At 71.5% G+C, this 57,511-nt stretch carries 47 protein-coding genes (1 of these 47 cut by a window edge); 22 read left to right on the plus strand and 25 right to left on the minus strand.

What is annotated here, in order from left to right; translation table 11 throughout:
* The first annotated feature begins 279 nt into the window (after positions 1–279).
* The 5 genes from FL583_RS34500 to FL583_RS34520 all read left to right on the plus strand — a co-directional run bounded on the left by FL583_RS34500 (position 280) and on the right by FL583_RS34520 (position 6,459).
* Complete coding sequence (locus FL583_RS34500) at positions 280–1,530, plus strand: sensor histidine kinase (protein ID WP_205752725.1); 1,251 nt, start codon at positions 280–282, stop codon at positions 1,528–1,530.
* Complete coding sequence (locus tag FL583_RS34505; protein ID WP_142709090.1) at positions 1,527–2,210, plus strand: response regulator; 684 nt, start codon at positions 1,527–1,529, stop codon at positions 2,208–2,210. The genes FL583_RS34500 and FL583_RS34505 overlap by 4 nt, the downstream gene beginning before the upstream one ends.
* A gap of 39 nt (positions 2,211–2,249) precedes the next feature.
* Positions 2,250–2,954 carry a Clp protease N-terminal domain-containing protein gene (locus tag FL583_RS34510; protein WP_142709091.1) on the plus strand — a complete coding sequence of 235 codons (705 nt, stop codon included), beginning with the start codon at positions 2,250–2,252 and terminating at the stop codon, positions 2,952–2,954.
* 188 nt (positions 2,955–3,142) lie between these two features.
* Positions 3,143–3,916 (plus strand): ABC transporter ATP-binding protein, encoded by a 774-nt coding sequence (locus FL583_RS34515; RefSeq protein WP_142709133.1) that lies wholly within the window; start codon positions 3,143–3,145, stop codon positions 3,914–3,916.
* Positions 3,916–6,459: an ABC transporter permease gene (locus tag FL583_RS34520; RefSeq protein ID WP_142709092.1), complete on the plus strand. Its 2,544-nt coding sequence runs from the start codon at positions 3,916–3,918 to the stop codon at positions 6,457–6,459. Before FL583_RS34515 ends, FL583_RS34520 begins: the two co-directional genes overlap by 1 nt.
* 154 nt (positions 6,460–6,613) lie before the next feature.
* On the opposite strand, the gene erm is transcribed toward FL583_RS34520, so the two are convergent.
* The 5 genes from erm to metH form a co-directional block, all read right to left on the minus strand.
* Positions 6,614–7,330: a 23S ribosomal RNA methyltransferase Erm gene (gene erm / locus FL583_RS34525; protein WP_142709093.1), complete on the minus strand. Its 717-nt coding sequence runs from the start codon at positions 7,328–7,330 to the stop codon at positions 6,614–6,616.
* Positions 7,331–7,538: 208 nt separating this feature from the next.
* Positions 7,539–9,176, minus strand: a complete 1,638-nt coding sequence (locus tag FL583_RS34530) for a peroxidase family protein (RefSeq protein ID WP_142709094.1) — start codon at positions 9,174–9,176, stop codon at positions 7,539–7,541.
* 286 nt (positions 9,177–9,462) lie between these two features.
* A complete protein-coding gene (locus FL583_RS34535; protein ID WP_205752726.1) occupies positions 9,463–10,248 on the minus strand; it encodes a hypothetical protein in 786 nt (261 codons plus the stop codon).
* Positions 10,249–11,470: 1,222 nt separating this feature from the next.
* Positions 11,471–12,136 (minus strand): HAD family hydrolase, encoded by a 666-nt coding sequence (locus FL583_RS34540; RefSeq protein WP_142709096.1) that lies wholly within the window; start codon positions 12,134–12,136, stop codon positions 11,471–11,473.
* The gene (gene metH, locus FL583_RS34545; RefSeq protein ID WP_142709097.1) at positions 12,133–15,690 is read right to left on the minus strand and encodes a methionine synthase; all 3,558 of its coding nucleotides are present in this window, start codon (positions 15,688–15,690) and stop codon (positions 12,133–12,135) included. Before metH ends, FL583_RS34540 begins: the two co-directional genes overlap by 4 nt.
* A gap of 147 nt (positions 15,691–15,837) precedes the next feature.
* On the opposite strand from metH, the gene FL583_RS34550 reads away from it, so the two are divergent.
* Positions 15,838–16,710: a PAC2 family protein gene (locus FL583_RS34550; protein WP_142709098.1), complete on the plus strand. Its 873-nt coding sequence runs from the start codon at positions 15,838–15,840 to the stop codon at positions 16,708–16,710.
* 95 nt (positions 16,711–16,805) lie between these two features.
* Positions 16,806–16,994: a DUF397 domain-containing protein gene (locus FL583_RS34555; protein ID WP_240746912.1), complete on the plus strand. Its 189-nt coding sequence runs from the start codon at positions 16,806–16,808 to the stop codon at positions 16,992–16,994.
* Positions 16,995–16,996: 2 nt separating this feature from the next.
* Here the strand turns inward: FL583_RS34555 and FL583_RS34560 are convergent, their stop codons facing one another.
* Positions 16,997–17,992 (minus strand): helix-turn-helix domain-containing protein, encoded by a 996-nt coding sequence (locus tag FL583_RS34560; RefSeq protein ID WP_338081141.1) that lies wholly within the window; start codon positions 17,990–17,992, stop codon positions 16,997–16,999.
* 271 nt (positions 17,993–18,263) lie between these two features.
* Here FL583_RS34560 and FL583_RS34565 point away from each other — a divergent pair, with 271 nt between their 5' ends.
* From FL583_RS34565 to FL583_RS34585, 5 genes are all read left to right on the plus strand, one after another.
* Positions 18,264–18,503 carry a hypothetical protein gene (locus FL583_RS34565; RefSeq protein ID WP_142709100.1) on the plus strand — a complete coding sequence of 80 codons (240 nt, stop codon included), beginning with the start codon at positions 18,264–18,266 and terminating at the stop codon, positions 18,501–18,503.
* A 26-nt stretch (positions 18,504–18,529) separates the two neighbouring features.
* On the plus strand, positions 18,530–19,801 hold the full coding sequence (locus FL583_RS34570; RefSeq protein WP_142709101.1) for a sensor histidine kinase: 1,272 nt from the start codon (positions 18,530–18,532) through the stop codon (positions 19,799–19,801).
* Positions 19,798–20,448, plus strand: coding sequence for a response regulator transcription factor (locus FL583_RS34575; RefSeq protein ID WP_240746913.1), 651 nt, complete (start codon positions 19,798–19,800; stop codon positions 20,446–20,448). The genes FL583_RS34570 and FL583_RS34575 overlap by 4 nt, the downstream gene beginning before the upstream one ends.
* Positions 20,449–20,528: 80 nt before the next feature.
* Complete coding sequence (locus FL583_RS34580; protein ID WP_142709102.1) at positions 20,529–21,263, plus strand: ABC transporter ATP-binding protein; 735 nt, start codon at positions 20,529–20,531, stop codon at positions 21,261–21,263.
* Positions 21,263–23,746 (plus strand): FtsX-like permease family protein, encoded by a 2,484-nt coding sequence (locus FL583_RS34585; protein WP_142709103.1) that lies wholly within the window; start codon positions 21,263–21,265, stop codon positions 23,744–23,746. Before FL583_RS34580 ends, FL583_RS34585 begins: the two co-directional genes overlap by 1 nt.
* A 40-nt stretch (positions 23,747–23,786) precedes the next feature.
* Here FL583_RS34585 and mshC read toward each other — a convergent pair whose 3' ends face one another.
* A complete protein-coding gene (gene mshC / locus FL583_RS34590) occupies positions 23,787–25,010 on the minus strand; it encodes a cysteine--1-D-myo-inosityl 2-amino-2-deoxy-alpha-D-glucopyranoside ligase (protein ID WP_142709104.1) in 1,224 nt (407 codons plus the stop codon).
* A 176-nt stretch (positions 25,011–25,186) separates the two neighbouring features.
* On the opposite strand from mshC, the gene FL583_RS34595 reads away from it, so the two are divergent.
* Entirely contained in the window at positions 25,187–26,626 is a 1,440-nt protein-coding gene (locus FL583_RS34595) for an amidohydrolase family protein (protein ID WP_142709105.1), read from the plus strand.
* Here FL583_RS34595 and FL583_RS34600 read toward each other — a convergent pair.
* Complete coding sequence (locus FL583_RS34600) at positions 26,623–27,513, minus strand: LysR family transcriptional regulator (protein ID WP_205752728.1); 891 nt, start codon at positions 27,511–27,513, stop codon at positions 26,623–26,625. The genes FL583_RS34595 and FL583_RS34600 overlap by 4 nt on opposite strands.
* Before the next feature lie 71 nt (positions 27,514–27,584).
* Here FL583_RS34600 and FL583_RS34605 point away from each other — a divergent pair, with 71 nt between their 5' ends.
* A complete protein-coding gene (locus FL583_RS34605) occupies positions 27,585–28,397 on the plus strand; it encodes an SDR family NAD(P)-dependent oxidoreductase (protein ID WP_142709106.1) in 813 nt (270 codons plus the stop codon).
* Here FL583_RS34605 and FL583_RS34610 read toward each other — a convergent pair.
* Genes FL583_RS34610 through FL583_RS34635 form a run of 6 tightly spaced genes read right to left on the minus strand, consistent with a single transcriptional unit; the run spans position 28,344 to position 33,084 of the window.
* The gene (locus FL583_RS34610) at positions 28,344–29,015 is read right to left on the minus strand and encodes a hypothetical protein (protein WP_142709107.1); all 672 of its coding nucleotides are present in this window, start codon (positions 29,013–29,015) and stop codon (positions 28,344–28,346) included. The two genes, FL583_RS34605 and FL583_RS34610, sit on opposite strands and share 54 nt — an antisense overlap.
* 37 nt (positions 29,016–29,052) lie before the next feature.
* Positions 29,053–29,901, minus strand: a complete 849-nt coding sequence (locus tag FL583_RS34615; RefSeq protein WP_240746914.1) for an SCO1664 family protein — start codon at positions 29,899–29,901, stop codon at positions 29,053–29,055.
* Positions 29,871–30,398 carry a DUF3090 family protein gene (locus FL583_RS34620; RefSeq protein ID WP_142709108.1) on the minus strand — a complete coding sequence of 176 codons (528 nt, stop codon included), beginning with the start codon at positions 30,396–30,398 and terminating at the stop codon, positions 29,871–29,873. Before FL583_RS34620 ends, FL583_RS34615 begins: the two co-directional genes overlap by 31 nt.
* 51 nt (positions 30,399–30,449) lie before the next feature.
* Positions 30,450–31,163, minus strand: coding sequence for a histidine phosphatase family protein (locus FL583_RS34625; RefSeq protein ID WP_142709109.1), 714 nt, complete (start codon positions 31,161–31,163; stop codon positions 30,450–30,452).
* Positions 31,164–31,204: 41 nt separating this feature from the next.
* Positions 31,205–32,041 carry an undecaprenyl-diphosphate phosphatase gene (locus FL583_RS34630; protein ID WP_142709110.1) on the minus strand — a complete coding sequence of 279 codons (837 nt, stop codon included), beginning with the start codon at positions 32,039–32,041 and terminating at the stop codon, positions 31,205–31,207.
* Positions 32,038–33,084 (minus strand): LLM class F420-dependent oxidoreductase, encoded by a 1,047-nt coding sequence (locus FL583_RS34635; RefSeq protein WP_142709111.1) that lies wholly within the window; start codon positions 33,082–33,084, stop codon positions 32,038–32,040. The genes FL583_RS34630 and FL583_RS34635 overlap by 4 nt, the downstream gene beginning before the upstream one ends.
* A gap of 90 nt (positions 33,085–33,174) precedes the next feature.
* Between FL583_RS34635 and FL583_RS34640 the strand changes: the two genes are divergently transcribed.
* Both FL583_RS34640 and FL583_RS34645 read left to right on the plus strand, forming a co-directional pair.
* A complete protein-coding gene (locus FL583_RS34640; protein WP_142709112.1) occupies positions 33,175–34,143 on the plus strand; it encodes an aldo/keto reductase in 969 nt (322 codons plus the stop codon).
* Between the two features lie 22 nt (positions 34,144–34,165).
* A complete protein-coding gene (locus FL583_RS34645; protein WP_142709113.1) occupies positions 34,166–34,363 on the plus strand; it encodes a DUF5703 family protein in 198 nt (65 codons plus the stop codon).
* On the opposite strand, the gene FL583_RS34650 is transcribed toward FL583_RS34645, so the two are convergent.
* Both FL583_RS34650 and FL583_RS34655 read right to left on the minus strand, forming a co-directional pair.
* The gene (locus tag FL583_RS34650; protein WP_142709114.1) at positions 34,364–35,059 is read right to left on the minus strand and encodes a hypothetical protein; all 696 of its coding nucleotides are present in this window, start codon (positions 35,057–35,059) and stop codon (positions 34,364–34,366) included.
* Positions 35,060–35,072: 13 nt separating this feature from the next.
* Positions 35,073–36,380 carry a M20/M25/M40 family metallo-hydrolase gene (locus FL583_RS34655; protein WP_142709115.1) on the minus strand — a complete coding sequence of 436 codons (1,308 nt, stop codon included), beginning with the start codon at positions 36,378–36,380 and terminating at the stop codon, positions 35,073–35,075.
* Between the two features lie 134 nt (positions 36,381–36,514).
* On the opposite strand from FL583_RS34655, the gene FL583_RS34660 reads away from it, so the two are divergent.
* Positions 36,515–37,423, plus strand: coding sequence for a hypothetical protein (locus FL583_RS34660; RefSeq protein WP_142709116.1), 909 nt, complete (start codon positions 36,515–36,517; stop codon positions 37,421–37,423).
* Here the strand turns inward: FL583_RS34660 and FL583_RS34665 are convergent.
* Entirely contained in the window at positions 37,416–38,891 is a 1,476-nt protein-coding gene (locus FL583_RS34665; RefSeq protein WP_142709117.1) for a flavin-containing monooxygenase, read from the minus strand. The genes FL583_RS34660 and FL583_RS34665 overlap by 8 nt on opposite strands.
* Positions 38,892–38,938: 47 nt before the next feature.
* On the opposite strand from FL583_RS34665, the gene FL583_RS34670 reads away from it, so the two are divergent.
* The 3 genes from FL583_RS34670 (at position 38,939) to FL583_RS34680 (ending at position 46,119) form a co-directional block, all read left to right on the plus strand.
* Positions 38,939–39,571: a TetR/AcrR family transcriptional regulator gene (locus tag FL583_RS34670; protein WP_142709118.1), complete on the plus strand. Its 633-nt coding sequence runs from the start codon at positions 38,939–38,941 to the stop codon at positions 39,569–39,571.
* A gap of 12 nt (positions 39,572–39,583) precedes the next feature.
* Positions 39,584–41,626, plus strand: a complete 2,043-nt coding sequence (locus FL583_RS34675) for an NAD(+) synthase (RefSeq protein WP_142709119.1) — start codon at positions 39,584–39,586, stop codon at positions 41,624–41,626.
* Positions 41,627–43,269: 1,643 nt separating this feature from the next.
* A complete protein-coding gene (locus tag FL583_RS34680; protein ID WP_205752729.1) occupies positions 43,270–46,119 on the plus strand; it encodes a helix-turn-helix transcriptional regulator in 2,850 nt (949 codons plus the stop codon).
* A gap of 90 nt (positions 46,120–46,209) precedes the next feature.
* Here FL583_RS34680 and FL583_RS41275 read toward each other — a convergent pair whose 3' ends face one another.
* The 4 genes from FL583_RS41275 to FL583_RS34700 form a co-directional block, all read right to left on the minus strand.
* On the minus strand, positions 46,210–48,048 hold the full coding sequence (locus tag FL583_RS41275; RefSeq protein WP_205752730.1) for a DUF6328 family protein: 1,839 nt from the start codon (positions 48,046–48,048) through the stop codon (positions 46,210–46,212).
* Between the two features lie 273 nt (positions 48,049–48,321).
* Entirely contained in the window at positions 48,322–49,314 is a 993-nt protein-coding gene (locus FL583_RS34690) for a nitric oxide synthase oxygenase (protein ID WP_170324028.1), read from the minus strand.
* 13 nt (positions 49,315–49,327) lie between these two features.
* Positions 49,328–50,872: an aminotransferase class I/II-fold pyridoxal phosphate-dependent enzyme gene (locus FL583_RS34695; RefSeq protein WP_142709122.1), complete on the minus strand. Its 1,545-nt coding sequence runs from the start codon at positions 50,870–50,872 to the stop codon at positions 49,328–49,330.
* Positions 50,869–51,423 carry a hypothetical protein gene (locus FL583_RS34700; protein ID WP_142709123.1) on the minus strand — a complete coding sequence of 185 codons (555 nt, stop codon included), beginning with the start codon at positions 51,421–51,423 and terminating at the stop codon, positions 50,869–50,871. Before FL583_RS34700 ends, FL583_RS34695 begins: the two co-directional genes overlap by 4 nt.
* 271 nt (positions 51,424–51,694) lie before the next feature.
* On the opposite strand from FL583_RS34700, the gene FL583_RS34705 reads away from it, so the two are divergent.
* The gene (locus FL583_RS34705) at positions 51,695–52,039 is read left to right on the plus strand and encodes a hypothetical protein (RefSeq protein ID WP_142709124.1); all 345 of its coding nucleotides are present in this window, start codon (positions 51,695–51,697) and stop codon (positions 52,037–52,039) included.
* 93 nt (positions 52,040–52,132) lie between these two features.
* Here the strand turns inward: FL583_RS34705 and FL583_RS42620 are convergent, their stop codons facing one another.
* Both FL583_RS42620 and FL583_RS34715 read right to left on the minus strand, forming a co-directional pair.
* Positions 52,133–53,677, minus strand: coding sequence for a methyl-accepting chemotaxis protein (locus FL583_RS42620; protein ID WP_142709125.1), 1,545 nt, complete (start codon positions 53,675–53,677; stop codon positions 52,133–52,135).
* Positions 53,678–53,752: 75 nt separating this feature from the next.
* A complete protein-coding gene (locus FL583_RS34715) occupies positions 53,753–55,126 on the minus strand; it encodes an FAD-dependent monooxygenase (RefSeq protein WP_142709126.1) in 1,374 nt (457 codons plus the stop codon).
* Between the two features lie 173 nt (positions 55,127–55,299).
* Between FL583_RS34715 and FL583_RS34720 the strand changes: the two genes are divergently transcribed.
* A complete protein-coding gene (locus tag FL583_RS34720; RefSeq protein WP_142709127.1) occupies positions 55,300–56,754 on the plus strand; it encodes a glycosyltransferase family 2 protein in 1,455 nt (484 codons plus the stop codon).
* A 153-nt stretch (positions 56,755–56,907) separates the two neighbouring features.
* On the opposite strand, the gene FL583_RS34725 is transcribed toward FL583_RS34720, so the two are convergent.
* Positions 56,908–57,408: an RICIN domain-containing protein gene (locus tag FL583_RS34725; protein WP_142709128.1), complete on the minus strand. Its 501-nt coding sequence runs from the start codon at positions 57,406–57,408 to the stop codon at positions 56,908–56,910.
* Positions 57,409–57,451: 43 nt separating this feature from the next.
* A protein-coding gene (locus tag FL583_RS34730) for an NAD(+)/NADH kinase (protein WP_142709129.1) crosses the window boundary here: on the minus strand, positions 57,452–57,511 show its 3' portion. The gene runs 825 nt beyond the window's last position; 60 of the gene's 885 nt are visible here — the last part of the coding sequence; its start codon lies beyond the right edge, outside the window; it ends in the stop codon at positions 57,452–57,454.

Below are 57,511 nucleotides of genomic sequence, written 5' to 3' on the forward strand. Positions count from 1 at the left end.
CGCGCCATCCGGCGCGCCCCGCTGGGCTGTGCCATCACCTGATCGCTGTGGCGTCCCGTCCCAGCCATGTACCAACTGGGCCCCGCTCACCCCTCACCACCGCGCCGCGCCATGGCCGAACGGGCTCGCACTGCCCCCGAGGCCCGAAGCGATACGCATTCCGGCGACCTCCGACCCACCGACACGCACAACGCCGCCACCGCACCACACCGCCGCCTCGCTCCGGGGAAGACCGCGCCTCGCCCGAACGCCTCCCCACACCCCGCGATAATGCGACCCATGCCCCTCCCCCGGCGAGCACCCGCGACCCACCCGGGTCCCTCACCGGACCCCACCGGCCTCTGGCGCCGCCTCGGCGTCGACTCCGCACTCGCCTCGGGCGTCCTCGCGCTCTTCGCGATCGTCGCCGGTCCCATCGAGCCCTCGATGCTGGCCGCCGACGGCGGTCCGGCCTGGGTCCTCCTGCTGGCCTTCGCGGGCGCCGTCCCGATCGCGCTCCGGCGGGTCGCTGCGGTCACCTCCGTGGGCCTCGTCTGCGTCGTCTTATTGCTCAGCGAGTGGCGGGAGGCCGGCGTGGGCGTCGCGGCCGTCGCGGCGCTGATCGTGGCCTATACGCGGGGCGCGCTGGCGCCGCTGCGGCAGGCCGTCCTCTCGACCCTGGCGCTCGGCGCGTGCGGCGCCGCCGTCGGGCTGGTCGGGCCGGGTCCGAGCGGGCCGCGCGTCGCGAGCGTCACCGCCGGGCTCCTGGCGCTGCTCGCCTGCCTGTTCCTGGGCCGGACCGTCTACACCCGGCGCGCGTACACGGCCGCTCTCGAGGAGCGCGCCCGCGCGGCCGAGCTCAACCGCGAGACCGCCGCCCGGCAGGCCGTCCTCGACGAGCGACGCCGGATCGCCCGGGAACTGCACGACATGGTCGCCCACCACGTCAGCGTCATGGGCGTGCTGGCCACCGGCGCCCGCCGCACCCTGCGCCGCGACCCCGACGCCGCCGACGAGGCACTCCGCACGATCGAGAACACCGGCCGCACCAGCCTGCGGGAGATGCGCCGCCTGCTCGACGTCCTGCGCTCGGACGACGAGCACGCGCCGGACGAGCCACCGCCGGAACCGGGCGTGGCCGGGCTCGAGCGGCTGGCCGAGCAGGTCCGCGAGGCCGGTCTGCCCGTCGACCTGATCGTGCTGGGCACCGCCCCCGACCTCGACCCGGGCCTCGACCTGACGATCTACCGGGTCGTCCAGGAGGCGCTCACCAACGCGCTCAAGCACGCCGACGCGGCCAGCGCCCGGGTCACGCTGGAGTTCGCGGTCGACGGCGTCCGGGTCTCGGTGATCGACGACGGCCACGGTCCGACGCCCCCGCTGCCCGGCACGAAACACCTCGGGCACGGCCTGGTGGGAATGCGCGAACGGGTCGCCCTCTACGGTGGCACGTTGCGGACCGGTGCCCGCCCCGGCGGCGGCTTCCGCGTCCAGGCCCATCTACCCCCCGACGGCTCCGCCGTCCAGGACGACCCAGGAGGACATGCGTGACCGACGCGGGGGAACCGAAACGGATCCAGGTCCTCCTGGCCGACGACCAGCCGCTGCTGCGCACCGGCTTCCGCATGGTCCTGGGCGCCGAGCACGATCTGGACGTCATCGGCGAAGCCGGCGACGGCGTCGAAGCGATCGAGATGACCCGGCGGCTGCTGCCCCAGGTCGTCCTCATGGACATCCGCATGCCCCGGCTCGACGGGGTCGCCGCCACCCGCGCGATCGTCGCCGCCGGGCTGCCGGCCCGGGTCCTCGTCCTCACGACGTTCGATCTCGACGAGTACGTGGTCGGCGCGCTGCGCGCCGGGGCCAGCGGTTTCCTCTCCAAGGACGTGCCGGCCGAGGAGCTGATCGCCGCGATCCGCACGGTGGCCGCCGGGGACGCGGTCGTGTCCCCGCGCATCCTGCGACGACTGCTCTCCCAGTTCGCCGACCGGCTGCCCGACCCGTCCGTCGACCGTCGTCGTCCGCTGGCCGTCCTGACCGACCGGGAGCAGGAGGTGCTGACGCTGATGGCCCGGGGCCGGTCCAACGGCGAGATCGCCCGCGAGCTCTTCGTCAGCGAGACGACGGTGAAGACGCACGTGGGACACGTGCTCACCAAGCTCGGCCTCCGCGACCGGGTGCAGGCCGTGATCCTGGCCTACGAGACCGGGCTCGTCCGGCCGTCAACCTGAGGTTGACGACTACGGTGGCGTCAACCTAGGGTTGACGCCATGACGACACAGCTGCCGCCGGAGATCGGCCTCGACTCGCTCATCGCCGGCATCAAGAAGGTCCACGACAACCCGCTCGACCAGCTCCAGACCGCGGTGCTGACCGCCGACGCGCTCGGCGAGACCGCGGACCATCTGATCGGCCACTTCGTCGACCAGGCCCGCCGGGCCGGCGCCTCCTGGACCGACATCGGCCGGAGCATGGGCGTCACCAAGCAGGCGGCCCAGAAACGGTTCGTGCCCAAGGACCCCGGCCTGGACCCCGGCGCGGGCTTCACCCGCTTCACCCCGCGGGCGCGCAACACCGTCGTCGCGTCCCAGGAGGAAGCGCGCCGGGCCGGCAACGTCGAGATCACCCCGGCGCACATCCTCCTCGGCCTGCTCGCGGAGCCGGAGGCGATCGCGGCCAAGGTCCTCGCGGAGCGAGGCGCGACCGCCGAGGCGGTCCGCGCGGCAGTGACCCCGACGCTGTCCGCGCCCGCGGAAAACGTTCCGGACCTCATCCCCTACGACGGCGACGCCAGGAAGGTCCTCGAGCTGACGTTCCGCGAGGCGCTGAGGCTCGGTCACAACTACGTCGGAACCGAGCACGTCCTGCTCGCGTTGATCGAGAACGAGGACGGTCGGGGTGTTCTGACCGGCCTCGGTGTCACGAAGCCGACAGTCGAACCGCTGATCCTGGCCGCGCTCGCGAAAGTGTCGTAATCCCGGAGTAGTACAGCTCAGGGGAACCCTGAGAGCGGATCAGGGGTGCGCGTCCCCCCTAGGTCGTACGCCAGAACCCACCTGGGTGACGACGAATACGCCTTGAGCCTGCCCCTACGTTGGGGTGGAGGCTGGCTACCACCAGCACACGGGGTTATGACGGGACGGAGAGGGCTGTGACGACGCCGATGACCGACTCATCGACCAACGACGCGGTCGGGACCAATGCCGCCGCGCGGGCGGTCGATGTCTGGAAGGTCTACGGAACCACCGAGGACACTCGCGTGAACGCGCTCGCCGGCGTCAGCGCCGAGTTCGAGCGGGGCAAGTTCACCGCGATCATGGGGCCCTCCGGCTCCGGCAAGTCGACGCTGATGCACTGCCTGGCCGGGCTCGACTCGATCTCGCGCGGCGAGGTCTGGATCGGCGACACCCGCGTCGACACGCTCGGCGACAAGGGACTCACCCTGCTCCGCCGGGAGAAGGTCGGCTTCATCTTCCAGCAGTTCAACCTGCTGCCGACGCTGAGCGCCGAGGAGAACATCACGCTGCCGCTGAACATCGGCAAGCGGAAGCCGGATCCGGAGTGGATGGCCACGGTGATCAAGACCGTCGGCCTCGGCGACCGGCTCAAGCACCGGCCCACCCAGCTCTCCGGCGGTCAGCAGCAGCGCGTGGCCTGTGCCCGGGCCCTGGTGTCCAAGCCGGACGTCGTCTTCGCCGACGAGCCGACCGGCAACCTCGACTCCCGGTCGGGCGCCGAGGTTCTGCAGTTCCTGCAGAACTCGGTCCGCGACTTCGGGCAGACGATCGTGATGGTGACGCACGACCCGGGCGCGGCGTCCTATGCCGACCGCGTCGTCTTCCTCGCCGACGGCCAGATCGTCGACGAGATCTTCGAGCCCACCAGCGACCGGGTGCTCGAGAAGATGAAGACGCTGGACACGTTCGGGGTCGCCTGATGTTCCGCGCTACCGTCAAGAGCCTGCTGTCGAGGAAGCTTCGGCTGGCGCTGTCCGCGTTCGCCGTGGTCCTCGGCGTGATGTTCGTCGCGGGCTCGATCGTCATGACCTCGTCGATGGCGAAGTCGTACGACGCGATGTTCGCCGGCATCAACAAGAACATCGACGTCCAGGTCACGGCCAAGCCGAAGCTCGACAACGGCGGCGACACCAACGAGGGCGTCACCGCGACGATCCCGGCCTCCGAGGTGCCGAAGGTCGAGAGCGCACCCGGGGTCTCCAAGGTCACCGCGAACGTGTTCGCCGACGGCGCCCGGGTGATCGGGAGCAACGGCAAGGTCGCGCCGTCGTTCGCGCCGCGCTTCGGCAGCAACTGGAGCGGCGAGGACGACCTGATCCAGCTGCGCCAGGGCCGCGGCCCGACCGCCGACGACGAGATCGCGATCGACGCGGCGATGGCCAAGTCGCTCGGCTTCAAGGTCGGCGACACGGTCGGCGTGCTGACGTTGCAGCCGAAGAAGGAGTTCAAGCTCGTCGGCATCTTCGGTTACAGCGGTGACCGCGACACGCTCGGCGGCTCGCAGGTCGTCGCGTTCACGCTGCCGGTCGCGCAGGACCTGATGCTCGGGCAGCGCGACGTGTACACCGACATGCAGGTCGTCGCCGACCAGGGCGTCAGCCAGACCGAGCTGAAGAAGACGCTGGAGGGCACGCTCGGCAGCGACTACATCGTGCAGACGCGCGACGAGGTCAACGAGCAGAACTCCAAAGACATCCAGCAGGCGCTGAACTTCGTCAACTACATCTTCCTGGGCTTCGCCGGGGTCGCGCTGTTCGTCGGCATCTTCCTGATCCTGAACACGTTCTCGATGCTGGTCGCCCAGCGCACCCGGGAGCTCGCGCTGTTCCGGGCCATGGGCGCGGCCCGGGGCCAGGTCATCCGGTCGGTGCTGTTCGAGGCGCTGGTGATCGGTCTGGTCGCGTCGATCGTGGGTCTCGGCGTCGGGATCGGCATCGGCGCGATCCTGGGCTCGGTGTTCAGCAACTTCGGTGGCGCGAACATCGACCTGCAGCTCTCGATCCCGATCTCGGCGGTCATCGCGTCGTTCGCCGTCGGGGTCGGCGTCACGCTGATCGCCGCGCTGTTCCCGGCGATCCGGGCCTCGCGCATCCCGCCGATCGCCGCGATGCGCGACGCCGCGACGCCCGACAAGCCGCTCACCGGCATCACGATCGTCGGTGGCTCGATCTTCGTGCTCGGCGGCGCGATCATGGCCTGGGGCCTGTTCTCCGACGCGGACGGCTCGCTCTGGGGCCTGCTCGGCGGCGTCGTCGGCGTGTTCATCGGCGTCGCGCTGCTGACGCCGATCATCAGCCGGCCGATCGTCGGGCTGCTCGGGCGGATCTTCGCCTGGTCGGTGCCGGGGCAGCTGGGCCGGCGCAACTCGGCCCGCAACCCGCGGCGCACCGCGATCACCGCGGCCGCGCTGATGGTCAGCATCGCGCTGGTCACCGGCGTCAGCACGGTGCTCGCGTCGGCCAGCAAGAGCGTCGAGACCGCGATCGGCGAGCAGATCCACGCCGAGCTGATCGTCTCCGGCCAGCAGACCAGCGCCCAACCGCCGACGTTCGACGTCGCCACGCTGGAGAAGATGGAGCAGGCCGAGGGCGTCAAGGAGGTTGCCGCGTTCTACGTCGGCCCAGCGAGGATCAACGACCGGAACAGCTACCTGGCCGCGATGACCGACGCGACGGCGACGAAGGACACGCTCGGCCTGAAGGCCAAGTCCGGGAACATCGACCAGGTCGGTCCCAACCAGCTGATCGTGGACGAGGACACCGCGAAGGACCAGAAGCTCGAGGTCGGTGACTCGGTCCAGGTCCAGCAGGCGCGCGGCGGCCCCGAGTCGTACCGGATCAGCGGCATCTACGAGCACAGCGATGCCGTCAACGGCTTCATGTCCTCCGACGACGCGGCGAAGAACTTCCAGATCGCTCAGCCATCCCAGGCCTTCATCAAGGTCGACGACGGGGCCGACGTGACGACGGTCGAGAACGAGATCTCGAAGCTGCTCGTGGACAGCCCCGAGGTCACCGTGCAGAACCAGAGCGCGTTCGTCGATCAGATCACCAGCCAGTTCGACACGATCCTGATCTTCGTGCAGATCCTGCTGGCGCTGGCGATCCTGATCGCGATCCTCGGCATCGTGAACACGCTCGCGCTGTCGGTGATCGAGCGGACGCGTGAGCTGGGGCTGCTGCGGGCGATCGGCCTGCGACGGTCGCAGACCACCCGGATGATCACCGTCGAGTCGGTGGTGATCTCGGTGTTCGGCGCGCTGCTGGGCATCGTGGTCGGCGTCGGCCTGGGTGCCGCGGTCGTGCAGGCGCTCAAGGATCAGGGCCTCGGGCAGTTCGCGCTGCCGTGGGGTCAGATGGGCACCTACCTGGTGCTCTCGGTGTTCGTCGGGGTGATCGCCGCGCTGCTGCCGGCGCTGCGCGCGGCCCGGCTGAACGTGCTGGCGGCTATTTCTTACGAGTAGGTCTAGCTACCGGTACGACGCGACGGCCGGGCGGAATTCCCCCTTTCAGGGCACAGAGTTCCGCCCGGCCGTCGTCCGTCTCGGGTCGGGTCAGCACTCGCCCTCGAGCATCACCCGGTTGATCCATCGTCGGCACGAGACGTGTGACGACCCCCTAGCCGTGCAGCGCGGCCCACTGGTGGGCGGAGAGGCGCCCGGGGACCGCGTCCGGCGGAATGCCGACCGCACGCAGGCGGCGGACGCCCACCGCGCCCGGCAACCCCCCGCGGGCGGTGAAGGCCCGCCGGACCAGCGCCTGGTACCCCGCCCGCTCCCCCGGCTCGACCAGCGGCTCGGGTCGCCGCTGAAGCACCAGGATCCCGCCGTCGACCGACGGCACCGGCCGGAACGAGCGCGCGGGGACGCGTCCGGCCAACGTGAACGTGTACCAGGGCCACCAGGACGCGGTGAGCAGCGTCGTCCGGCCGACGGCCGCGCGCTTGCGCGCGACCTCCCACTGGACGAGCAGCACCGCGGTGTCCCAGGCCCGTTGCCCCAGCAGGTGCCGCAGCAGCGGCGTCGTGATCCCGAACGGCACGTTCGACACGACCGAGTGCGGCCCGTCCGCCCGGAAGCGCAGCATGTCGCCGCAGACGACGTCGACCGGCCCGAGCCGCCGGCGCAGCGCCGCCGCCCGGCGCGGGTCGAGCTCGACCGCGGTCACCCGGTGACCGGCCGCGACCAGCGCCGCGGTCAGCGCACCGGCGCCCGCGCCGAGCTCGACGACCCGCCCGGCCCCGGACGGAACCAACCCCGCGATCTTCGCCGCGGTCGACACGTCGGAAAGAAAGTTCTGGCCCAGTTCATGCGGGCCGGCACAACGAGAAGACACGATTCGACGTCCTGCACATCGTCGGAACAGAGGGCTCCGTCGACGGCGGACCGCCTTGGCACTACGCAGGCAGCACCGCCGTCAGGCGGTGCGCAGCCGAATCGAGTTGATCATGGCGCCGAGGCTAGCGGGCCCGCGAGGGCCCGGCGAACCAATTGTCGACGGCGGCCGTCCGCGCACCCCTCGCGCCCGGACGGCCGCCGCTCCCTCAGTCGCCGAGCGGGTTGAGCAGCTCGGGACGATCGTCGGACGCGTAGCGCAGCAGGTCGGTCATCGTGAACTGACCCGGGTTGGGGCCGAGCGACGGCCGCCAGAACGGGTCCCGCACGATCGAGTACCGGCTGCCCTCCATCGCCCGATGGAACACCTCGGCCACGATCCGGCCGCCGACCCCGGTGAGCCGCCCGCCGTTCATCTCCGACTCCCGCAACACGTAGAACCAGAGCGGGGTGCGGGTGGTCAGCTCGGCGTCCTCCTCCGGGCTGAGCCCGCTGAGCACCGCGCCGCCGTTGCCGGTGCGCAGGTCGTCGGGCTTGAGCGCCTCGACGCCGAGCAGCGCGGCCAGCTGCTGGCCGGAGCCGAGCTTCACCATCGTGCCCCGCATCAGGTTGCGGAACGCGAGGTTGCGCTCGATCGGCGCGACCGGGCCGGCCCCGCGCTGGCCGAACGCGCCCGACGGCAGCTTGGACAGCGGGTCGACCAGCAGCGTGTCGATCGGCCGGGCCAGGTTGAGCTCGCCGTCCGGCGCGGTGAGCTCGGGCTTGCCGAAGTCGTACAGCCGACGGAAGTCGGCGATCCAGCTCGTCGGCAGCCGGTCGAGCGTCCCGGAGTTCGGGTCGTCGAGGTCGGCCAGCGTCGCGCCCGGGTCGAAGTTGCCGTTCATCCCGGTGAAGACGAACAGCAGGAACAGCGACGCCGGGGTCACCCCGCCGGCGCGGAACAGCCGATTCCACTGATAGCTCGGCCGGATCATGCTGTGGCCGAACCGGTAGGCCGCGACCGAGAACTCGATCGGCATCGTCGGCCGGTCACCGGGGATGGACCCTTCTCCGGGGACCTCGAAGAACTTGCGACCGTTGGTGAACACGTCGTCGACGATCGCCGCGTCCACCACCCGGGGCAGGAAGTCCGTGCGCAGCATCCACTGGTAGTGCTTCACGACCCGCTCGCGGGCCATCCCGAACAGCCGGTCGAGCGAGATCCCGCCCGACGCCAGGTCCCGGACCACCGTGTTGTGGAAGCGCAGGAACGCCAGGTGCGTCTGCGCGACGATGAGGTTCTCGTCGTTGCGCTCGTCCGGGATCAGCGGCGCGCGCCGCTCCCGGTGCGTCGACCCGATCCCGTGCCGGGGCAGGTCGAAGTCGTCCAGCGGCAGACCCGTGCCCGGGAACGGTGCCGGCTCGGTGCCGCCCATCTTCAGCCGGACGCCGTCCGAGTCGTAGAAGATCCGGTCGGCCGAGTCGGGCCCGCGCCCGTACACCGAGTCCAGGTCGAGCGCCGGCGACCGGCCCTGCAGCAGCTCGTCGACGCTCACGTCGGTGCCGAGCGCGGCCCGGGTGACGTCCATCGTCAGGTCGTGGTCGACGAACTGGCCCAGGTAGGTGTACCCGGCCGGGATCCGGTTCGCGGTCTGGTCGTCGCCCGGCTCGGGCCCGGCGGTCATCGCCGAGGCGAGCTTGCCGATCAGGCTCGGGCTGGTGGCCTCGCCCTGCGGACCTAACCGCGAGAACCGGAACTTCCGCAGCGAGGCCGCTGTGGACGGTCGGTGGCAGGCCGGTTTGCCGTCCTCTTGGGACAGGATCCCCTCGCCCAGGACGTAGAACTCTTCGCGTGTGTGTCGCTTCATTTCCCCGTGAACTCCCGCGACGGTCTGTGGCGGTCCGCGGCCCATGTGCGGCCGCACGTGACCGGGCCGCCGGAACGCGGCCCGCCGGAGCGCGCCGCCCGGCAGCGCGTCCGCGGGGAGTTCGGCCCTCGAGGCCGTCACTCCCGAAGCTCGGGCGGCGATGGTCTCTGCCGCACCGTGGGAGCGAATGTAGCCCCTTAGGGCAAATGAGACTGAACCCTAGGCTGTCGGGTTTCCGTCAAGACCTTCATGCCTACGCCCGGCGGGCCGGTGTGGGGACAGCAGGTCAGCCTTTCGCCATCCGGATGAGGCCGCGGATGATGCCGATGAAGCCGAAGATCATCGGGCCGGTGGCGACGATGAAGTGGCCGCCCGGGTCGGCGATCGCGTACGTCACGATCGTCAGGATGATGCCGACGACGAGCAGCACGGCGCTGCCGACGACGAGCTTGGTGCCGGGCCGCTCCCACAGCCCGACGGAGGCCGGAGCCGCCCCGCCCGCGGCGAATCCGTGCGGGCCGGGGTGGCCGGGCGCGGTGGGGTAGCCCGGGCTGGACGGGGCCCCATGACCGGCCTGGCCGCCGTAGCCCGACTGAACACCATAGCCAGGCTGCCCGCCGATGCCAGGCTGGCCGCTCGGACCGGGTTGGCCGCCGTAGCCGGGCTGCGCACCGTAGGCGGGCTGAGCACCGTAGGCGGGCTGGCCGCCGTACCCGGGCTGGCCGCTCGGACCAGGCTGGCCGCCGTAGGCGGGCTGCGCACCGTAGGTGGGCTGAGCACTGTAGCTGGGCTGAGCACCGTAGGCCGGCTGGGCGCCGTACCCGGGCTGGGCGCCCGGACCAGGCTGGCCGCCGTAGGCGGGCTGAGCACCGTAGGCCGACTGGGCGCCGTATCCGGGCTGGCCGGGGTGGCCGGCGGGTTGGCCGTACGCGGGCTGACCGTAGCCGGGTTGCGCAGCCTGCCCCGGGCCGCCGTACCCGGGCTGGCCACCGTATCCCGAAGGAGGCCCGTAACCAGGCTGAGGCGCATAGCCAGGCTGAGCCCCCCACTGCTGCGCCGGACCCGAACTCACCGGCGGAGCGAACCCCTGCTGAGGAGCCGCACTGACCGGAGGCGCATACCCCGCCTGCGGCGGCGCCGACACCGCCTGCCCGTAAGCCGGGGTCCCGCCCGGTAAGGGCGCCTGACCGCCGTACTCCTGAGGTTGCATCACGACTCCCCGTAGCCACTCTGACCGTCACCGGCCGCACCCGGCCCGCGGGGCACTGTAAACCTTCCCCGCCCCCTGAGTGCGCTCTCCCCCGACTCCGCCGCTCCCGCTGCGGCCCGGTGCTCATCGCTGCGACGGTGGAAGAGGTGGTCGCGCTGCCACCCACCGTGCGCCCCACACCGGGGCGTCCGCCCCCAGGCGGCGGGCGAGTGCCACTCCTGGTGCTCGTGCGCGAACACGAGCCACCGCGCTCGGCAACAAAAGTCGCCCGGCGATGCTCACGAGCTCCTGCGCGGGCCTCCGAGCGCTGGGCGCCGACCATCTGCCCAGCCGATCTCAGTCAACCGCCCACCCTCGGCGATCGCACTGTCCGAGGCGCGGCTCAGCGCGGCCGCGCTCCGCCCGCGAAGGCGTACCGCGCCCGGTGCGAGTCGTGGACCGCCGCACCGGCCGGCAACTCCATCACCCGCGCACCCCCGACCGCGCACCCCCGACCGGGCACCCACCACAGGCGGCGCCGAACCCCGGGATGCCGTATGTCGTGAGTGCCCTCGAGGCCACCGCATGTCGTGAGTGCCTCCGAGGCCACCGCGCAACGCGAGCTTCCGGGCCCGCTGCACTCGACTCCTGGCCCAAGCCCGCTCCCGGCGCCGATCCGCGCCCACCGCACTCGCCGCCAGCTCCGCGGACCCACCGCGCTCATCTCCAGCCCAGGCCCACCACGCTCGACCCGAACCCACCCTGCCCACTCGGCGCCGGCCCAGGGCTCATTGCGCCGAGCACCGAACCACAGCCGGCGCACTCGACGCCGGAGTCGATCCCTCTCGGCCTAGCCGGCTCCGCGACCATCGCGAACCGATTGCTCGAACGCACAATCCGGACCCGACCTCGCCACACCGACCGGGCCAACCGGGCCGACCGCGCCAACCGGGCCGACCGCGCCAACCGGGCCGACCGCGCCAACCGGGCCGACCGCGCCAACCGGGCCACGCCGACCGGGCCCAACCCGCCGACCCACGCCGGCCGGGGCCGACCGCGCCGACCGGGGCCGACCGCGCCGACCGGGCCGACCGCGCCGGCCGGGTCAGCCGACTGCCGCGAGTACCGCGGCAAGCTCCGACAACCCAACCCCCACCAACGACTCCCGCTGCACCCGCCGAGCCCCGGCCGGAACCGGAGCCTCACTCGGCACCACCAGCACCGGACACCCCGCCGCCTCGGCCGACGCCGTGCCGTTCACCGAGTCCTCGATCGCGACGCAATCCCCGGCATCGAGCCCCAACAACGAAGCCGCCCGCAGATACGGCTCCGGATGCGGCTTGGAGTGCTCCACCTCGTCGCCGCACACGATCGCGTCGAAGTTCTCGCGTCCGAGCGTGTCGAGCGCGACCTCGACCAGGTTCCGCCGGGTCGCGGTGACCAACGCGGCCGGGATCCCGGCCGACCGCACCTCGGCCAGCAACTCGCGCGCGCCCGGCCGCCAGACCAGCGCGGTCCGGAACAGCTCGCGCATGTAGTCCTCGAGCCACGCGCCGCTGGTCGCGATGTCGAGGTCGGGCCGCCCCAGGTCGGCGTGCAGGATCTCCATCGACATCGCGAGCGGCGCACCGATCATCGTCGTGCGGGCGGCCTGCGACAGCTCGCCGCCGAGATGGTGCGCCAGCTCCTCGAGACCGACGTCCCAGAGCTTCTCGCTGTCGAACAGCGTCCCGTCCATGTCGAACAGGACGCCGGCGGGCAGGTCGCTCATCGGGCCGCGAAGTATTTCGCTTCGGGGTGGTGCACGACGATCGCCGACGTGGACTGCTCCGGGTGGAGCTGGAACTCCTCGGACAGCTTGACCCCGATCTGGTGCGGCTTCACCAGCTCGAACAGCTGCTCCTGCTGTTCGAGGTCGGGGCAGGCCGGGTACCCGAACGAGTACCGGGCGCCCCGGTACTGCAGGTCGAAGAAGTCCTCCACCTTCGACGGGTCCTGGTCGCCGAACCCGAGCTCGGACCGCACCCGCTGGTGCCAGTACTCGGCCAGCGCCTCGGTGAGCTGCACCGACAGCCCGTGCACCTCGAGGTACTCGCGGTACTTGTTGGCCGCGAACAGCTCGTTCGCGTACTCGGCGATCCGGTTGCCCATCGTCACGACCTGGAACGCGACGACGTCGGCCCGTCCCTCGTCGGCCGCGGCGGACCGGGACCGGAAGAAGTCGGACAGACAGAGACGGCGGTCGCGCACCTGGCGCGGGAAGCGGAAGCGGACGCGCTCGGCCGAGGCCGGATCGTCGGAGGAGAGCACCAGCAGCTGGTTGCCCTCGGACACCGCCGGGAAGTAGCCGTAGACCACCGCGGCCTCGAGCACCTTGTCGGCGAGCAGCCGGTCGAGCCAGTACCGCAGCCGCGGCCGGCCCTCGGTCTCCACCAGCTCCTCGTAGGACGGTCCCTGCCCGCCGCGGGCCCCGCGCAGGCCCCACTGGCCGAGGAACGTGGCCCGCTCGTCGAGCAGCCCGGCGTAGTCGGCCAGCGGGATGCCCTTGACCACCCGGTCGCCCCAGAACGGCGGGGCCGGCACCGGGTTGTCGGTCGCCACGTCCGAACGCACGCTCTCGTCGTCGACCGAGATCTCCGGGCCGGCCTTCGCCTTCCGCTCGGCCGCTATGCGGGCCGAGCGCTCGTGGCGGGCCTTCCGCTCGGCCGCCTTGCGCGCCTGCTCCTCCGAGTCGGCCGGTGCGACGCCGCCGCGCTTGGCGAGCATCAGAGCGTCCATGAGCCGGAGGCCTTCGAACGCGTCGCGCGCGTACCGCACGTCGCCCGCGTACATCTCGGCCAGGTCGTTCTCGACGTAGGCGCGGGTGAGCGCGGCCCCGCCGAGCAGCACCGGCCAGCGCGCGGCGACGCCGCGCGTGTTCATCTCCTCGAGGTTGTCCTTCATGACGACCGTCGACTTGACCAGCAGGCCGGACATCCCGATGACGTCGGCCTTGTGCTCCTCGGCCGCGTCGAGGATCGCGTTCACCGGCTGCTTGATGCCGATGTTGACGACGTTGTAGCCGTTGTTGCTCAGGATGATGTCGACGAGGTTCTTGCCGATGTCGTGGACGTCGCCCTTCACCGTGGCCAGCACGATCGTGCCCTTGCCCTCGTCGTCCTCGCTCTTCTCCATGTGCGGCTCGAGGTAGGCCACCGCGGTCTTCATGACCTCGGCGCTCTGCAGGACGAACGGCAGCTGCATCTGGCCGGCGCCGAACAGCTCGCCCACCGTCTTCATGCCCGCGAGCAGCGTCTCGTTGATGATCTGGAGCGCCGACTTCTCCTGCAGCGAAGCGTCCAGATCGGCTTCCAGGCCGTTGCGCTCGCCGTCGACGATCCGTCGCTGGAGGCGTTCGTCGAGCGGCAGAGCCGCGAGTTCCTCGGCGCGGGACGCGCTCGTCGACTTCGCGTCGACGCCCTCGAAGAGCTCCAGCAGACGCTGCAGCGGGTCGTAACCCTCGCGCCGGCGGTCGTAGATGAGGTCCAGCGCGGTCTCGCGCTGCTCCTCCTGGATCTTGCTGATCGGCAGGATCTTGCTGGCGTGGACGATCGCCGAGTCGAGCCCGGCCTCGCGGCATTCGTGCAGGAAGACCGAGTTGAGGACCTGGCGGGCGGCCGGGTTGAGCCCGAACGAGATGTTCGACAGGCCGAGCGTGGTCTGGACCTCGGGGTGCCGCTGCTTGAGCAGGCGGATCGCCTCGATGGTCTCCAGGCCGTCGCGGCGGCTCTCCTCCTGGCCGGTGGCGATCGTGAACGTGAGCGTGTCGACCACGATGTCGGACTCGGCCATGCCCCAGTTCCGAGTGAGGTCGTCGATCAGGCGCTCGGCGATGCGGACCTTGTGCTCGGCCGTGCGGGCCTGGCCCTCCTCGTCGATCGTGAGGGCCACGACCGCCGCGCCGTGCTCACGGATGATCGGCATGATGCGGGCGTAGCGGGACTCCGGGCCGTCGCCGTCCTCGAAGTTGACCGAGTTGACGATCGAGCGGCCACCGAGCGACTCCAGGCCGGCCTCGATGACGTCGACCTCGGTGGAGTCGAGCATGATCGGCAGCGTGGAGGCGGTCGCGAAGCGACCGGCGAGCTCCCGCATGTCGACGGCGCCCTTGCGGCCGACGTAGTCGACGCAGAGGTCGATCAGGTGGGAACCGTCGCGGGTGGCCTCGCGGGCGATCTCGACGCAGTCCTGCCAGCGTCCGTCGAGCATGGCCTCGCGGAACTTCTTCGAGCCGTTGGCGTTGGTGCGCTCGCCGATCATCAGCGCGCTGGCGTCCTGCTGGAACGGGACCGACTGGTAGATCGACGCGACGGCCGGGTCGGTTTCCTTGGCGGGCTCGGCGGGGGTGAGGTTCTCGACGGCCAGCTTGACCTGGCGGATGTGCTCCGGGGTGGTGCCGCAGCAGCCACCGACCAGGCGGGCGCCGTACTCGGTGACGAACCGTTCCAACGCGTCGGCGAGTTCGGCCGGCTGGAGCGGGTAGACGGCGCCGTTGGGGCCGAGCTCGGGCAGGCCGGCGTTCGGCATCACGGACAGGCCGGCGCGGGCGTGCTGGGAGAGGTAGCGGAGGTGCTCGCTCATCTCGGCCGGGCCGGTGGCGCAGTTGAGGCCGAGGTAGTCGATGCCGAGCGGCTCGAGCGCGGTGACGGCCGCGCCGATCTCGGAGCCGAGGAGCATCGTGCCGGTCGTCTCGACGGTGACGTGGCAGATGAGCGGGATGGTCTTGTTCGTCTTGGCCATCGCCCGCTTGGCGCCGATGATCGCGGCCTTGGCCTGGAGCAGGTCCTGGCAGGTCTCGACGATGATCGCGTCGGCGCCGCCGGCGATGAGGCCCTCGGCCTGGAGCTGGAACGCGTCGCGGAGGGTGGCGTAGGGCGCGTGGCCGAGCGTCGGCAGCTTGGTGCCGGGGCCGACCGAGCCGAGCACGAACCGGGGGCGGTCGGTGAAGCCGTCGGCGACCTCGCGGGCCAGACGGGCGCCCTTCTCGTTGAGCTCGAAGATCCGATCGACGATGTCGTACTCGGCGAAGTTGGCCAGGTTGCCGCCGAACGTGTTGGTCTCGACCAGGTCGGCGCCCGCGGCGAAGTAGGCCTCGTGGATGCTCTTGACGACGTCCGGGCGGGTCGCGTTGAGGACCTCGTTACAGCCTTCGAGCCCTTCGAAATCGTCGAGGGTCAAGTCCGCGGCCTGGAGCATCGTGCCCATCGCTCCGTCCGAAACCAGGACGCGTTCCGACAAGGCGGACGTGAGGGCAGTGGCCGGCGTGCTCCGCAGGATGGACACCATGTTGTCAAGCTTACCGTGAACGGCGGATGGTTTTGAGTTCGGAGGCCGCGCTGTGGACAGCGTGGCGGGCGCAAGGGCATCGGGGCATATCGGGTGCGGTCGGCCGCTCCGCCACGGCCGACTTGCGCGCGTCGTAGGGTGGTTGGCGTGACCGAGTTCGACGGACTACCCGTGCTGCGCTCCCCCGTCGTCATCGCGGCGTTCGAGGGATGGAACGACGCGGGTGACGCGGCGACCGCGGTCGTCGAACACCTCGAGCTGGAATGGCAGGCCAAGCCGGTCGCCGAGATCGATCCCGACGACTACTACGACTTCCAGGTCAACCGGCCGCTGGTGTCGATGTCCGAGAGCCCGGCCGGCCGCCGCATCGAGTGGCCGACGACGAGGGTGTCGACGTGCACCCCGCCCGGCGCGGACCGGGACGTCGTGCTGGTGCGGGGCATCGAGCCGAACATGCGCTGGCGGGGCTTCTGCGAGGAGATCCTCGAGCTGTTCCACGCGTTGGACGTCGAGCAGGTCGTGCTGCTGGGCGCGCTCCTGGCCGACACGCCGCACTCCAGGCAGTTCCCGGTGACCGGCAGCGCGTCCGACCCGGAGATGGCGAACAAGTACGACGTCCAGCAGACGAAGTACGAGGGGCCGACCGGCATCGTCGGCGTGCTGCACGACGCGTGCGTGCGGGCCGAGATCCCGTCGCTGAGCTACTGGGCGCAGGTGCCGCACTACGTGGCCCAGGCCCCCAACCCGAAGGCGACGCTGGCGCTGCTGCACACGCTGGAGAACGTGCTCGACATGCGCGTGCCGATGGGAGAGCTGGCGGAGCGCGCCTCGGCGTGGGAGTCGCAGGTGAACGAGCTGGCGGCGTCGGATGCCGACATGGCGGAGTACATCCGGACGCTGGAGCAGCGGGACGGCGACGAGGAGCTCCCGCAGGCGAGCGGCGAGGATCTGGCGCGCGAGTTCGAGAAGTATTTGCGGCGCCGGGGCGGAACCGCAGGTCCAGGCGGCCCGGCGGTTTGACGACCTCAGCCCCAGAGGGCCGGTCCAGCACCTTCCATACGGTATGGTGCCGACAATAGTCGGCCCAATGTCCGGTTCCTGAGGAGCGCCCGAGCGTGACGCCCCCGATGTCCAGCGCGGATTTCTGGAAGAAGAGCACCCACAGCGGCACGACGAACTGCGTCGAGGTCTCGGCCGCGCGCGGATCAGTCGTCGTCCGGGACTCGAAGCGCCCCGACGGGCCGCGACTTCGTGTGTCGGCCGCCGCGTGGGATGCGTTCCTGTCCTCGCTGCGGACGCGGTGATCTCAGCGCGAATCCAGGGCGGCGATCGCGCCGGCGAGGATCTCGCGGGGCGACTGGTCCAAGGCCAGGTTCTCGACCTCCCAATAGGCCTCCAGGTAGGCCGAGGGATGCCCCAACTCCGGAATCTCGTGCTCACCTTCCCGGACGAGGAAGTCCCGCTCCGGGTGCTCGATGTAAAGCATGTTGGCATCGGCGAGGTCAGCGAACTCCAGGAGAATCGAGGGCCACCGGAGGAGCGAATAGATTCCTGCCCGAAAGGGCACGATCAACACGCTCACGTCGGGGGCCTCGATCAGCTCGAGCAGGTAGCGGAGCTGTTGGCGCATCACGCTCGGTCCACCGACGACGCGGCGGATCACCGCTTCGTCCAAGAGATAGAAGATTTGCGGCCGGTCGTTCCCGGCGGCGAGCAACTCCTGACGTGCGAGCCGAAGCTCCAAAAGCGTCTGCACTTTCGTCTCGTCCGGTCGCGTCGACTCCTTGAGTAAGACGGCTCGGGCGTAATCCGGAGTCTGCAGCAGTCCGGGCACCAACAAGGGTTCGAAACCGCGAATCACCGAGGCCGCCGACTCGTGCGCCAGATAAGCCACGAAATTCGGCCCGACGACGTCGTTGTAGGCGCTCCAGATGGAGGGCTGGCGTGCGGATCGAGCCGTCGCCACCATCTCGGCGACCGTCGCCTGGTCGGTCACCCCATAATGCGCGAGCAGGGCGCGCAGATCGTTGGTCGTGATCGTCACGACTCCGGTCTCGATCCGAATGAGCTTGGACAGCGACCAGTCCATCGCCGTCGCGACATCGCGCTGAGTTCTCTGGGCCGTCTCCCGGGCGGTGCGAAGAGCCGCTCGAAGTCGGCGCCGGTGCACGGCGGGATCGACATACCTGGGCATAGGGCTCCCCCCGGCCGGAGCCAGCACGCGAGACGCCACCTCGCGAACGGCTAGTAGGCATTTGAGAATACCGGCACGAGTCCTCCGCTTTAGGAGAAAACTATTCATCACGGCGCCCGCCGGATGCACTGACGGTCATGCACCGGGCATTGTGCAGGGCGTCGAAAGGCCGTTCGCCAAGACCGCGATGCGATCGGCGCCTAGCCATCTGGCCAGCTGATATAGCTCAGCCTGCCGCCTATCGGGAGCCGTCCGCCGACGCTCTTATCCTGGACCCAGCCGTGAAAGCGTGTCCGCTGTCCGATTTCTCCGCGCGTATCACGGATGGCAGTGATCGCGCCTCCCGTCACCGGGGCGCGTGCGGAACAGGAGAGCAGCGATGGCGAATCGCATTACCTCTGGTGACCGGGAAGAAAGCAGAGTCAGGCTCGAGACCCCCCGGTGGATCCTTGCATTGCTCGCCGTATTCGTCGCTGCCGCCGTGGGGCAGACCGCCGGGATCGTTCTGGCGGCCTGTGGCGTCGGAATGGTGATCGCGATCTCGGCCGGCTTCGTGGCCTTCGGGGCGATGGTCGTTCTCGTGCTGACCCTCATGAACTTCCTGGACGGCGGTCGGTAGATGCCGAGCCGGTAGCCTCGGCAGGCATGCGGCACGTTCACCTGTGGCTGAGGGCTCATCCCCTCGTGTTCGACGGGCTCGCCGCCGGGGTGGTCGTCTTCTTCTCGCTCGTGCTCTTCACCTCCCTCGCGTCCGGCGGCCACTGGTGGCAGGCGCTCTTCCCGCTCGTGTTCGTCGCCCCCGTCGCGCTGCGCAGCCGGCACCAGGTCGGCGCGCTCTACGCCACCGCCGCGCTCGGGTTGATCGCCCTGGGCACGTTCCAGTTTCCGCACCCGGCGATCCTGTACGCCGGGATCGTGATGGCCTACTCGGCCAACGCCTACGGGCCACGCAAGCACGCCCGCACCGCGCTCGCGCTCTGCGTCGCATTCGGGGTCATCGGCGGCGTCAAGTGGGGCTATCTGATCCTCGAGCTGACCGGCACCTCGTATTCGCTCAGCGAGCTCACGCTGCCGAACCGGATCCTCGCCCTCGGGCTCGCGATCGGGATCTGCGGGGCGCCTCTCGTGATGGCCTGGCTGTGGGGCGGGGTCGTCCACGCTCGGCACGCGTACCTGCAGGAGGCCCTCGACCGGGCGTCCCGGCTGGAGAGCGAGCGCGACGCGCTCGCCCGGCTCGCGGTCGTCGAGGAGCGTGGCCGCATCGCCCGGGAGCTGCACGACGTCGTCGCGCACAGCCTCTCCGTCGTCGTGCTGCAGGCCGACGGCGCCCGCCACGTCCTGGAGACCGACCCGCAGCGGGCCGCGAAAGCCCTCGAGGCGATCGGCCACACCGGCCGGGAGGCCACCGCGGAGATGCGCCGTCTGCTCGGAGTGCTCCGGAGCGGCCCCGAGGCGGCCATCCCCGCTCCGCAGCCCGAGCTCGGCCAGCTCGACGCCCTGGTGAGCCAGGTCCGCGCGTCGGGGCTGACGGTTACCCTCACCGTCATCGGTGACCTGAAGACGGTCCCGGCCGGCGCCGGGCTCTCCGCCTACCGGATCGTCCAGGAGGCGCTCACCAACGCCGTCAAACACGGCGGACCGGGGGTGACGGCCGAGGTCGCGGCCGAGGTGCGGCCCGAGGGCCTGGCCCTCTCCATCACCGACGACGGACGCGGCGCCGCCGCCCACGACGACGGAGCCGGGCTCGGCCTGCTGGGGATGCGTGAACGGGCCGCGGCCGTCGGGGGCGAGGTGACCGCGGGCCCGCGGCCCGGCGGCGGCTTCCGCGTCACCGCCTGGCTCCCCCGCAACGCCACCCCGAGGCCGGCCGCCCCCGCTTCCGGCCCGGCGAAAACGCCTGGGACAGTGACCTCGTGATCCGCGTCCTGCTGGTCGACGACCAGGAACTCGTCCGTTCCGGGCTCCGCATGGTGCTCGACGCCCAGGACGAACTCGAGGTCGTCGACGAAGCCTCCGACGGCCTCGCCGCCGTCGATCGCGTCAAGGCCGGCGGCGTGGACGTCGTCGTCATGGACGTCCGGATGCCCCGTCTCGACGGCGTCGGCGCCACCGAACGCATCGCCGCACTGCCCGAGCCGCCCAAGACGCTCCTCCTCACGACGTTCGACCTCGACGAGTACGCGTTCGCCGGCCTCAAGGCGGGCGCGGCCGGCTTCCTGCTCAAGGACGTCCCGACGGCCGAGCTGGTCAGCGCGATCCGGGCGGTCCACAGCGGCGACGCGGTCGTCGCGCCCAGCACCACCAGGCGGCTGCTCGACCGGTTCCTGCCCCACCTCACCGAGCAGAAGACCGAAACGTTCACCGAACTCACCGCCCGCGAGCGCGAAGTCCTCGTCCTGCTGGCCCGTGGCCTCTCCAACGCCGAGATCTCCGAGGCCCTGTTCCTCAGCGAGGGCACCGTGAAGACGCACGTCAGCCGCGTCCTCACCAAGCTCGGCGTCCGCGACCGGGTGCAGGCGGTCGTCCTCGCCTACCAGTCCGGTCTCGTCGGCCGGACGACCTAGCCCCATCAGCCGTAAGGCAGACCCGAGAACACGACGCCAGCCAGACGATTCACAAGGGCACAATCCCTAGCGTCGAGTGCATGACAAACGCGGTCACAGCAACCGAGCTCACCAAGACCTACGGCACCGGCGATACCCGGGTCAGCGCGCTCCGCGGAGTCTCGCTGGCCGTGCCCAGCGGACAGTTCCTCGCGATCATGGGCCCGTCGGGCTCCGGCAAGTCCACGCTCCTGCACTGCCTGGCCGGCCTCGACCGGGCGACCAGCGGCCAGGTCCGGATCAACGACGAGGAACTCGGCGGCCTCCGGGACGGGCGCCTGACCCGCCTGCGCCGGGACGCGGTCGGCTTCGTGTTCCAGAGCTTCAACCTCCTCCCCACGCTGTCCGCGGCCGAGAACATCCTGCTGCCGCTGCGGCTCGCCGGGAGGCGTCCGGATCGCGAGTGGCTGGACCGGGTGATCGACCTGCTGGGCCTGGCCGACCGGATGCACCACCGGCCGAACCAGCTGTCCGGAGGACAGCAGCAGCGGGTCGCGGTCGCACGCGCGCTCATCACCCGGCCGGCCGTGGTGTTCGCGGACGAGCCGACCGGGAACCTGGACTCGCGCTCCGGGGCGGAGGTCCTCAGCCTGCTGCGGGCCAGCGTCCGGGAGCTCGGCCAGACCGTCGTGATGGTGACCCACGACCCGAAGGCGGCCAGCTACGCCGACCAGGTCGTGTTCCTGGCCGACGGCGTGATCGTCGACCGGCTGACCCACCCGACCCCGGAGACCGTTCTCGAGCGCGTCGGCTCTCTCGAGATGCGGGCCGCCTGATGCTGCGTGTCGCGCTCACCCGGGTCCGGTACCAGTTCGGATCCCTGCTGCTCGTGTCCCTCGCGGTCGCGGCTGCCGTCGCGTTCATCGCCGCGTCGTTCACGTTGGGGGACGCGATCCGCACCGCCGTCTACCGGGAGACCGCCGCCCAGGCCGAGCACGTCGCCGCCCGGGCCACGTCGAACGAGAAGCGGTTCAGCGACGCGGACGTCCGGAAGGTGGCGAGCCTGCCGGGAGTGACGGCGGTGCAGCCGCGCATCGACTTCGGCACGATCGCGCTCGCCGAACCGGACGGGACGGTCGTGCGGGTACCGGGCGAACCGACGCTGACCGCGTTCGTGGCGCCGGTGGACCCCGACCTCAGCGACCGGAAACTCGTCACCGGCGCCTATCCCCGGAAGCCCGGCGAGCTGGTCGTCCCGGAGAAGCTGGCCAAGGACCGGGGCTGGAAGCCCGGGACGCACGTGGACGTCCTGGACACCGCCCGGGGCAAGCACGACTTCACGATCACCGGCGTGGTCGAGGGCTCGACCGCCGACGGGGCCGCCGGCCTCCTCCCGGCCGACTTCTCGACGCTCCTGCAGCGCCCCGACGAACGCGGCTGGTACGCGCTCGACGTGAAGGGCACGGTGACGCCGCAGGCGGTACGCGACGCGCTGCACACGACGGTGATCTCCGGATCCGAGTACGCCGACGAGCTGGCCACCACCGAGCTCGGCGGCTCGATCACCGACATCATCCGCGGGCTGAAGCTGTTCGCCTGGGTCGCGGTCGTGGTCGCGCTGGCCGTCGCGTACAACGCGTTCGGCATCGTGCTGGCCCAGCGGCAGCGGGAGGTCGCGCTGGTCCGCTGCGTGGGCGCACGCCGGGGCCAGGTGTTCCGGGCCTCGATCCTGGAGGCCGCGGTGGTCGGCGTGGTGGCCGCGGTCGGCGGGTACGCGGGCGGGCAGGCGCTGGCCACGGCGGCCGCGTACGGAGCCCGGGCCGCCGGCATCGCGCCCGACAGCCTCACGGTGACGTTCTCGCCGACGGCCGCAGTGGTGGCCCTGATCGTCGGGGTGAGCGTGTCGGTGCTGGCCGCGATCATGCCGGCCTGGTCGGCGACCCGGGTCGCGCCGGTGCGGGCGCTGTCGGATCAGCCCGAGCTGATCGAGGACAAGCGGATCGGCTGGGTGCGGTCCGGCGTCGGAGTCCTGCTGGTCGTGCTCGGCGCCGGGCTGGCCTGGTACTCGGCCGACCGAGGCGACAGCTGGGCCGGCATCGGCGGCGGCTTCCTCGTGATGCTCGCGCTGCTCGCGCTCGGTCCGGTGGTCGTCGGCCCGCTGGTGCGGGTGGTCGGCTTTCCCGGACGGGTCACCGGCGCCGCCGGACGCCTGGCCGCCGCGAACGGGGCCCGGCATCCGCGCCGGACCGCCGCCGTGACCAACGCGCTGACGATCGGCATCGGGCTGGCGACGGTCATGCTGGTCGGGTTCGCGTCGCTGGAGAAGACCGCGAACGCCGAGCTGACCGCCGGCTACCCGGCCGACTACACGCTCACCAGCGTGGCCGCGGGCAGCGATCCGGTGATCCCGGCGTCGTTGGTCCGGACCCTCGACCGGCCCGAGCTGGAGAAGCCGGTGCCGATCCGCTCGCAGGACGTCGAGTCGATCGTCGCCCCGCGCGGGACGGTCGGCGTGACCGCGACCGCGCTCGACCCGGCCGCTCTGCGGGCCCACCTGCCGTCGAAGTTCGTGGAGTCGGGCGACCTGAACGCGTTCGGACCGGGGCAGGTGGTGGTCACCTCGAAGGTCGCGACCGAGCAGCTCGGTGGCCTGACGGCCGGCGACACCGTCCGGGTGGGGTCGAAGACGCTGCGGGTTGCGGTGATCGTGACCGGGGGCTACGACTCGCCGTTCGGACCGGTCACGTTCGACCCGGCCGACCTGGCCGGCGCGCCGACCGGCGTCCTGCTGTGGAAGAAGCCCGGCGTCGACGCCTCCGACGCCCGCGCGGCGATCGACTCCACGCTCGTCGACCTGCCCGACGTCGAGGTCAGCGACCTGGCCGGGACCCTGGCCGAGCTCCGGTCGGAGATCAACGGCTACCTGGCGGCCGGCGGCCTGCTGATCGGGATGGCGATGATCGTCGCGATCCTCGGCGTGATGATCACGCTGACGCTGTCGGTGCTGGAGCGGCGCCGGGAGATCGCGGTGCTGCGGGCGCTCGGGCTCACCCGGGGTCAGCTCTACGCGACGCTGACGCTGGAGGGCGCGATCATGGCGCTGCTGGCCGCGGTGCTCGGCAGTGCGCTGGGGGTGGGGCTGGGGATCGCGGGCACGTTCGCCGCGTTCGGCTCGCAGGACGACCTGCTGATCGGGGTGCCGGTGGAGAAGATCGGGTTCGTCCTGCTCGGGGCCGCCGTGATCGGCGTGCTGGCCGCGCTCCCGCCGGCGCGCCGGGCGTCCCGGACCGCGCCGGTGGAAGCCCTGGCCACGGCGTAGTGGCACGTATCGGGGTCTCGGCCGAGACCCCGATACGTCGTCACAACGCGATGCCCAGCAGGGCGTCGACGGTCGCGCGCGCCAGGGCTGGCGCGGCCGGGTCGGAGCCGTCGGAGCTCGCCCACTCGTCGACCGCGCGCAGCGCGCCCACCGTGTCGAGGTCGTCGGACAGGCGCTCGCGCACCGCCGCCAGCAACTCCGCCCCCGACGGGCCGGTCGGACGCGAAACCCCGTCCCGCCACCGGCCCAGCCGTTCCTGCGCCTCCTCGAGGACGGACGACGTCCAGGCGCGGTCCGACCGGTAGTGCCCCGAGAACAGCCCCAGCCGGATCGCCATCGGGTCGACGCGGTCACCGCGCAGCCGCGACACGAACACCAGGTTCCCGCGCGACTTCGACATCTTCTCGCCGTCGAGGCCGATCATCCCGGCGTGGACATAGTGGCGCGCGAACGGGAACTGATCGGCCGCCGCCTCGGCGTGCAGGGCCGACATCTCGTGGTGCGGGAAGATCAGGTCCGACCCACCGCCCTGGACGTCGATCTCCAGGCCCAGCCGGTTCACCGCGATCGCCGCGCACTCGACGTGCCAGCCCGGCCGCCCCGGCCCGACCGGCGACGGCCAGCGCGGCTCGCCCTCGCGGGCACCCCGCCAGATCAGCGGGTCGAGCGCGTTGCGCTTCCCCGGCCGCGACGGGTCTCCCCCGCGCTCCGAGAAGAACCGCAGCATCGTCGCGTCGTCGTACCCCGACTCGTACCCGAACCGGTCCGCGGACGAGATGTCCTGGTAGACGTCTCCCGAGCCGTCCTCCAGCCGGTACGCGACCCCGAGCGAGACCAGCTTCTCGACCAGTTCGGCGATCTCCTCGACCGCCTCGACGACGCCGACGTAGTGGGCGGGCGGGATCACCCGCAGCGCGGTCATGTCCTCGCGGAACAGCGCGGTCTCCCGCATGCCGAGCACGACCCAGTCCTCGCCGTCGCGGTCGGCCCGCTCGAACAGCGGGTCGTCGACGTCGGTGACGTTCTGGACGTAGGCGACGTCGTGGCCACCGTCGCGCCAGACCCGGTTGACCAGGTCGAACGCCAGGTACGTGGCCGCGTGGCCCAGGTGGGTGGCGTCGTAGGGCGTGATGCCGCAGACGTACATTCGGGCAGTCGGGCCCGGCGCGGTCGGCCGCACCTCGCGGGTGGCCGAGTCGTACAGCCGCAGCGGGATGCCGGTTCCGGGGAGAAGGGGGACGTCGGGGTGCGGCCAGCTCTGCATGAGCCGAGCGTAACTGCCGTACGGGCCGAGAGGAATGTCCGCTCTACGGACAAGCGTCCGCCGAGCGCCAACCCTTGACACCAGCAGCCCACCAAACGATCGTTGCCCCCACACGGCCGCGCCCACTCTGCGGACAGCCGTCCGTAAATACTGCACGCGACGAAGGAGTCGAGTTCATGAGCGAGGATTTCCAGGCCGGACGGCCGATCGTGCTGCGCGGCGGCACCGTGCTGCCGATGGACGCTCAGCGATCGGTACTGCGCAACACCGACGTGCTCGTCGTCGACGACAAGATCGAGGCCATCGGCCCGTCGCTGACCGTGCCCGACGGCACCGCCGAGATCGACGCCACCGGCGGCATCGTCATGCCCGGCATGATCGACACGCACCGGCACATGTGGCAGACCGCGATGCGCGGCTACGGCGCCGACTGGACGCTCACCCAGTACTTCGTCTTCTACTACCTGCAGCACGGCAAGACGTTCCGCCCCGAGGACATCTACGCGGGCAACCTGCTGAGCGCGATCGAGGCCCTGGACGCCGGCGTCACGACCACCGTCGACTGGTCGCACAACAACCACACGACCCAGCACGCGGACGCGGCCGTCGACGCGCTCGAGGCGATCCCGGGCCGGTTCGTCTTCGCCTACGGCAACATCCAGGCCGGCGCCTGGGAGTGGGCCACCACGCCGGAGTTCCGCGACTTCGTCAGCCGCCGGATGGGCAGGAACAACATGCTCGGCTTCCAGATGGCGTTCGACGTCACCGGTGACCCGGCGTTCCCGGAGAAGGCCGCGTTCGAGGTCGCCCGCGACCTCGGGGCGTCGGTGACGACGCACGCCGGCGTCTGGGGCGCGACCAACGACGACGGCATCCGGCTGATGTACGAGAACGGCTTCATGACGCCCGGCACGGTCTACGTGCACGCGGCGACGCTGTCCGACGACTCGTACCAGCGGATCGCCGCGACCGGCGGCTCGGTGTCGGTCTCGACCGAGTCCGAGCAGAGCTGCGGCCAGGGCTACCCGCCCACCTGGGCGCTGCGCAAGCACAACATCCCGGTCTCGCTGTCGATGGACACCAGCGTCTGGTGGAGCGGCGACCTGTTCTCGGCGATGCGCTCGACGCTCGGCGCCGACCGGTCGCGGGAGCACCTCGAGGCGCACAAGAACGGTGACACCGTCACCCACGCCAATCTGCGCGCCGACCAGGTCGTGTCGTACGCGACGAACGGCGGCGCGGCCGCGCTGGGCCGGTCCGACGTGGGCGAGCTCGCGCCCGGCAAGAAGGCCGACGTCGTGCTGATCAAGAACGACAACTCGCCGGTCATGTTCCCGATCCTCAACCCGTACGGCCACGTCGCGTTCCAGGCCCAGCGCGGCGACGTCCACACCGTCCTCGTCGACGGAAAGGTCGTGAAGCACGACGGGAAGCTCGTCGGGATCGACCTCGGAGCCGCGAAGGCGGCGATCGAGTCGACGGTGGAGTACCTGCGGGAGCAGCTCGGGGAAGAGGCGTGGACCACCGGAATGAACCCCGACATCCCCGAGACCAAGGTCCTCGACAACCCGTACACCTACACCGACTACCGCAGCAGCGCGACGCACGGGAATTAGTCGCGGGTGAGGTCCGTGGTCGCGGCGAGGTCCGCGACCACGGACACCACGTGGTCGACGACCGGCGCCGACCGGCGCCAGGTCGCCACGGTCTCGGCGACCTCGCCCTCGAGCGGCACGAACACGACGCCGCTCCCCCGCAGCGAGCGGGAGGAGGCGGCCAGCCGGGTGACCCCCACCCCGGCCGCGACCAGCGCCAGCAGGTTCTGCACCGAGCTCCCCTCGGCCACGACCCGGGGCGAGAACCCGGCGGCCGCGTACTCCTCGTCGTAGCGCAGGTGCCAGGGCAGCCAGGAGTCCCGGGGCGTCAGCACCCAGGGCTCGTCGCGGAGCTCGGCCAGCCGGACCGTCTCGCGCCCGGCGAGCGCATGATCGGCGGGCAGCACCGCGCACACGGGCTCGGTGGCGATCACCCGTGTCGCCAGGTCGTCCACGCACGGCGGGCGCCCGAACCCGACGTCGTAGCGGTCCGCGCGCAGCCCCGACACCAGCTCGGCGATCGACACCGCGTCGGTCGTGAGCTCCCAGTCTCCGAACCGCTCCCGCAGCGCCCGCACGATCGGCGGCAGCAGCGTGTTCGCGGCCGAGGCCAGGAACGCGAGACGCACGCGCCCGACCTCGCCGCGGGCCGCCCGGCCGACGGTCGCGACCGCCTGGTCGGCCCGCGCCAGCACGGCCCGGGCCTCGGGCAGGAACACCCGTCCCACGTCGGTGAGCCGCGTCCCCCGGGTGTCCCGGTCGAAGAGGCGCGCGCCCAGCCGTCGCTCGAGCGTGGCGATCTGCTGCGACAGCGACTGCTGCGCGATGCGCAGCTTCCCGGCCGCGGCCGTGAAGCTCAGCTCCTCGGCCACCGCCACGAAGTAGCGCAGCTGGCGCAGCTCGACCACAGGCTCAGACTGTAACCGCAGTCGGCAACCGGTGTTGGCGCAGTTGTCCGGTCCGGCCGGAGGCTGGACCCATGGCACTCAACTGGTTGATCACCGGCTGCTCCTCGGGCTTCGGCCGGGCGCTCACTCTCGCTGCGCTCGATCGTGGCGACCGGGTGATGGCGACGGCCCGCCGGCCGTCGGACCTCGCCTTTCCCGGCGACCAGGTCCGCACGTTCCCTCTCGACGTCACCGATCCGGACGCTCCCCAGCGCGCCGTCGACGCCACGGTGGACGCCTTCGGCCGCCTCGACGTGGTGGTCAACAACGCCGGGTTCGCGACGGTCGGCGCGGTCGAGGAGACGACCATGGACGAGCTCCGGGAGACGATGGAGGTGATGTTCTTCGGGGCGGTCGCGGTCACGAAGGCCGCGGTGCCGGTGCTGCGGGCCCAGGGCCGCGGGGCGATCGTGCAGATCAGCTCGATGGGCGGTCAGCTGAGCTTCGCCGGGGTCGGTGCGTACAGCGCGGCCAAGTTCGCGTTGGAGGGCCTGTCGGAAGCGCTCGCGGCCGAGCTGGCGCCGCACGGGGTCCGGGTCATGATCGTCGAGCCGGGCGCGTTCCGCACCGAGCTCAACGGCTCCCGGATGATCGCCGCCGCCCCGCTGGACGCCTACCGCGACACCGCGGGCGTGACCCGCGAGAACCTCGCCGCCGACGACGGCAAGCAGCCCGGCGACCCGGCCAAGGCGGCCCGGATCATCGTCGACCTCGTCCACGGCGACGAGGCCCCGCTGCGCCTACCCCTGGGCCGGGACGCCGTCGACGCCCTGCGCGCCCACCGGACCCGGCTAGCCGACGACCTGGCCCGCTGGGAACACCTCAGCGTCGCGACGGCTCACTGACACCAGCCCGGCGACACAGAACAGCGCGGTGGCCGCGTAGCAGATCCAGAACACCCCGGTGTAGTTCGGCGGCAGCAGATCGCCGTATTCGGCCCGGTCGACGACGAGCGTCGCCGGGCCGAAGCCGAGGACGGCCCAGCACACCGCCTGTCTCAGCGTGCGCCAGACCAGCAGGCCGAGCCCGGCCCACCCGGCCAGCAGCGGGACGACGGCACCCCACGCACCGGGAGGCGTCATCGAGTCGGTCTTCCCCCGCACCGTGACCTGGACGACCCGGCCCTGCCACGTCCGGAGCCGCACCGGGTCACCCACCCGCGCGGCTGCCTCGATCGCGCTGTCCACCGGCCCGGTCCACTCGGATCCGTCGGCCCGCTCCACCCGCAGTCCCCAGGAGGGAACGCCACCACCGCCCGCGTGCACCGGAATCTCGCGCCACCGGTCGGTGACCCGTCCGGTCTCGGCCGGCGGGCACTCGGCCCCGCCGGACGCGCACGACTCCATCACCCGGCGGTAGTCGGCCAGCCGATCGAGCGGCGCGCCGGCCCAGAACACCCCGCCGACGGCCAGCGCGATGCCGAGCAGCCCGAACACGGCTCGTTGGATCAGTGCGCCGTCCATGGCGACTCCGGAGAAGGGCGGGTCTCCAGAGTAAGCGTCAGAACGGAGGCCAGGGAACGACGTGGCGGTGGCCGGCCGGCTTGGGGAAGCGGCCGGTGCGCAGGAGGCGCTCGACCCGCCGGGTCGTCACCTCCACCTCGGTCACGGTCAGGTGCTCTTCCAGCGCCTCCCGGAGCGCACCGTCCGGACCGAGCTCACCCCGCAGCCGGTTCAGCGCCGCGATCTCCTCGTCGTCGAGCGGTTCCCCGCCCCACCCCCACAGCAGCGTCCGCAGCTTGTTCTCCTCGTGGAAGCACAGGCCGTGGTCGACGCCGTACAGGTGGCCCTCGGCGGTGAGCAGCAAATGGCCGCCCTTGCGGTCGGCGTTGTTCGTCACCGCGTCGAGCACCGCCAGCCGGCGCAGCCGCACGTCGTCGGCGTGGGCCACGACGACGTCCCGGCCGCCGCCGTCGACGCCGCCGAACACCGGGAACCATCCGCGCGGAACCCGGTTCTCGGGCACCAGGTCGACCAGCTCGTCGACCGGCTCCGACTCGATCCACAGCTGCGCCATCCCCGGCCCGAACGGCCCGTCGCGCAGCAGCGTCGGCGGCACGAGGTCCCAGCCGAGCGTCTGGTCGAGCAGGTACGTCGAGACCTCCCGGCCGGCCAGCGTGCCGTCGGGGAAGTCCCACAGCGGGCGCTCGCCGCGGACCGGCTTGTAGACGCAGGCCGCGGTGCGGCCGTCGGCGCTGACCGACGCGAGCAGCGTCGCGTTGCTGGCGTCGACCAGCCGGCCCTCGATCTGCATCTCACCGGTGGCCAGCAGGACCAGCGCTTCTGCCGGCTCCAGCGCGGCCGGCTGCTCCGCAGTGCTCAGCGCCGGTACCCGTTCGAACGCGGGCACACGTGCCCGCCGGCCTCCAGCGGCAGCCCGCACAGCGGGCACGGCGGACGCCCGGCCGCCACCACCTTGATCGCCCGGGCCACGAACGCCCGGGTCTCGGTCGCGGTGAGCCGGACGCGGAGGCTGTCGAGCTCGTCCTCCGGCGCTTCCTCGTCCTCGGACTGCGCGGTCGCTTCGACGATCACGGTCGACGACTCGGCGTCCCAGGCCAGCGAGAGGGTCCCGACCCGGAACTCCTCCTCGACCGGCGCGGCCAGCGGGTCGGTGTCGACGTCGTCCGGCTCGTCACCGGTGTCGGCGCCGAGCCGGCGCTGGGCCTCGTCGAGCAGCTCGACGAGCCTCTCGGCCAGCAGCGCCACCTGAGTCTTCTCGAGCACGACGCTGACGATGCGACTCTGATCGGTGGCCTGCAGGTAGAACGTGCGGTCGCCGGGCTCTCCGACCGTGCCGGCGACGAACCTCTCGGGGCGTTCGAACGCGTGAACCTGACCTGCCATGCCCTCGACCCTACGCGGTCCGGGCGCGTACCGCCTCCGCGAGGTCCCCGGTCAGACCGTGCCCGCGCCACCACCGACGACGGCGTCCGAGGCGTCGACCTCGTCCTTGTTTCCGGCCGATTTCGGTGGGGGGAGCAACCCGGTCAGGTCGCCGCCGATGTCGTTGACGCGGACGACGAACGGGCGCGTCTCCGAGTACCGGACGATGCTCACCGAGCACGGGTCGACGACGATCCGCTGGAACAGATCGAGGTGCATCCCGTAGGCGTCGGCGAGGATCGCCTTGATCACGTCGCCGTGGCTGCAGGCCAGCCAGACCGCGTCCTTACCGTGCGATTCGAGCACCCGGGCGTCCCACTCGCGCACGGCCGCGACCGCGCGGGCCTGGGTCGCGGCCAGCCCCTCGCCCTCCGGCCCCGGGAACACCGCGGCCGACGGGTGCTGCTGGACGACCTTCCAGAGCGGTTCCTTCACCAGGTCGTTGATCTTCCGGCCGGTCCAGTCGCCGTACCGGCACTCGCCGAACCGCTCGTCGACCACCGGGGGCAGATCGCGGTCGGCCCACACCGGGGCCAGCGTCTGCTGGCACCGGTCGAGGGGGCTGGTGACGATCGCGGCCAGCGGCACCGGCCGCAACCGCTCGGCCACCGCGGACGCCTGCTTGCGACCGTGGTCGTCGAGGTCGACGCCCGGCGACCAACCGGCGAGTACGCCGCTGGTGTTCGCGGTACTCCGTCCGTGCCGCAGCAGCACCAGCGTGGGCATACGTCAACCTCATCCCGAATGCGAAAGCAGAACGCCCAACCCTACGTCGCGGAAATCACGCCGGTTCCGACGAGCAGCAGCACGATCGTCCCGAGGATCACCCGGTAGATGATGAAGACCGTGTAGCTGTGCTTGGCGATGAACTTCAGCAGCCACGACACCGAGATGTAGCCGACGACGAAGCTGACCAGCGTCGCCACGATCGTCGGACCCCAGCCGACGCCCCCGGAGATCCGGTCGGACTCGGTGACGCCCTGCAGGATACTGGCGCCGGTCAGGGCCGGGATCGACAGCAGGAACGAGAGCTTGGTGATCGTCACCCGGTCGATGTCGCGGAGCAGACCGGCCGACATCGTGGCGCCCGAGCGGGAGATGCCGGGGATCAGCGCCGCGCACTGGGCCAGGCCCATGATCAGCGTGTCCTTCCAGGTGATGTCTTCCTGGTGCCGGCTCTGGGTCGCGGCCCGGTCGGCGAACCACATGACGCCGCTGAACAGGATCAGCGCCGCGCCGACGAACCACAGGCTGCGCAGCGTCGTCTCGATCGCGTCCTGGAACAGCAGGCCGACGATCACGATCGGGATCGAGCCGACGATCACCGCGACGCCCTGCCGGAAGTCGGGGTCGCTCTTCGGCCGCTTGCCGAACAGCCCGGTGAAGAACCCGACGATGATCCGGACGATGTCCTTGAACAGGAAGATGATCGTGGCCAGCACCGCGCCGGACTGGATGATCACCGTGAACGCGGTGATGTCCGGGTCGTCGATCCGGTAGCCGAGCAGCTTCTCGAGGATCGTCAGGTGCCCGGTGCTGGAGATGGGCAGGAACTCGGTGAAGCCCTCGACCGCGCCGAGGAGGACTGCTTCGAAGATGTTCACTGAGCTGGGGAGTCCAATCCTGCGAGGCGGTAGGCCTCGTCGACAGCGGCGAGTGTTCCCGGACCGCCGAACGGAGCGACGGCGACGGTGGTGACTCCGGCGTCGGCCAACGCCCGCAGGCCGGTGGCGATCCGGTCGACCGGCCCGAGCAGCGCGGTCCGGTCGAGGAGTTCGAACGGCAGCGCGGCCATCGCGCCCTCGTAGTCCCGCCGCAGGTACTTCTCCTGCACCTCGGCGGCCTCGTCGGCGTAGCCCATCCGCACGGCGAGCCGGTTGTAGAAGTTCTGTTCCCGGCTGCCCATGCCCCCGACGTACAGCGCGGTGTAGCCTCGCACCGCCTGGGCGCACTCGACCGGGTCGTCCCCGACGACGACCGGCACGGTCGCCACCACGTCGAAGCCGTCCATCGTGAGACCGGCCTTCTCCCGCCCGCGCGCGACGATCGCCAGCTGCTCGGGCCCGAAGTCGGTGGAGAAGAAGATCGCCAGCAGACCGTCGGCGATCTCTCCGGTCAGCTCCAGGTTCTTCGGTCCGACCGCGGCGAGGTAGGTGGGGATCCGCTCCCGGACCGGGTGCACGGTCAGCATCAGGGCCTTCCCCGGCCCGTCGGGCAGCGGCAGGCGGTAGTGCTCGCCCTCGTACTTCACCCGTCGCTTGCGCTCCAGGGCCATCCGGACGATGTCGACGTACTCCCGCGTCCGGGCCAGCGGCTGGTCGAAGCGGACGCCGTGCCAGCCCTCGGACACCTGGGGACCGGAGACGCCCAGCCCGAGCCGGAACCGGCCACCGGAGAGCGTGTCGAGCGTCGCGGCGGTCATCGCGGTCATCGCCGGGGACCGGGCCGGGATCTGGAAGATCGCCGATCCGATGTCGATCCGCTCAGTCTGCGCCGCGACCCAGGCCAGCACCGTGGCCGCGTCCGAGCCGTACGCCTCGGCCACCCAGGCACTGTCCCAGCCGAGGCGGTCCGCCTCCTTCGCCAGCTCCAGGTTCGCGGCGTCGTTCCCCGCGCCCCAGTAGCCGAGATTCACCCCCAGTTTCACCTGATGCTCCCGTCTCGGTGAGGTCAGGGCGCAGCGTAACGGCGGGTCGGTGCTCGGGTGTGGGCCGGGGCGACGGTAGCGTCCGCTGCCATGGAACTGCGTGCCCTCGGCCACAGCGGGCTGATGGTGTCCCGGCTCGCGATGGGAACCATGTCCTGGGGACGGGACACCGAAGCGGACGACGCCGCCGACCAGTTGAAGGCGTTCACCGACGCCGGTGGCACCCTGGTCGACACCGCCGACGTCTACGCCGACGGCCGGGCCGAGGAGATCCTCGGCGAACTGCTCGGGCCGGTCGTGCCGCGCTCCGCGGTGCAGATCGCGACGAAGGCGGTCGCGGTGCCCGCGCTGCGCAGGCGCGACGCCTCCCGCGGCCACCTGCTCTCGGCCCTGGACGCCTCGCTGGCCCGGCTCGGCACCGATCACGTCGACCTCTGGCAGCTGCACGCCTGGGATCCGCACACGCCGCTGGAGGAGACGCTGTCCGCGGTCGACATCGCGGTCAGCACCGGGCGCGCGCGCTACGTCGGCATGTCGAACTACACCGGGTGGCAGACCGCGAAGGCCGCCACCTGGCAGCTGGCCCACGGCCGGTCGCGGCTGATCTCGACCCAGGTGGAGTACTCGCTGCTGGAGCGGGGCGTCGAGCGGGAGGTCGTACCGGCCGCGCTCGACCTCGGGATCGGGCTGCTGCCCTGGTCGCCGCTGGGCCGCGGGGTGCTCACCGGCAAGTACCGGCACGGGACGCCGGCCGACTCCCGGGGCGCCTCACCGCACTTCGAGCGGTTCATCGGCCGGTTCCTCGACCACCGGTCGGCCCGGATCGTCGAAGCGGTGGCGACGGCCGCCGACGGGCTCGGCGTCTCGCCGCTGACCGTGTCGCTGGCCTGGATCCGCGACCGGCCCGGGGTGGCCGCGCCGGTGGTCGGGGCCCGGACGGTGGGCCAGCTCATGCAGTCGCTGCAGACCGAGGCGCTGACGCTGCCGGCCGAGATCCGCCGGGCCCTGGACGACGTGTCCGCGCCCGAATTCGGTTACCCGGAACGAGACGGTGGCTGAAGGATTGAGGCACTATGACGAGGTGCCCCCAGATTACGAGTACGCGCCGCTGAGGTTGCCGCCCGGCACCGACCGGGTGTCCGCACAGGTGGAGCTGACCATCCGGGCCGAGTACGGCGGGTGGGAGCTGGCCCGGGTCCGGCTCTACGCCGACGGCACCCGCAAGGTCGTCCTCCGCCGCCGGCGGCGCCCCGAGGGCGCGCCGGCGCTGGCCACGTAACTACCAGAGACTGCTGGCGGTGGGGTCCGGGAGCGGGTCCCGCGGGGCGGGGTACTCGACCGGGGGTTCCTCGTCGACGATCTCCTCGTCCATCCGGTACAGCTGCTGCTCGTCCGGCCCGAGCAGCAGCGGGTCGGCGCCGTCCGGCGCGTCCGAGAACGTCAGCGGACGCCGGACCGCGTTCACCAGCAGGACGCCGTTGCCGGGCACGAGTTCCTCGGGGTAGGCGTCCAGCGCGGCGACCGTGCCGTCGCCGGCCTGGACCAGCTCGTTCACGGCCTCGCCGATCTCGCTGACCGGACGGGCCGCGTGGGTGGCGTCGACCGCGGCCCACGACGTCCGGCGGGCCTCGGTGGCCAGCGCGAGCAGCCGGGACGGCTCCGGGATCACGTAGTCGCGCCGGTGCCGCACCGAGACCATCAGCGCGCCGTCACCGACCGGGGCACTGCTGGTGGGGGCGGCGGCGGCCGGAACCGGCACCGACTCGTCAGCCTCGAGGTACTCGCAGTCCCACGGCGTGACCTCGTCGTAGACGTCGCTGATCAGGTCGTCGTAGCGCACGGTCGCGTTGTTCAGCGCCACATAGGCCCGCCAGACCTGGTCCTCGCCCGCGCCGGCCCGCAGTACCGAGCGGTGGTGCCGGGCCGCGGCGACGATCGCCTCTAGGGCCGCGTCGATCTGAGCTTCCGTAGACATCGCCAGGGGCTCCTCAGCTGCGCGACAAGAACCGATCGAGAACACGCACCCCGAACTGTAGGCCGTCGACCGGCACGCGCTCGTCGACACCATGGAACAGCGAGGCGAAATCGAGATCGGCCGGCAGGCGCAGCGGGGCGAAGCCGAAGCATCGAATGCCCAGACGCGACAACGCCTTGCCATCGGTGCCACCGGACAACATGTACGGGACCGCGCGGGCCCCGGGGTCCTCGTGGCGCAGCGCGTCGGCCATCGCGTCGACCAGGTCGCCGTCGAACGTCGTCTCGAGCGGGATCTGCTCCATCGTCGGCTCGACCTTGACGTCCGGGCCGGCCAGCTCGCGGATCGTCTGCAGGAACTCCTGCTCCTGCCCGGGCAGCACCCGCCCGTCGATCGCCGCGGTCGCCGACCCGGGGATGACGTTCACCTTGTACCCGGCGTCGAGCATCGTCGGGTTCGCGGTGTTGCGCAGGGTCGCGCCGATGATCCGGGCGATCGGGCCGAGCTTCGCGATGACCTGCTCGGGCTCGTCCGGGTTCAGCTCGATGCCGAGCGCGTCGCTCGCCTCCTCGAGGAACCGGCGGACGCTGTCGGTGAGGACGATCGGGAACCGGTGCCGGCCGATCCGCGACACGGCCTCGGACAGCGTCGTGATCGCGTTGTCCTCGTGGGTGAACGACCCGTGCCCGGCCTTACCGGTCGCGGTCAGCTTCAGCCACTCGATACCCTTCTCGGCCGTCTCCACCAGGTACAGCCGGAGGTCGTCGGTGACCGAGAGCGAGAAACCGCCGACCTCGCTGACCGCCTCGGTGCAGCCCTCGAACCACTCCGGGTGGTGGTCGACCATCCAGTGTGCGCCGTGGGTGCTGCCGGCCTCCTCGTCGGCGAAGAACGCGAGCGTGATGTCCCGCGGCGGCTTGATGCCCGCCCGGGCCCAGCGGCGCACGACCGCCAGGATCATCGCGTCCATGTCCTTCATGTCGACGGCGCCCCGGCCCCAGAGATAGCCGTCGCGCAGCTCGCCGGAGAACGGATCGACCGCCCAGTCGTCGGCGTTCGCCGGGACGACGTCCAGATGGCCGTGCAGCACCAGACCGCCGCGGTCGCGGTTCGCGCCTTCCAGGCGCGCCACGACGGTGGCGCGGCCGGGCTCGCTCTCGTAGATCTCGGCCGCGATCCCGACCTCGTCGAGTTTCCCGGCGACGTACTCCGCCGCGGCCCGCTCCCCCGCGCTGGTCGCGGTCTCACCGGTGTTGGTGGTGTCGATCCGGATCAGGTCGCGCGCGAGGTCGACTACTTCGGTCTCAGCGTCGGAGCTCATGCGCCCTTGATACCAGCACGGCGTCGGCCCGGACGGTTGCCCATCTGTCCGGATGCGGACCGTCACCGGCAATCACCCTGGGTGGTGGGATACACCGGCCTGCGCAACGTACAAATCAACTCCTAGGTGGGGATATGACATCGAACTTGCGGAGGACTCTCGCCGCCGCAGTGTGTGCGGCCGGATTGGCCGTGGCCGCCGTGATCGCCGCTCCGGCAAGCGCGGCGACGCCGGACGGGCCCAGCGGTCCGGTGATCTACGACCGCGGGCTCTGGTACCAGAAGGACACGCCGTCCGGCGGCGCGGCCGACCGCTCGTTCAGCTTCGGCCGCCGAGGCAGCGACCTCGACGTCCCGGTGGTCGGCGACTGGAACGGCGACGGCTCGGAGACGGTCGGGATCGCCCGCGCCGACGGCACCGCGGACACGTTCACCTGGTTCCTGCGCAACGCCAACAGCGCCGGTCCGTCGGACCTCTCGTTCACGTTCGGACGGCCCGGGCTGACCGAGGTCCTACGTGGTACCCCGATCGCCGGCAACTTCGACCCGGCCGACGACGCCTACGAGGTCGGCTACGTCATCCCCGACACGTCCGGGACGCTGCGGTGGACGATCCGGCGCGACCTGGGCGCGTCCTCGCCGACCGTCACGTTCGCGTACGGGCACCTCGGCGACCGGCCGGTCGTCGGCGACTGGGACGGCGACGGCGTCGACACGGCCGGAATCGTCCGCGGCAAGCAGTGGATGGAGATCAACGACGTGCTGGCGGGCGGCTCGCCCGACACGAACTTCCCGTTCGGGGCCACCGCGTCGCACCTCCGCGAGGAGCCGGTCGTCGGCGACTGGGACGGGAACGGCACCGACACGCCCGGCCTGCTGCGCAACGTGCCGGCCAGCAACCCCGAGGGCGGGCTGCAGCTCTGGCTCTACCGGAACGAGAACACGACCGGCGGCGCCGACGGCAGCTTCGTCTTCGGCAGCGACGCGTTCCGGGTCGGCGTCGACGCGCTATTCGTCCCCCGGCTGACGATCGACGTCAGCTGACCACGTTCGGCCGGGCGCCGACCGGCGCCCGGCCGAACCGCAGGAACCCGTCGTCGACCTTGCCGTGCTTGAGCAGCAGCACGTCCCGCGGGTAGTTCTGGTAGAGCCGCCACGGCGCCGCCGGGCCCTGGCGCGGCAGCTCGTCGGCGCTGCGCAGGATGTAGCCCGACTTCAGGTCGATCAGCGGCGGCGCGTCCGGGTCCACCGGCGGTCCCTCCGGCGTGACGACCGCGTAGCCTTTCTCGTCCATGTAGTTCAGCAACCGGGTGACGTACCGCGCGACCAGGTCGGCCTTGAGCGTCCAGGACGCGTTCGTGTACCCGACGGTCAGCGCGAAGTTCGGAATCGCCGACAGCATCATGCCCTTGTAGGCCAGCAGCTGTGACGGCACCGGCTCGACCCCGTCGACGCGGAGCGTCGCTCCGCCCAGGAACAGCAGGTTCAGCCCGGTCGCGGTCACGACGACGTCGGCCTCGAGCTCCTGTCCGGACGCCAGCCGGAGGCCGGTCGGGGTGAATGTCTCGATCCGGCCGGTCTCCACCGACGCCGTGCCCGCGCTGATCGCGGCGAACAGGTCGCCGTCCGGGGACAGGCAGAGCCGCTGGTCCCACGGGTCGTAGCGGGGCCCGAAGTGCGTGTCGACGTCGTAGTCGCGCGGCAGCTGGCGGAGCGCGCCCGCACGCAGCAGCTTCTTCATCAACTCCGGGCGACGCCGGGACAGCTGGTAGCTCAGCGTCGTGAACAGCACGTTCTTCCAGCGGATGACCGGATACGCGCGCTCCGGGCTCATCCGTCGGCGCAGCCGGGCGGCGATCGGGTCGACGGTCGGCAGCGTCGCCACGTACGTCGGCGAGCGCTGCACCATCGTCACGTGCCCGGCCTTCCCGGCCAGCGCCGGGACGAGCGTCACCGCGGTCGCCCCGCTGCCGATGACGACGATCCGCTTCCCGGTGGCGTCGAAATCCTCGGGCCAGTGCTGCGGGTGGATCACCTGGCCGCGGAAGTCGCCGAGGCCGGGGAAGTCGGGGGTGAAACCCTCGTCGTAGCGGTAGTAGCCGGAGCAGAAGTAGAGGAACGAGCACGTCAGCTCGACGGTCTCGCCGTCGTGCTCGGCGGTCACGGTCCAGCGGGCGGTCTCCGACGACCAGTCGGCCGCGACGACCCGGTGACCGAACCGGATCTTCTCGTCGACGCCGAACGCCCGCGCGGTCGACCGGACGTACTCCAGGATCGACGCGCCGTCGGCGATGCCCTTCTTGCTGGTCCAGGGCCGGAACGAGTACCCGAGCGTGAACATGTCGGAATCCGACCGGACGCCCGGGTACCGGAACAGGTCCCAGGTGCCGCCGATCGTGTCCCGCGCCTCGAGGATCGCGACCGACTTGCCCGGGGTGAGCGCCCGCAGATGGCAGGCCGCCCCGATGCCGGACAGCCCGGCCCCGACGATCACCACATCGACGTGCTCCATGGCGCCGACCGTAGCAACGCACTCGACACCCTGTCGACGAGTTCGACATGATGTCGAGCATGCAACGAGGACGACGTCGCCCCCGGGTGTCCGGTGACGAGCGCGAGTCGGCGATCCTGGCCACCGCGGAACGGCTGCTCGGGGAGCGTCCGTACGCCGAGATCTCGACCGACGACCTGGCCCGCGGGGCCGGCATCTCCCGGCCGACGTTCTACTTCTACTTCGCCTCGAAGGACGCGGTGCTGCTCGCGCTGCTCGACCGGGTCAGCGTCGAGGCGCACGCGGGGGCCACCGAGGCGCTCGAACTCTCCCGCTCGGACGACCCGAGGGTGCTCTGGCGGGCGGCGATCCGGACGTTCTACGAGACGTTCTCGGCGCACCGGCCGGTCGCGCTGGCCGCCGCTCAGGCCCGGGTCACCAGCCCCGAGGTCAGCGCGCTGTGGGCGGGGATCGTCGAGGGCTGGGTCGGCCGCACCCAGCTGGCGATCGAGTCCGAGCGGGCCCGCGGCGCCGCACCCGCCGGGCTGCCGGCCCGTGACCTGGCGATCGCCCTGACGTCGATGAACGAGCGGGTCAGCTACGGCACGTTCGGCGGGTTCGAACCGGCGATCACCGGCCCGCACGTGGTCGACGTCCTGCTCGACGTGTGGCTGGCGGCGATCTACCGGGGGCGTCTGTAAGACTTGACCGCGATGGACTTCTACTCCGCATACGACCAGGGCTTCTTCCGGGTGGCGGCCAGCGCGCTGTCGACCGCGATCGCCGACCCGGCAGCCAACGCCTCGGCGGTGATCGACGTGGCCCGCGCGTGCGCGGCCGACGGCGTCGGGCTGGTGGTGTTCCCCGAGCTGACGCTGTCCGGCTACTCGATCGAGGACCTGCTCCTCCAGGACACGCTGCTGGACGCGGTGGAGACCGCGGTCGACACGATCGTCGCCGCGTCGGCCGACCTGCTGCCGATCCTGGTCGTCGGCGCCCCGCTGCGGTACCGGCACCGGCTCTACAACACCGCGGTGGTGATCCACCGGGGCCGCATTCTGGGCGTGGCCCCGAAGTCGTACCTGCCGACGTACCGGGAGTTCTACGAGCGCCGCCAGACCGCGCCCGGCGACGACGTCGCCGGCACTCTCCGGCTCGGCGGGGTCGACGTCCCGTTCGGGCCCGACCTGCTGTTCGACGCGGTCGACGTCCCGGGCTTCGTGCTGCACGTCGAGATCTGCGAGGACATGTGGGTCCCGATCCCGCCGAGCGCCGAGGCCGCGCTGGCCGGGGCCACCGTGCTGGTCAACCTGTCCGGCAGCCCGATCACGATCGGCCGCGCCGACGACCGCAAGCTGCTCTGCCGGTCGGCGTCCTCCCGCTGCCTGGCCGCGTACGTCTATGCGGCGGCCGGCGAGGGCGAGTCGACGACGGATCTGTCCTGGGACGGGCAGACGATGATCTACGAGAACGGCGTCCTGCTGGCCGAGACCGAGCGGTTCCCGCGCGGTGAGCACCACGCGACGGCCGACGTCGACCTGGACCTGATCCGCGCCGAACGGCTCCGCATGGGGACGTTCGACGACAACCGCCGACACCACGGGGCCCGGCTGGAGAACTACCGCCGGATCGAGTTCGCGGTCGAGCCACCGGCGGGCGACATCGGGCTGCGCCGGAAGCTGGCGCGCTACCCGTTCGTCCCGGCCGACGCCTCCCGGCTGGAGCAGGACTGCTACGAGGCCTACAACATCCAGGTGTCCGGGCTGGAGCAGCGGCTGCGGGCGATCGGGCAGCCGAAGGTCGTGATCGGCGTGTCCGGCGGCCTGGACTCGACGCACGCGCTGATCGTCGCGGCCAAGGCGATGGACCGCGAGGGCCGGCCGCGCAGCGACATCCTCGCTTTCACGCTGCCCGGGTTCGCGACGAGCGACCACACCCGGAACAACGCGGTCGCGCTGGCCGACGCCCTCGGCGTCACGTTCGAGACGATCGACATCCGGCCGGCCGCGAACCAGATGATGGCCGACCTCGGGCACCCGTACTCGCGCGGCGAAGAGGTCTACGACGTCACGTTCGAGAACATCCAGGCCGGGCTGCGCACCGACTACCTGTTCCGGGCCGCGAACCAGCGCAACGGGATCGTGCTCGGCACCGGCGACCTGTCCGAGCTCGCGCTGGGCTGGTCGACGTACGGCGTCGGCGACCAGATGTCGCACTACAACGTCAACGCGGGCGTGCCCAAGACGCTGATGCAGCACCTGATCCGCTGGGTCATCTCGTCGCGCCAGTTCGACGACGAGGTCGCCAAGGTCCTGCAGGCCGTGCTCGACACCGAGATCACCCCGGAGCTGGTGCCGACCCGCGAGGGCGAGACGCCGCAGAGCACCGAGGCCAAGGTCGGCCCGTATGCGCTGCAGGACTTCTCGCTGTTCCACGTCCTGCGGTTCGGGTTCGGGCCGGCGAAGATCGCGTTCCTGGCCCTGCACGCCTGGCGGGACGCGGCGGCCGGCGAGTGGCCGCCGAACTACCCCGAGGCGAGCCGCAACGCCTACGACCTGGCGGCGATCCGGCACTGGCTCGAGGTGTTCCTGGCCCGCTTCTACGCGTTCAGCCAGTTCAAGCGGTCGGCGCTGCCGAACGGGCCGAAGGTGTCGGCCGGTGGGTCGCTGTCTCCCCGTGGTGACTGGCGGGCCCCGTCGGACGCATCCGCCCGGACCTGGCTGGACGAGCTCCACCGCGACGTTCCGGAGTCCTGACGGTCTGAACGTGCCGGTCCGAGGCATTCACGTCACGGGTCGCCCGCGTCCGATGTGGGCGCTTCAGGTGGCGCTCAGGGCTGTTCCGATCACGATCCGTCGCAGTTTTCCCACGTCAGCGCGGTCAGGCGTGAGTGGACGTGAATGCCGCACCGGGCATGTCGAGGCATCAAAGTGGACGCCACGCCGGTGACGGAGGGTGAGATTCGGGCCGCCCCGGGCGCGCCGAGTTCGTAATCTGATCCTCCGATCGGCCGATCCGCCGACGCCACTCGGTGCGCCTTTTCAAAGCCCCGATTTTGAATGCGATTTTAAATAGATCCGGGCTTTGAATAACATTCAATAATTGTAAACAGGGCACCAACCTTATCCCTTCTTAATACGGACGAGTTTCGTTCAGTAGAGTGTCGGTGCGATTCCGGTTCGCCGGCCGCCCGCCCCGGAACCGTACCGGGGGGTAGCACCTATTTTGCAACCGGATTCAAAAGTCCGCTCAAAACCGGAAAAGGGATTCGCGAGCCGGACCGCCGACCGTCCCGAAGACGTGCGGCCCGACCGGCGCTCCCGCTGGCCGCAATAGGCCGTGAAACGGCCGCAGAACGATTTACCGGGGCCGGCCCGGCCCATCCCCCTCCGGCGGCCCCAGAGGCGCTGGAGAGCCGCTCGAAAGGCGTGCGGTCCAGCAACCGGGGAAAGGACGAAAAAGGCCGCACACGACGAGGCCCCGGCCGACGGAAACGCATCCTGGGAATCAGGATGGTTCGTCGGCCGGGGCCTCGAGATCCGCGTGCCGGGCGAGTGGTGCGAGGGGTGAGCCGGCGGCCCGCGGCGAGCTGTGGGTCATGCGAGGTGCTCCGACGCCCCCGCCCTCGCCGGGTCGACCACCGAGTAGCAGCTGATCAGCCGGTACGGGGTCGGACCCCGGCGAGACGGGACGTCTGCGAACGGCGTTGCCGGCCGTTCGGGACCCGCTGCCGTGCGTCTGACCGGGAGCGGGAGGTGACCGGGACGACGCACCAGGGCCGCGAGGGGCCGGTCCGGCGCGGAACGCGCGGTCAACCGGGGAAATTCTCCGTAGGAATGGGGCTCGTCAAAGACCAGGAATGGTCAGCCGTGCTGCATGGCACAACTCCTCGAGATCACACCGAATGGCTCGGCAATCGAACGGAAGAGAAGATCAGGGGTGCATCAGTCCGGAGGCGATCGCCGTGCCGCCGCCACCAGCGAGGAAAGCGATCGTGGCGAGCGTAATTGCGGTAGCAGCAGTCGCGATCAGGCGTCCGATCCGCATGGTTTTCTCCTTGAGGGGGAACCGAGTTTGATTTCGGGTGCCCTGGGGGTCTCGCAAGATTTCGACGCGTCGTGTTCTCGAGCAATTCCGAGGACGGGAGTAACCATTCCACAGCCAACCGTAATGGCAACCCTCTTCAAGTTCTCTTAATGTTCGGCCAAGGCCCGGGCCGGCCGTGGGCCACGCGCGCCGGCCGACCGTCGGTGGCCATACCGGAATGTTTTCCCGACAGGCCCGTAAAAGTGAGCTCCGCACGATATGCGGTAGAGTTTGTCCGAGTGAGCTCAGTTGTTCACTCGCCGAAGCGCGTGAGTCACTTGTTCACTCTCCGTCTCCGTCCTATCCTGGCTTCGTGACGATCTCTCCGGTTCCCGGCTCGTTGATCGGGCGTGACGTAGAGATCGCACGGCTCGACAGCTGGATCACCGGGTGTCTCGCGGGCGATGGCCGCGCGGTCCTGATCGACGGTGAAGCCGGCATCGGCAAGTCCACTCTGATGGTCACGGCCTGCCTGCAGGCGGCCGAGGCGGGGTTCACCGTCTACCGGGGAGCGGGCGACGAGCTGGGTCAGGGTCTGCCACTGCTGCCGTTCCTCGACGCACTCGAGGTTCGCGAGTCCACCAACGACCCGCGCCGCCGCGCGGTGCTTCGGCTCTTACGGGGTGATCTGTCCGCGGCGACCGCGGTCGACGTCGTCACCGCGGCCTCCGAGCACCTGTTCGCGCTGGTCGAGCAGCTCTGCGAGCAGTCGCCGGTGATGATCGTGATCGACGATCTGCAGTGGGCCGACCCGACCTCGGTCGCGCTGTGGGGCCGGCTCGCCCGGGCCGCCCGGCAGCTACCGCTGCCGCTGCCGCTGTTCCTGCTCGGGTTGGCCCGCCCGACCCCGCAGGGCGACAGCCTCCGCGCGCTCCGGCGCACGGTCGACAACGACGACCTCGTCCGGCTCGGTCCGCTCGGCGGCTCCGACGTCACCGCGCTGCTGACCAGCCTGACCGGCGGCCGTCCGGGCACGGCCCTGACCCGGCTGGCCGAGGGCGCGGCCGGCAACCCGCTCTACCTCACCGAGCTCGTCGGCGCGCTCAGCCGCGGCGCCTATCTGGCCGAGACCGCACCGGGCACCGTCGACGTGGTCTCCGACTCGGCTCCCCAGACGCTGGCCGCGGCGATCGCCGACCGGCTCGGCTTCCTGTCCGAGCAGGTCCGTGGTGTGCTCCGGGCCGCGGCGCTGCTCGGGGTCCGGTTCGCGGTCGACGACCTCGCGCTCGTGCTCAAGCAGAGCGTCACCGACCTGCTGCCCTCGCTGCAGGAGGCGCTGGCCGCGGGCGTGCTCGCCGACACCCCCGAGGGGCTGGGCTTCCGGCACCCGCTGATCCGTACCGCGCTCTACGAGGAGCTGCCCGCCTCGGTCCGCTCGGCCCTGCACCGCGACGCCGGCCGCGCGCTGGCCGAGGCCCACGCCCCGGTCGATCGCGTGGCCAGGCAGCTGCTCTCGGCCGACGACCCGTCGGCCCCGCGGCTCGGCCCGCTCGATCCCTGGGTGCAAGACTGGCTGGTCGAGGCCGGTCCGGCGCTCGTCGGCCAGGCGCCCCAGGCCGCGGTCGACCTGCTGCGCCGGGCGACGTCCGGCTGGCCGGCCCGTCCGGCCAGCGCTTCGCTGTCGGCACTGTTCGCCGACGCGCTGTACCGCACCGGCCACGCCGCCGAGGCGATCCAGGTCACGACGGCCGCGCTCGACCGCGCGACCGACCCCGACCTGATCGTCGAGCTGCACTGGATCAGCTGCCAGGCCCAGATGCAGTCCGGCGAGTCGGCGAACGCGCTGGAGATGCTGCACGAGGCGCTGGCCAACCCGGCGCTGACCGCCCGGCACCGGGCCCGTCTGCTGATCCCGGCCGGCCGCGCGCACCGGATGATCGGCCAGCTCGAGCTCGCGTCCAAGACCGCCGAGGAGGCCCGGGCCTACGCCCTGGAGTCCAACGACCGGTGGGCGCTGGCCTGGGCGCTGCACCTGCTCTGCGTCACGACCGTGACCAGGGGCGACGCGGCGATGAGCATCCCGCTGTTCGACCAGGCGGTCGCGGTCACCACCGAGGAGCTGTCGCTCACCGACCTGCGGCTGCTGGTCCAGGTCAACCGGTCGATCGCCCTGGGCGACCTCGACCGCTACCCCGAGGCGCTCGAGGCCGCCCGCGAGGTCCGCGACGCGGCCACCCGGGTCGGTTCGGCCATCCGTCTGGGTCAGGCCCACGCCGCGCTCTGCGAGCTCTACTACGAGAACGGCCAGTGGGACGACGCCCTGGCGAGCGTCGCGGCCGTGCCCGACGAGACGTGGGACCAGGCGTCGGCGTGCCATTGCCACGGCATGGCCGCGGTGATCCACCTGCACCGGGGCGACACCGAGGCCGGCCTGCGCAACCTCGAGCAGTCCGAGTCGCACGGGGTGATGGTCGGCGGTCTGCGGGTCGTGGCCTCGCTGGCGATGGCCAGCTCGCTCCGCCACGAGCAGGAGGGCCGGCGTGACGAGGCGCTGGCCACGCTCCTGGCCAACCTCTCCGGCGAGGTCGAAGAGCTCGACGAGATGGAAGAGCTCATCCCCGAGGCGATGCGCCTGGCCGTCGAGTGCAACGACGAGGTCGGCGCCGCGCAGGTGCTCCGCCTGGCCGAGGACGCCGTGGGCAAGGCCGAGATCCCGCACCGGGTCGGCGCCGCGCTGTACTGCCGTGGCCTGCTCGAGGGGGACGCCCAGCTCCTGCTCCAGGCGGCCGAGCGGTACCTCGCCGCCGGGCGTCCGATTCGCCGGGCGGCCGCGCTGGAAGCCGCGGCGGCCCGGTTCGCCGACCTGGGTGAGCGGGCCGAGGCCCGCAACGCGTTCAGCCGCGCGCTCGACGGCTACCACGCGCTGGAAGCGAGCTGGGACGCGGCGCGGCTGCAGAATCGGTTCCGCGAGTACGGCATCCGGCGGGCCCCGCGGGTGAAGCACCGCCAGGTCCGGTCCGGGTGGGACAGCCTGACCCCGACCGAGGCGAAGATCGCCGACCTGGTCGTGCAGGGGATGTCGAACCCGCAGATCGCCGCGCAGCTGTTCCTCTCGCCGCGGACGGTCAGCACCCACGTGTCGCACATCCTGAGCAAGCTCGACCTGCGGTCCCGCATCGACCTGGCCCGGGAAGCGGCCCTCCGCGCGGAGTCCGGCGAGTAGAACGTCCGGCGCCCCGGAGCGCCGTCCCCCACGCACGAATCAGCCGGGGACACCCCTCGTGTCCCCGGCTGAACTCGCCCCCGTGGGCCCCTACTCCTCCGTGGGCGTCCCCATCCCCTCGGGAGCGGGGTACCCGTGCCGCGGGGCCGCCGGGTTCGGCGGCATCACCCGGGCCCGGCCGACGACGCCCTGGCCGTCGGCGTCGGTCGCGGCCTCGACGCCGGCACCGGGATCGCTGCCGGCGACGAGCCGCTCCCCCGCCTCGTCCGGTGCGGGCGCGGTGGAACCGCTACCCGGAGCGGACGAGGCGGGCCCGACCGGCGCGAGGTCTGCAGCCGCGGGGCCGGCCGCCGCAGAGCCGGTCGCGCCGGCCGGAGTCGGAACGACCCCCCCGCCGGCGGCGGGGAGGTCGAGGGAGGCCGGCCCGGTGGGTGGGACGACGCCGAACTGGGTGACGTCGGAGCCCATCGAGCCGTTCTGCATGCCGTCGTTCGAGCGCCCGTGCTGCATGCCGTCACCGGAGAAGGACGAGAGGTCACCGGTGCCGTAGAGCAGCGGCACGTCACCCGTGGTGTGGGTGATGGGCAGGTCGGTCAAGGAGATGCCGCGGTGGCGGCCGGCCGGTGCTCGGCCCGGGGCACCCGGCTCCGCCGTGCCGGGTGCCGCCGGGCCCGCAGGCCCCGGAACCATGGGGCCGTAGGGGTGACGGGGGCCGCGCGCGGCCGCCCCGTCGAAGGGGGTGGAACTCACCGGCATCGCGCTGATCGGCCGGGACGACAACGGCCGGGACGAGAGCGGGCCGGGTGAGAGCGGGCCGGACGCGATCGGGCCGAGCGGGTCGACGGACGCGTAGGGGCCGAGCGCGCGCCCGAGGTCCGACGGCGGGGCCGGGTACAGCGAGCCGGGGTGGGGAGGAGCCGCGTGGATGGGCATGGGACCTGTTCCGTTCGGGACGCCCCCGCCGATGGGGCCGTCGATGCCTGAGCGGGGCCCGCCGGGGACGCCGGCGTGGCCGTTGGGAGGGACGGGGTACCCGACCGGGACCGGTCCGCTGCGGCCGTTCCGACCGCCGTTCGGTGCACCGTCGGGTCCCAGGAAGGGGCCGCGGGGGCCCGTCGCCGCACCGGGCTGCGGCGACGGGCGGTCGAAGCCGACCGCGGGAGCGTGGCCACCCGGATAGCCCAGCTGGTCGCCGGTGGCCAGCGAGGGGTGCGGTGTGGGCATCATCGGGAGCCGGGGAGCCGGCCAGGCCGGAACCGCCGCACCGGGACGGAGCTGCGGGGGGTGCGGTCCCGGTTTCCCCACCGCCTCCGCGGCCCGCGCACCCGAGCCGAGCGCGCGCGGTGCGTCGTCGCCGACCCGCTCGCTGTGCAGCTTCTGGCTCGCCACCTCGAGCGCGGCGATCGTCGACTCCTTGCGACGCCTGCGCTGACCGGCCCGGGCCCAGCCCGGCGCCACGTACCACCAGATCAGGAACCAGACCAGCGTGCCGCCGGTGATCCAGTAGGCGTAGGGCGGGCCCATCACGACGTCGAGGATCAGCAGCAGGACCGCGTTGATCGCGAGCATCAGCAGCGTGACGCCCCAGAGCGCGAACCGGCTCGACGCCCGCACCAGCTGTGCTTCGAGCCGGCGGCGGAACACCAGCCGGGAGAACGGCGCCGGGGCGATCAGCAGGCAGGTGGCGCCGGCCACGAGCACCAGGCTCACCACGTAGACCGTGCGCTGGAACTGCGTCGTCTCGGCGAACCGGCCGGTGAAGGCGAGCAGGAGCAGGAACACGAGGAGTAACTGCGTCCCGATCTGCGCGGCGCGGACCTCGTGCAGGATCTCGAGGTAGTTGCGGTTCCACCGCTGGGTCGGGGTCTCCCGGGTCCGTGCGTCGCGCTGCTCGGAGACCATCCGGCCGGCCGTCAATTCCTTGGCCATCGAAACACACCTACCTTCCGGCGTGGACGGTGCCCGGTGGGGGTTCCGTCGCTGGTGAAAAGACTCGTCTAAGTCCGGTCGGGAGACATCGGTCGACTGACGTAGCCGCGAAGCCCCGCGGGGCCGACGAGCGTCGGCGGAACTACGACGGTGCTCCGGTCGCCGTCGGCGCACGGCCGCACGGTCCCGCAGAGCGGGCACAGCGGACCGTCGAGAGCCGAGGAGAACGACGGCGGAACGCTCGGGAGGTGTGACACCCAGTGACGCATGGCCTCAACCGGCCGCTCGTTCGAGGCCGTGCCTCGACGGGCCGAGGCCCGCGGGCACCGCGGTGACGCCGGACGGGGGTGGGGCGTCGATCGGCCGGTACACCGGCCGGGGCCCGGGCTTCCGCCGCGGCATGTAGCGGTGGTAGATCTCCAGCCGCGCGGACGCCGTCGGCGGGACCATCCCGGCGCGGCCGAACGAGTGCAGGATGGCCTGCTGCAGCACCCGGGCGGCCTCGCGGAGCCAGGGCCCGTCCACCGGATGGCCTTCCCGGCCCAGGCAGCGGGCGATCATCGGCAGCACGTTGTACCGGTTCGGGTCGGCGAGCTCGCGGCACGCCATCTCGAACGCGACGTAGAAGCCGGAGAACGCCACCGGATAGGCCAGCGCCTCGGTGAAGTGCAGCCGGTGGCGCGAGAGCGCGGGCACCGCGTACCAGCGCAAGCCCAGCGCGGCGAACCAGGCGAACCCCGGGTGTTCGAGGGGCACCTCCAGCACTCGTTCGGGCGAGAGCTCGTAGGCGATCACCGGGCCGCCGTGCACGCGCAGCAGCAGCGGCAGCACGTCGAACGGCCCGGGGAGCAGCCGGCCCCCGTCGACCGGGCGTCCGCCCGGCCAGCCGGCCCGCAGGGCCAGCGTGGTCAGCTCCAGGTGGTACGGGTCGCCGAGGATCGATCCGTCGGCCTGCCGGTACCCGGCGTAGCTGACCAGCTGGTCGTTCAGGATCTCGATCGACGGGTCGAGCACGGTGGCGACCGAGCGGATCTTCCCGTCCCGGGTCGCCACCCGGAGGTGCTCGGCCAGCCCGGATGCGACCGCGTCGGGGTCGCTGACCCCGCGCAGGTCCCGGACGTGCAGCCCGCGCCAGCGCAGGCGTCCGATGCCCTTGTCGGCGTTGGCCCAGGCGACCCGGGCCGCCCACGCCAGTTGCTCGGTAGTGGGGATCGTGGGAACAGCAGGGGCGAGGTGTCCGCGCTCTGCCGCGACGACGTCGATCACTTCGGCACCTCCGTTAGTCACGCAGTACGCAGACCGAGGTCAGCGTCGGGTCACTGGCTCCGTGGATGTGCATTCCGCTGGCGACCGCCCTGGTCAGCGCCGTGACCGCGTCGCGGTCGAGGCACTCCCCGGGCATCACCGACGGGACGCCGGGCGGGTACGGGGTGATCGGCTCGGCGCTGGTGCGCCCGACCGCCCGCTCGAGCGGGACCGATTCGGTGGCCGCGAAGTGGGCCTCCCGCGGGGTGCAGACCTGGGTCCGCGGCGCGAGCAGGGCCTCGACCAGCTGCCCGTCCCAGGCCGGGCGGAGCCGGCGGCGGGGACGGCAGGCGACGGTCCGCAGCGCGGTCACCAGCGCGTCCACGACCTCGGGCGGCGTGCAGGTGGTGATGGCCACGAACAGGTTGCTCTCGTCGGCCCCCTCGACGGCGACCGCCGGGTGGAGCAGCCCACTGGTGCCGAGCCCGGGGCCGGGCGTCCGCAGGAGCCGTTCGAGTTCGAGGCCGGTGAGGCCGAGGCCGCGGACGCTGATGACCAGTCGCAGCGGGTCGAACCGCTCGAGGGGAACGCCGAGGTCCTCGGCCTCGGCCACCCGGACGCCGGGGATCGCGGCGAGCCGGCGACGGGCGTCGGCGACGACCTCGAGCGTGCGGTCGAGCAGCACCCGGCCGCGGCTGACCATCGTCCGGCGGGCGTCGTCGATGCTGGCCAGGACCGGCAGCAGCGGCGAGGTGGTCTGGGTCATCTGGACGGTCCGGCTGATCCGGCCGGCGTCGACCCGGTCGCCCGCGGTCAGGATGATCGCGGCCCCGGACGGGGCGGCCAGCATCTTGTGCGCCGAGGTGACCGCGACGTCGGCGCCCTGGGCGATCGCGTGCTGCGGCAGGTCGGGGTGGAACGGCAGGTGGGCGCCCCAGGCCTCGTCGACGAAGAGCGGCGTGCCGTGCCGGTGTGCGACGGCGGCCAGCGCCTTCACGTCGGAGCAGGCCCCGGCGTACCCGGGGCTGACCAGGCTGACCAGCCCGGCCCGGTGGCCCATCGACGACAGTGTCTCGTCGAGCGAGGCCGGGTCGATGCCGAGGCTGATGCCGAACCCGGCCTTGTCGATCCGGGGCGTCACCCAGTGCGGGGTCGCGCCGGAGAGGACCAGCCCGGCCAGCGTGGACGTGTGGCTGTCCCGGGCGATCACGACGTGGTCGGTGCCGGGCCCGCCGGCCTGCTGCTGGGCCAGGTGGACGGCCCGGTTGCCGCCGGACGACCCGTCGAGCAGGAAGAGCGCGGTGTCCGCGCCCCAGGCCTTGGCCGCCAGGGCTTCCGCCTCGCGGCGGGCGCGGGTCGCGTCGGCCGGGGTCAGCCAGACGTCGGACGCGAGGAACGTGCTGCCGAGCAGGTTGCGCAGCGTGGAGCCGACGCCGCGGCCGCCGGCGTGGCCGGGGACGTGCAGCGCGCCGGTCTCCAGGCCGCGGTAGCGGATGATGGCGTCGACCAGCGGTGCGGCGCCGTGAGCGGCGTCGTAGAGGACCGGGCGGTCGCCGGAGGGAAGGGCAACGGCGGTCATCGGTTCGCCGTCCTTTCGTGACCGATGACCGCCGTGCCGCCGGGGGCGCCGGACGGAAGCCCGGCGCTCGGGGAGGGGGCGATCGGGGTGGACTCGGAGGTCTTGCCGTTGGGGGCCAGGAGCATGTAGGCCATCAGCAGGAAGATCACGCCCATCGCCAGCCACTTGCCGGCCGGGATGATCGTTCCGTGCGCCATCTTGTCCATCGCCAGGACCCCGACCTGCACGAAGACGATCCAGCCGAGGGTGACGGTGCCGAGCTCGGCCCACTGCAGGCTGGCCGAGTAGACGGCGAAGAGGCCGAGGAACGCGATCGCGCCGGCCGACCACCAGAGCTGGTGCCCGGTGTCGAGGTAGCGCATCGCGCAGTAGCTGCCGATCAGGTCCAGCCCGGCGAGCGCGACGATCGCCGCCGCGCCCATCGGGGAGAACGCCAGCGACTTGGCGTCCAGCAGCGGCTCGGCGAGCGCGGACGCGACCGACGGTTCGGTCACGGCCGGGTGAAGCCGGAAGACGTCGGCCGTCGAGCTCAACGTCGTGTATGTAGCCATCTGCGCTCCACCTTCCTCAACCGACGGGGCCCGATCTGAGGTCTCCAGTGGGGTTCCGTCGCTGAGGGATACGGTCGTCTACGCACGGTGACGAGACATCGGTCGACTGACGTAGGTGCGAAGCGCGCACTGACGTAGACCCGTAGACCTGCGGGAATTGCATTGCAGGTCGGGGTGTTTACGGACGAACCGGTCCGTCGTTCGGTGGAGGCGGTGAGAGACGCACGGCTCCGCCGTCGGGTGGGTTCACCGGGCCGGTTATGTTTTCGCGATGCCCGATGCTTCTGGACGGGCCGGCCTCGCACTGATCGCGGTCGGCGTGCTGAACCTGGTCTTCGTCGTGGTCGCGTGCTGCGGGGTGATCGGGCATCTGGACAGCGGGTATCCCGGGTCGTCGGACCTGCGGGACTTCGGGCGGCTGATCTACCTGGGGCTCGCGGCGGGGGCGTTTCCGATCGGGGTGCTGATCGTGGTGTGCGGCGCCCTGTTACGGACGCAGCGCGCGCGCCTGGCCGGCCGGATCGGCGCGGTCGCGGCCATGCTTCCGCTGTCGTGCGGGTTCGTGGTCGGGATCCCGGTCGGGATCTGGGTACTACGAACCCTCGACCGCCCCTAGGACGCCGGGACCCGCGGATTCACGACATCCCGGGGCTTGCAGGGGTATCGGAGACCCCGGAAAGTCGGCAGAGCGCGCGCGAGGCAGTCTGGGCTACGCGTGTTCGAAGGCCTCGGCCATCCTCGCCTGCTCCTCCAGCACCTCGTTGATCCGAGCCTGCACCGTGTCCAGCTCCCCGATGGTCTGGCTGGTCGCGTGAATACCCGACGCCACCTGCTGGCTGCTCGCCTGAATCCCGGTGATCTGGTCCGACACCTTCTGCGTAGCCTCCGCGGTCTCCCGCGCCAGCTCCTTCACCTCGTTCGCGACGACCGCGAACCCCCGCCCCACCTCACCGGCCCGGGCCGCCTCGATCGTCGCGTTCAGCGCCAGCAGATTCGTCTGCTCGGCGATCCCGCTGATGATCCGGATCACGTCGCCGATCGCCGCGGACGCATTGCCCAGCGCCTCGACCTCGGTCGTCATCGCGGTGGCGCCGCGCATCGCCTGCTCGCCGACCGAGCTGGCGTCCATCGACGCCCGGCGCAGCTCGGAGATGCTGCCCAGCAGGGCCTGGGCCTTCTCGGCGTCCCGCTCGGCCCGGCGCAGCACCGACATCCGCTGCGACACCAGCAGCTGGACGTTGCGCAGCGCGGCCGCCCGGGAGTCGGACAGCTCGATCTCCCGCGTCGTGAAGAAGTCCATCGTCCCGATGAACGTGTCGCCGTCCAGGATCGGGAAACAGACGCCGGACTTCACCCCGGCACGCTGGGCCGCCGGCGCGCGCACGCAGTCGGTCATCTCGCCGATGTCCCGGACGAAGAACAGGTCCCGCGACTTCCAGGTCCGCCCGGACAGACCCACGCCCTCGGCGAACGTGGCCTCGAGCGTGACCTTCCGGAACTCGTCGCCCGCCGACCCCGACTCGACCTTGAACCGGAGCACGTTCTCGATCGGGTCGTGCTGCCAGAACGACCCGTAGGCCCAGCCGAACGCGGAGCGGACCGTGTCCAGCGCGACCCGGAGCGCGCTGTCCTGGTCGTGGGCGTCACCGACCCGGGCCACGACCGTGGTGACCGCCTCCCGGTCCTCCAGCGTCTCCTGGAGGGCCGCGTTGGCGACCGCCTGGTTCCGGGCGATGACCGCGATCCGGGTGATCGCCGCCCACTTCTCGCCGCCGAACGCGGGCAGCGAGTGCGAGCCGTAGAACTCCAGGACCGCGACGACCACGCCGTCCTGCAGCAGCGGCACCGCGGCCGCGTGCTCCATGCCGGCCCGCTGGGCCGCGCCCCAGCGCAGGCAGTTGTCGCCCGCATGCTGCATCTCGCTGGTCATGACCGGGCGCCGGCCGTTCACCGCGACGCCGATCAGGCCGGCGTCCGGCGGGATGGTCTCGGCGTTGCCGATCGCGGCCCGCAGCGTCGGGCCGAGCGTCCCGGCCTCGGCGGTGAGGGAGTACGCGCCCGACGGTTCTCGCGTCCACCAGGCGCCGTAGGCGAGGTCGAGGGTCTTCACCAGCTCGGTGACGATCTTCGCGCTCGCGTCGGCCAGGCTCTCGACGCCGCCACCCAGCGCGACGACGACGCGTTCCAGAGCCTCCACGTCGCGCGGGATCACGAACGTCGTCTGGGGCGCCACTTTCCTGCCGAACAAGCCCATGAACCCCGTCCTCCCCCGGAACACCCACTCCGATCGTCAGTTCGGCGGCGCCGGGCCCGCGCTGAGTAAAACGGATCACAAAAGCGTGGTTCGATAAACCGCCACCGCGTCACCCTGGTCCGCGTCGGCGAGCAGGCCCACGTACCCGTCCGGGCGGACCACCACGAACCCTCCCCCGCCGACCCCGTACGTCCGTGCCGCATCGGCGTCCAGCTCGATAGCGTCCGCATAACGGGCCTGGTACACGAGAACGGTCGGGGACGGCCCGCGGAAGCGGTCGAAGAGCGTGCCGTCCGGCAGGACGGCGTCCGGGGCCCGGTCTCCGGCCTGCAGCCCGGAGCGGACCCGGCGCCGGTCCTGCGACAGCGCGCTGTCGCGGTAGTGCAGGTCCAGCTGATCGGTGTCCTGGCCGCGCTGCGGGGCCGCGGAATCACCGCGGAGCAGCAGCGTGGAGAGGCCGAGCACCGCGGCCGCGATCGGCTGACGTTCGGCCTGGTAGCTGTCGAGGAGGGCGGCCGAGCCGCTCGCGAGCTTCCACCCCAGGTTGTAGGCGTCCTGCACGCCGGTGTTCAGGCCCTGGCCGCCGGCCGGCGAGTGCGCGTGGGCGGCGTCGCCGGCCAGGAACGACCGGCCCACCCGGTACGACGACGCCAGCCGGATGTTCACCCGGTAGAGCGACTCCCAGGTCGTCTCCTGGATCACCAGGTCGGTCCGCCCACTCCGACCGAGAACGAGGTTCTGCAGGTCCGACGGCTCCTCCCCGGGCGCCAGCGGCGCGGTGAGCTGGAAGACGTCGGTACCCGGCAGCGGGCACAGGCCGAGCGCGAGCTCCTGGGTGGCCAGGTCGCCCCAGATGTGCCAGTGCTCGCGGTCGAGCAGCCCGGGCGCGAACCGGACGTCGGCCAGCGCCATCCGCTCGGTCTCGAACGTCTCGCCGAGGAACGGGATCTCCAGCGCGCGCCGGACCGTGCTGCGCCCGCCGTCCGCGCCGACCAGGTAGTCCGCCTCGATCACCGACCCGTCGGCCAGGGTCGCGGTGGCGTCCGCGGTGACGTGGCCGACCGTTGTCCCGTACTCGACGGCCACCCCGAACGAGGCCAGCCGGTCGCGGAGGATCGCCTCGGTGATCGACTGGGGCAGCATCCGGATGCTCGGGTAGGGCACGTCCGGCGACGCCGGCCGCGATTCGCCGAGGGCGCCCTCCCAGACGACCTCGGAGCCCACGTACGCACGCATCGGCGGGTACGGGCGGGCGATGTCCAGGATCGGCCCGATGACCCCCAGGTCGTCGAAGACCTCCAGCGTGCGGGGCTGGAGCCCCTTGCCCCGGGAGGCGTTCGACGGGCCCGCGGCCGTGTCGACGATCCGCACACCCACCCCGCGGCGGGCCAGGTCGATCGCCAGGGTCAGGCCGGTCGGTCCGGCGCCGATCACGAGTACGTCGGTCATGGTCTTCTCCTTCGTCTGACGAGGCCCCCAGGGAAAGGGAGCCCGCTGTCAGCGCGCTGGCAGCCCCCTGACTGTGACGGCGACCACACCCCGTATTTCCCGGCCCGTTCGACGGTCTGTGCCTGTGAAAGCGCGCCGAACCCGGCGCGGGAGCGAAGGAGAGGGGAAACTCCATGGCCGGCAAAGAGATCGTGATCGCCCCCAGGCCGATGCCCTACGGGCAGGCCACCGACCTGGACGACGAGTCGTTCGCCATCCGCTGGGCCGCCCGGCTCGGCGAGACCAAGCGAACGGTCGACCGCTTCGTCCACGAGGTCCGCTACCGCCCCCCGCGCAGCCGCACCGCCCGGATGCTGGTCCTGATCCCGGCGCACAACGAGGAAGCGACGATCGCCAAGACGCTGGACGCGCTCCTCACCCAGTCCCGGGTCCCGGACCGGATCGTCGTCATCGCCGACAACTGCACCGACAACACCGAGAAGATCGCCCGCCGCTACCGCGGGGTCACGGTGATGCGGACCGTCGACAACCACGACCGCAAGGTCGGCGCGCTGAACCAGGCCTGGCGCCGCTGGCAGGCCGGCTACGACTTCATCGCCGGCATCGACGCCGACACCCAGCTCGCCCCCGACTGCCTCCAGCAGCTCGAGGAGGAGCTCGCGAACACCCCGAAGGCCGGCGGCGTGATGGCCCGCTACACCTTCGACCAGCGCCTCGGCACCACGCCGATGGCCCGCCTGCTGATCCGCCTCCAGCGGATGGAGTTCGCCGGCTGGACGATGGACGCGCTGCAGAAGAACCGGACCACCTACGTCCTCGGCGGCCAGGCGTCGCTGTTCAACGCCGATGCGTTACGCCGGGTCACCGAGCACAACAACACCACCGGTCCGTGGGACGCGTCCGCGCAGGTCGAGGACATGCAGCTCACCGGCGACCTGCGGGCGATGCGCTACGAGACGCTGGTCTCCCCCAACGCCCGGGCGCACGCCGGCGCGATGCTCACGTTCCGCTCGCTCTGGGCCCAGCGCCGCAAGTGGGACGAGGGCATGGCCCGCCTGCTGGCCAAGCCGCAGCTCTCGAAGTGGACCGCGACCCTCTGGCGTCAGCAGCTCTCGCTCTTCTCCAACGGCCTCACCCGGCTGCTGTTCCTCTTCCTGCTCACGTTCTCGCTGATGGTCCACCAGTTCGTCTGGTCCTGGTGGTGGCTGACCCCGACGGTGATCGCGTCGCTGCTCAACGCCCGGGTGGCGTGGCAGATGCCGAACCGCACGATGGGTGACGTGATCACCGGTGCGCTGCTCTTCCCGGTCGAGATGTACCTCTGGTTCCGGCTCGCCTGCACCACCGCGTCCTGGTCGAACGTCCTGGCCGGCATCAAGCGCGACGGCTGGGAGGACCAGGCCCGCGCCGAGCGCGGCGCCTCCAACGGCCCGGGCCGCATCATCACCGCGGTCGCGATCGTCGCGGTGCTCGCCGGACTCACGGTCTTCGGGTGGCTGCACGCTCCGCTCTGGCTGCAGGAGCGGGTGCTGACCGTCGGATGGTCGTTCCTGGCGATCTTCACGATCGTCCAGACGCTCTCGATGCTGGTCAAGCTGGTCCGCCCCAGCCGCGGTTTCCGCCCCTGATACTTCCCCGGTCGTCCGTTCCCCTCCGGCTCGGCCGGGGAAAGTACAGAAGCCCTGCATCGGCTCTCCCGATGCGGGGCTTCTGTCGTTTTTATTACGCTATGCGGCGAACCACCGCCGGCACTGTCAAATGGCACCGACCGGGACGAGCCCTCAGATCGCGTCCTTGGGCAGGAGCTGCCAGTGGACGCTCGCGTCGTCGTAGCCGGGGTAGTTCGTGCCCGGGGCCGGGTCGGCCGGGTCGTCCGAGATCGCCAGGACGTGCCCGCTGAGGTGGTTCGTCAGCCGGTAGACGCCCGGGCTCACCGCGGCCACGCTCCACTCCTGCTCGGGATCGGGCCCGTCCGTGCAGTACGGCGCGCGGCTCAGGTCGGGATCGCGCAGGCAGGTGCCGACGTAGTCGACGAACTCGAACAACCCACCCTTGACGGTCGTCGGCCGCTGGGTAAACACCTGGGTCTGGTCGTAGACGCAGGGTTGCATCAGCAGATAGACGTGCACGTGGCGCTGCGAGATCCGGGTCAGGCACTGGCCGCTCTGCTGGTTGATCAGGTAGCCGCTGAACGTGGGCTCCGGAGCGACCGCCGCGTCCGCTCCGGTGCCGGGCAACAGTAAGGCGGCCGCACACGCCACCGCCACGAGGATCCGATACATGCCCGCAGCGTCCGCGCCCGCCGTGTGACCGGGCGTGTGACGCTCAGCTGTACGAGGCGCCGTCCACGATCCCGAGCTTGCGCCGGACCCGCTGGTAGAACGT

The organism is Cryptosporangium phraense (assembly GCF_006912135.1).
GTDB classification, from domain to species: Bacteria; Actinomycetota; Actinomycetes; order Mycobacteriales; family Cryptosporangiaceae; genus Cryptosporangium; species Cryptosporangium phraense.

Excerpts from the sequence above, each read along its gene's own strand:
- FL583_RS34500 (WP_205752725.1), top strand. The coding sequence starts at position 280 with ATGCCCCTCCCCCGGCGAGCACCCGCGACCCACCCGGGTCCCTCACCG.
- FL583_RS34510 (WP_142709091.1), top strand. The coding sequence starts at position 2,250 with ATGACGACACAGCTGCCGCCGGAGATCGGCCTCGACTCGCTCATCGCC.
- FL583_RS34515 (WP_142709133.1), top strand. The coding sequence starts at position 3,143 with ATGACCGACTCATCGACCAACGACGCGGTCGGGACCAATGCCGCCGCG.
- FL583_RS34520 (WP_142709092.1), top strand. The coding sequence starts at position 3,916 with ATGTTCCGCGCTACCGTCAAGAGCCTGCTGTCGAGGAAGCTTCGGCTG.
- FL583_RS34530 (WP_142709094.1), bottom strand. The coding sequence starts at position 9,176 with ATGAAGCGACACACACGCGAAGAGTTCTACGTCCTGGGCGAGGGGATC.
- FL583_RS34540 (WP_142709096.1), bottom strand. The coding sequence starts at position 12,136 with ATGAGCGACCTGCCCGCCGGCGTCCTGTTCGACATGGACGGGACGCTG.
- metH (WP_142709097.1), bottom strand. The coding sequence starts at position 15,690 with ATGGTGTCCATCCTGCGGAGCACGCCGGCCACTGCCCTCACGTCCGCC.
- FL583_RS34560 (WP_338081141.1), bottom strand. The coding sequence starts at position 17,992 with ATGAATAGTTTTCTCCTAAAGCGGAGGACTCGTGCCGGTATTCTCAAA.
- FL583_RS34565 (WP_142709100.1), top strand. The coding sequence starts at position 18,264 with ATGGCGAATCGCATTACCTCTGGTGACCGGGAAGAAAGCAGAGTCAGG.
- FL583_RS34570 (WP_142709101.1), top strand. The coding sequence starts at position 18,530 with ATGCGGCACGTTCACCTGTGGCTGAGGGCTCATCCCCTCGTGTTCGAC.
- FL583_RS34580 (WP_142709102.1), top strand. The coding sequence starts at position 20,529 with ATGACAAACGCGGTCACAGCAACCGAGCTCACCAAGACCTACGGCACC.
- FL583_RS34585 (WP_142709103.1), top strand. The coding sequence starts at position 21,263 with ATGCTGCGTGTCGCGCTCACCCGGGTCCGGTACCAGTTCGGATCCCTG.
- mshC (WP_142709104.1), bottom strand. The coding sequence starts at position 25,010 with ATGCAGAGCTGGCCGCACCCCGACGTCCCCCTTCTCCCCGGAACCGGC.
- FL583_RS34595 (WP_142709105.1), top strand. The coding sequence starts at position 25,187 with ATGAGCGAGGATTTCCAGGCCGGACGGCCGATCGTGCTGCGCGGCGGC.
- FL583_RS34605 (WP_142709106.1), top strand. The coding sequence starts at position 27,585 with ATGGCACTCAACTGGTTGATCACCGGCTGCTCCTCGGGCTTCGGCCGG.
- FL583_RS34610 (WP_142709107.1), bottom strand. The coding sequence starts at position 29,015 with ATGGACGGCGCACTGATCCAACGAGCCGTGTTCGGGCTGCTCGGCATC.
- FL583_RS34620 (WP_142709108.1), bottom strand. The coding sequence starts at position 30,398 with ATGGCAGGTCAGGTTCACGCGTTCGAACGCCCCGAGAGGTTCGTCGCC.
- FL583_RS34625 (WP_142709109.1), bottom strand. The coding sequence starts at position 31,163 with ATGCCCACGCTGGTGCTGCTGCGGCACGGACGGAGTACCGCGAACACC.
- FL583_RS34640 (WP_142709112.1), top strand. The coding sequence starts at position 33,175 with ATGGAACTGCGTGCCCTCGGCCACAGCGGGCTGATGGTGTCCCGGCTC.
- FL583_RS34650 (WP_142709114.1), bottom strand. The coding sequence starts at position 35,059 with ATGTCTACGGAAGCTCAGATCGACGCGGCCCTAGAGGCGATCGTCGCC.
- FL583_RS34655 (WP_142709115.1), bottom strand. The coding sequence starts at position 36,380 with ATGAGCTCCGACGCTGAGACCGAAGTAGTCGACCTCGCGCGCGACCTG.
- FL583_RS34660 (WP_142709116.1), top strand. The coding sequence starts at position 36,515 with ATGACATCGAACTTGCGGAGGACTCTCGCCGCCGCAGTGTGTGCGGCC.
- FL583_RS34665 (WP_142709117.1), bottom strand. The coding sequence starts at position 38,891 with ATGGAGCACGTCGATGTGGTGATCGTCGGGGCCGGGCTGTCCGGCATC.
- FL583_RS34670 (WP_142709118.1), top strand. The coding sequence starts at position 38,939 with ATGATGTCGAGCATGCAACGAGGACGACGTCGCCCCCGGGTGTCCGGT.
- FL583_RS34675 (WP_142709119.1), top strand. The coding sequence starts at position 39,584 with ATGGACTTCTACTCCGCATACGACCAGGGCTTCTTCCGGGTGGCGGCC.
- FL583_RS41275 (WP_205752730.1), bottom strand. The coding sequence starts at position 48,048 with ATGGCCAAGGAATTGACGGCCGGCCGGATGGTCTCCGAGCAGCGCGAC.
- FL583_RS34695 (WP_142709122.1), bottom strand. The coding sequence starts at position 50,872 with ATGACCGCCGTTGCCCTTCCCTCCGGCGACCGCCCGGTCCTCTACGAC.
- FL583_RS34700 (WP_142709123.1), bottom strand. The coding sequence starts at position 51,423 with ATGGCTACATACACGACGTTGAGCTCGACGGCCGACGTCTTCCGGCTT.
- FL583_RS34705 (WP_142709124.1), top strand. The coding sequence starts at position 51,695 with ATGCCCGATGCTTCTGGACGGGCCGGCCTCGCACTGATCGCGGTCGGC.
- FL583_RS42620 (WP_142709125.1), bottom strand. The coding sequence starts at position 53,677 with ATGGGCTTGTTCGGCAGGAAAGTGGCGCCCCAGACGACGTTCGTGATC.
- FL583_RS34715 (WP_142709126.1), bottom strand. The coding sequence starts at position 55,126 with ATGACCGACGTACTCGTGATCGGCGCCGGACCGACCGGCCTGACCCTG.
- FL583_RS34720 (WP_142709127.1), top strand. The coding sequence starts at position 55,300 with ATGGCCGGCAAAGAGATCGTGATCGCCCCCAGGCCGATGCCCTACGGG.
- FL583_RS34725 (WP_142709128.1), bottom strand. The coding sequence starts at position 57,408 with ATGTATCGGATCCTCGTGGCGGTGGCGTGTGCGGCCGCCTTACTGTTG.